The sequence below is a fragment of the Pseudooceanicola aestuarii genome (assembly GCF_010614805.1).
Lineage (GTDB): Bacteria > Pseudomonadota > Alphaproteobacteria > Rhodobacterales > Rhodobacteraceae > Pseudooceanicola > Pseudooceanicola aestuarii.
Genome location: NZ_JAAFZC010000001.1, coordinates 1,368,839 through 1,425,974, shown reverse-complemented (window position 1 = coordinate 1,425,974; position 57,136 = coordinate 1,368,839). Strand labels below are relative to the sequence as shown.

Genomic DNA, 57,136 nt, shown 5'->3' with positions numbered 1-57,136 from the left:
GGACTGGGCGAACAGATCGCCCGGCAGATGCAGGCCCGTGGCGCCCGGCTGATCCTGTCGGCCCGAAGCGCGGACCGGTTGGCGACGCTGGCGGATGAGCTGGACGCCACCGCCCTGCCTCTGGACGTGACCGACGCCGCAGCCGTGGCCCGTGCCGCCCAGGCGGGGCAGTTGGCCGATGGGCTGGTCTATTCCGTGGGCCTGTACGAACCGATGAGCGCCCCCGACTGGCAACCCGAAACCGCCGTGAAGATGGCAGAGGCCAATTTCCTCGGTGCCCTGCGCGTACTGGGCCATGTCGTGCCGCATTGGGTGCGGCGCGGGTCGGGCCATGTTGTGCTGATCGGATCTCTGGTCGGGTTTCGCGGGCTGCCCGGCGTCATCGGCTATGGCGCCAGCAAGGCCGCGGTGAACCATCTGGCCGAGAACATGCTGACAGATCTGCGTGGCACCGGGGTCGAGGTCCAACTGGCCAATCCCGGCTTCATCCGCACCCGCCTGACCGACAAGAACGATTTCAACATGCCCCAGATCCAGCAGCCGGAGGAGGCCGCCGCCGATGTCCTGCGCCTGATCGACGGGCACGGTTGGGTGCGCAACTTTCCCCGGCCCTTCGCCTGGGTCTTCACCCTGGGGCGGTTCCTGCCGTTCCGCCTGTTTTCGCGGCTTATCTCCTCCGGCTGAGGGAGGGGCGCTTGCCCGCGCGGGCGCGGCGTGAGACAGATCGGCCGCCTGTTCCCGCAGAAGGCCCTGCAATGTCCCGCACTCCCTTTGGCACAACTCCCGATGGTCAGACGGTCGAGGCGCTGACCCTGGCGGGTGGCGGGCTGACCGCACGGCTGCTGACTTGGGGCGCGGTGGTGCAGGATCTGCGGCTGGATGGCGTGGATCACCCGCTGGTTCTGGGCGCGCCGGATCTGGCGCCCTACCTTGGGCCGATGCTCTATTTCGGGGCGATCACCGGGCGGTTCGCCAATCGCATCGCGGGGGGGCGGTTCACCCAGGACGGGGTGACGTATCACACCGATCGCAACGATCCCGGCGGCACGCTGCATGGTGGCACCCATGGCACGGGGCAATGCCTGTGGCAGGTGCTGGATCACCGGCCCGAGACCGCGACGCTGGGTCTGACCCTGCCGGACGGGCACATGGGTTTCCCGGGTCGGATAGACATCCGCGCCACCTGCGCCCTGCCCGGCGACGGCACGCTGGCCTTCGACCTGTGGGCGCGCAGCGATGCGCCGACGCCGTGCAGCCTGACCCATCACAGCTACTTCACGCTGGGCGGCGCGGATGTTCTGGATCACCGGCTGACACTCCATGCGGATCATTACCTGCCCGTGACCGGCAGCGGCATCCCCGACGGACTGCCCGCCCCTGTCAGCGGTACGCGGTTCGATTTCCGCCAGTCCCGCCCGCTGCGACCCGGCGGATTTGACCACAACTTCTGTCTGGCGGGACCGCGCGGCACCCTGCGCCCGGTGGCCCGGCTGGACGGCCCGTCCCTGTCGGTGGAGGTGGCGACGACCGAATGCGGGCTACAGGTCTACGACGCGGGTCATATCGAGGCGCTGCCGGGGCTCGACGGTCGGACCTATGGCCCCCATGCGGGCGTCGCGCTGGAGCCGCAGGCCTGGCCCGATGCGCCCAATCGTGCCGACTTCCCCGACGCGACCCTGCGCCCGGGGGAGGACTATCGCCACCAGCTGCGCTACCGTTTCACCCGGACCCAATGACAGGCAGGAGACCGCCATGACCAAACCGTTCAAGAAGATCCTGATCACCGGCGCCGCGGGTCGCCTGGGCACCGAATTGCGCCGCGGGCTGGCGCCGCTGGCCGACACCCTGCGTCTGGCCGACCGGACAGAGATCCCCGACCTGGCCCCCCACGAGGAGGCCGCAATCTTCGACCTGGCCGACATGGCTGCGACCATGGCCGCGATCGAGGGGTGCGACGCCATCGTGCATCTCGGCGGCGCGCCGCAGGAACACCCGTGGGAGGAGATCCTGGCCTCCAACATTCAGGGTGGCTACCACATTTACGAAGGTGCCCGGCAACATGGTGTGAAACGGGTGGTCTTTGCCTCCTCCGTCCATGCCATCGGTTATCACCGGCTGGCCGATCACATCGACACCGATGCGCCGGTGCGTCCCGATTCGCTGTATGGCGTGTCGAAATGCTTTGTAGAGGCGCTGGCCAGCCTCTACTGGGACAAGTTCGGTGTGGAAAGCGCCTGTATCCGCATCTTCTCCTCCTTTCCCGAACCGGCCGACCGGCGGATGCTGTGGTCCTGGCTCAGCTTTGACGACCTGATCCGGCTGGTCAGCGCCAGCCTGACCGCGCCGCATGTCGGGCACACCATCGCCTTCGGCATTTCCGACAACCGGGTCAAGCCGGTGGACATGTCCTCCACCGGGCATCTGGGCTACCAGCCGCAGGACAATACGGAGGCGTATCGCGCCGAGATGGAGGCCAAGACCCCGCCCGCCGATCCCGCCGACCTGTCCACCCAATGCGTCGGCGGCTGGTTCGTCAACCTCCCCCATCCCGACGACCCAAAGGACGGCTGAGCCCCCCACCGGGGTGCGCCGGCCCGTGACCGGGGCGCCCCACCCCTACCCAAAACCACGTAAAAGGTTGCACCGCCCGCGCAGAGGGTTACAGATCCGTGCACCAGAAACCCGACGCCCAGACGCATCGCCAATCACGGAACCCAGCCAATGCCTCATTACCGCTCCCGCCGCTCCACCCATGGTCGCAACATGGCAGGGGCAAGGGGCCTGTGGCGGGCCACCGGCATGACCGACAGCGATTTCGGCAAGCCGATCATCGCCGTCGTCAACTCCTTTACCCAGTTCGTGCCTGGCCACGTCCACCTGAAGGACCTGGGCCAGATGGTCGCCCGCGAGATCGAGGCAGCCGGAGGCGTGGCCAAGGAATTCAACACCATCGCCGTGGATGACGGCATCGCCATGGGCCATGACGGGATGCTCTATTCCCTGCCCTCGCGCGAGGTGATCGCCGACAGCGTGGAATACATGGTCAACGCCCATTGTGCCGATGCGATGGTCTGCATTTCCAATTGCGACAAGATCACCCCCGGTATGTTGATGGCTGCGATGCGCCTGAACATCCCCGTCATCTTTGTCTCCGGCGGCCCGATGGAGGCCGGGAAGGTCACGGTGGACGATCTGGAACGCGCGGTGGATCTGGTGGACGCGATGGTCGTGGCCGCCGATGACAGCTACACCGACGAACAGGTCGCGGAGTTCGAGCAGAACGCCTGCCCCACCTGCGGCTCCTGTTCGGGCATGTTCACCGCCAATTCGATGAACTGCCTGGCCGAGGCTCTGGGCCTTGCCCTGCCCGGCAACGGGTCCACCCTGGCCACCCATGCCGACCGCAAGGGCCTGTTTCTGGAGGCCGGGCGCCGCATCGTGGAGATCACCAAGGCGCATTACGAGGACGAAACCCCCGGCCAGCTGCCCCGCGAGATCGCGTCGTTCAAGGCATTCGAAAACGCCATGTCGCTGGACATCACCATGGGCGGGTCGACCAACACGGTGCTGCACCTGCTGGCCATCGCGCATGAGGGCGGCGTGAACTTCACCATGGACGATATCGACCGGCTCAGCCGCAAGGTGCCCGTGCTGTGCAAGGTCGCGCCTTCGGTCCCTGATGTGCACATGGAAGACGTGCACCGCGCCGGTGGCATCTTCGGGATTCTGGGAGAAATGCTGCGCGGCGGGCTGATCCATGGCGACGTGCCGACGGTGCATTCCGCGACGATGGCCGAGGCGATCGCCAAATGGGACATCGTCACCGCCACCGATCCGCAGGTGCGCGACCTGTACCGCGCCGCACCCGGCGGGGTGCGCACCACACAGGCGTTTTCGACCGAAAACCGCTACAAGGCGCTGGACGATGACCGCCAGGGCGGCGTGATCCGATCAGTGGAACATGCGTTTTCCAAGGACGGCGGGCTGGCCGTCCTGTTCGGCAACATCGCCGAAAGCGGCTGCATCGTGAAAACGGCGGGCGTGGACGACAGTATCCTGAAATTCTCCGGCCCCGCCAAGGTGTTCGAAAGTCAGGATGACGCGGTCAACGGCATCCTGACGAACAAGGTCGCGGCCGGCGAGGTTGTCATCATCCGTTACGAGGGACCGCGCGGCGGGCCGGGGATGCAGGAGATGCTCTATCCCACCAGCTACCTGAAATCCAAAGGGCTGGGCAAGGAATGTGCCCTGCTGACCGATGGCCGTTTTTCCGGCGGGACGTCGGGCCTGTCCATCGGCCACGTCTCTCCCGAGGCGGCAGAGGGCGGCCTGATCGGGCTGGTCGAAACCGGCGACCGGGTGGAGATCGATATTCCCAACCGCACCATCCATCTGGCCGTGGAAGACAGCATCCTGGCAGACCGCCGCGCCGCGATGGAGGCAAAGGGCCCCGCCGCCTGGCGCCCGGCGGAGCCGCGCAAGCGTCAGGTCAGCCGCGCGCTGCGGGCCTATGCCGCGCTGGTTGGCAATGCCAGCCAGGGCGCCGTCCGGCTGGACCCGGATGACGTGCTGAACTGATCGGCCCCGCCCGTGCGCCCCTCGGGAGGCCGGGCCCTGAAAAGCGCTGCGCCCCCGATCCAATCCGGACGGGGGCGCAGGTGCTTTCGGGGCGTCAACCTCGGGGCGTCAATCGCAGGAGCCAAGGACAGGGCGCATCACGTCGCCCCCGCTGGCCCATGCCGCGCCCCTAATGCGGCGCCGTATTGGTCGCGCCGCGCAGATCGGTCACGTCGGATGCCACAACTGGCGCCGCCTCATTGCCCCAACCGGAGCGGAGGAAATTCGCCAGCTCCGCGACCTCGTCATCCGACAACCGGTCGCCGAAACCGGGCATCCGCAGGGCGTAGGGCCGTTCCGCCGTGGAAGGCAGTTCCGACCCCGCGAGGATCATCGACAACAGGCCCACCGGGCTGTCCGCCGTCACCAGCGCATTGCCCGCCAGTTCGGGAAAGACCTCGTCCGCGCCACCGCCATCGGTGAAATGGCAGGCCGCGCAATTGTCGAGGTATAGCCGTGGCCCCAGATCCATCCCCGGATCGGCGGAATTCAGCAACGCTTCTGTCGGGGTTTCCGCCTCTGCTGTCAGTGTTTCGGCGAAACCTGCGGGGCGGGCATCGGCGCCTGCGGTCTCTTCCTCCGCCGGGATGCTGGCGTCGCCCCCGTTGAGGTCCACCAGGTAAGCCGCGATGGCGGTCAGGTCGTCCTCGGTCATGAACTGCGTGCTGTCGCGCACCACCAGCTGCATCTCGCCGTTGATCGCCGCATGCGCGTTACGCCCGGTGGCCAGAATGTCGCGAATGTCCTGCACGCTCCACCCGTCGACGGCACTGCCTGGACCGCGCAAGGCGGGGGCGGTCCAGCCTGCGATCTCTCCGCCGGTCAGGAAATCGCCATCCGCCGCGGTGAACCCGGCCTGGGCAAAGACCGCGTTGCGCGGCGTATGGCAGGCACCGCAATGGCCCGGCCCCTCGACCAGATAGGCACCGCGCGCCAGCGGATCGGCGCCCGCCTCTGCCACTTCGGCAAAGCCGGGATCGGGCAGGCCGACCCATTTCCACGCCCGCAAGCCCCACCGCTGGTTGAATGGAAACGGCAGTTCGGCGTCGGGCACCGGGTTCTTCACCGGCTCCAGCGTCTGGGTGAAATAGGTGTAGAGCCGTCGCACATCCGCCTCTCCGATGGCGCGGTAATTGGCATAGGGCATCGCGGGATAGAGGTGATGTCCCTCGTCATCCAGCCCGTCGTAAAGCGCGCCCCGGAACTGGGCCAGCGTGTAGCCGCCTATCCCGGTGTCGGGATCGGGCGTGATGTTGGACGAATAGATTGTGCCCAACGGACTTTCGATCGGACGGCCACCGGCAAAGGGGGTGCCGCCCTCCGCCGTGTGACAGGCCGCGCAATCGGCCAGCCGCATGGCATATTCCCCCTCCTCCGGGGTCGGGGTGCCGCCATCGAAGGAGGCCACCGCATCGGTCCGGGACACGGGCCACAGGATGAAGACCGCCAGGGCCACGACCCCCAGCACGACCAGAAGGGCAACGATACGCAGAAAGGTTTTCATGATCTCACCTCACACCAGGGGCCGGGGATCGGGCAGGTAATCGTTCACGATCGCCTCCACCGCCCAATAGGCCAGCGCGCCCACCGCGCCGGTCGGGTTGTACTGGATGTTCTGCGGGAAGGCCGAAGCCCCCATGACAAAGACGTTATGCTGCCCCCAGCACTGCAAGTACCGGTTCAGAGACGAGGTGTTCGGATCCGTCCCCATGATCGCGCCCCCCACGTTATGAGTGGTCTGGTAGGGTCGCACGTCGTAGCGCGCGCCGTCGCCCTTGTAGCTGGATTGCCAAGTGTCGGGCTCCATCGCCTGAACGATTTCCTCGATCTTGCGGCGCATGAACTGGGTCATGCGGATGTCGTTGTCTTTCCAGTCGAAGGTCAGGCGCAGCAGCGGGCGGCCATGTGGATCGGTATAGGTCGGGTCAAGGTCCAGATAGCAATCGGCATAGGACATGTTCGACCCGTGCGACCCCAACCCCGTGGAGCGGCCGTACCATTCGCCCACTCCCTGCTTCCACTCCGCGCCCCAGCCCTTGGTCCCCTCGGGCAGGGCGATGCCGCGAATGGGCTGGCCGTTGGAATGGCCGCAGGTCATGTAGCTGCCGCCGATGAACCCCTCGGCGGCATAGTCGATCTGCTCTATCCCGAAATCGTTGATCGACATCCCCGACGACCCGGCAGAGGCAAAGGGATTGAAGTTCCGATCCTTGAAGAACATCGTCGTGCCACCGTTCATCTGGTAGGAATAGTTCTTCCCGGTCGTGCCCTGCCCGGTCGCGGGATCATAGGGTTCGCCAATACCCGACAGAAGCATCAGGTGGACATTGTGGATCGAATAGGCCGCCAGAATCACCAGGTCGGCGGGCTGGGTCACTTCCTCCTGCGTCTCCGCATCCCAATAGGTGACGCCGGTCGCGGATTGCCCATCGGGGGCCAGGTCGACGCGCAAAACCTCGGAATTCACCCGGTACTCGAAATTCTCATAGCGTTTCAGCGCATCCAGAACGCAGGTCTGGGGCGCGGCCTTGGAATAGTTCAGACAGCCGTAGCGGGCGCAGAAACCACAGTAATTGCACGGCCCCAGCTGCATGCCGTATTCGTTCACATGCGGCGCGCTGGCATTGGCGGCGGGGCGCGGGAACGGGTGATAGCCCATCGCCTGCGCGGTTTCGGCGAACAGCATGGAATCCTTTTGCTGTTTCAGCGGCGGCAGCGGGTAATCGCGGCTGCGCGAAGGTTCGAAAGGGTTGCCGCCCTCGATGATTTCGCCATTCACATGACCCGCCTGCCCGGAGATCCCGGCCATGTATTCGAAACGGTCGTAATAGGGTTCCAGCTCCTCTGCCGTGACGCCCCAGTCCTGGATGGTCATGCCCTCGGGGATGATGTCGGCGCCAAATGTCTCTTCCACATAGGAGCGCAGGCGGTATTCCTGGGTCTGCGGCCGCCAGGTCTGACCGTTCCAGTGAATGCCCGCGCCACCGACACCGTCACCGGGCAGGAACGAACCCAGCCGCCGATAGGGCAACGCCGTTTCGTCCGTGGTGCGACGGATCGTCAGGGTCGAGGCCTTGGGCCGCTGCATGAAGCCATAGCGCTCGCCAAAGCGCAGCTCGTCGATGACCTGCGGATATTTGAAATCGGGGACGGTCGCGCGGTCGGGGCCGCGTTCCAGGGCCAGGATATCCAGCCCTTCCTTGGCCAGCTCGATGCCGGTGATCGCCCCGGTCCAGCCCAGGCCCACGATCACCACGTCACGCTTGCGTTCGGTTCTTGCCATGGTCAGCCCCTCTCCCCCGAGATCGAAACCGGGCCAAGGGGGTAGTCTTCCGCCCGTCCGACCCATTCGGTGTAGCTGCCGCGCGCACCCGGAAACCCGATATGTTTCCACGCCGCCATCCCCGCGTTGCCGCCATACATCGGGTCGGCGAAATACCCCTCCCGCGTGTTTTGCAGCAGCAGATCCCAGAATTCGCGCAGCTCCGGCTCAAGCCGCACGCGGCCCTCCGACAGATCGGTGAGAAAGGCATCCTGCGCCTTGGCGTCCCGCTCGACAAAGGACGGGCGCCCGCCCGCCTTCAGCCGGGCATCCAATGCGGCAATGGCGCCGCGGTAGATCTCTGCCGGGGTCAGCGGGCTTTGCGGGCCCAGCTCCTCGGGGGCGTCGGGGACGAACGGACCTTCCATGTAGAGATCGGCTGCGGCGCCGAAATCCCCGGCCAGCTGGCGGTCGATGAACACCGGCACCCGAGCCTCCAGCGCGCCGGGGCCGTCGCCTTCGGACGGGATAATCCGCGCGGTCGCGGCCATGACAAAGGCCCATTCAGCGGGGGTCAGGAACTCCGGCTCGTATTGCTCAAGTGGCACGTCATCCGCCACCGCCGCGCGCCCTGGCGCCCCCGTGGCGACCAACGCAGGCAGCGCGGCCGTCGCGCCCAGGAACCCCCGGCGCGTTGTGGAAAGATAATCTCTGGACATGTGGTCAACCCTCTGACGTCGGCGCGGACTTCGCGGCCCGATTGCTGGAGGTGTCCCTGCTGCCGCGCCAAGATCGCGACCGGGACCACCATGTCCCAAACGGCCCCCACCCCCCCGAGGTTCCGCAATTTATCGCAAACCCGCATCATAAGTAGCTGCAAGCCATACCAAAGGCGGGCGCCTACGGGACGCGAAGGGCCTCACCCTACCAAGGAGGAAGGTCGGTCGAACCGGTGCGCCTGCACGCTGGTCCGATCCTCGCGCAGCATCCAGAAGATGCCGTCAAAAAAGGGAGAGATATCCAGTTCTTCGCGGCACTGCTCCAGCCAGGCCGGAGAAATCACATCGCCGCCCCAGGCACCTTCGACAAACAGGAACAGCCACTTTTCCCCGCTCCCCTCAGGCCACCTGGCCAACCCCTCCGCCTTGGTCGCCAAGGCGTTCCTGATCATCTTGTCGGCCTCAGAATCGGGGCAAAGAAGCCCGGAGGTCGGCCACACACGCCATGTGCCCGCTGGACCATGCGAAAACCGTAACCTGCAACCTTGTAGTGTCAGGGGAGCGTCCGGTGCCTCCTCCAGATGCCGAAGGACGGCAGTTTCGACCATCGTCTTCCAATCCTTCCAGCTTTGCCCCGCAATGCCGGGGTTGAGCGCGTCAGGCGGCGAGAGGGAGATCACGTACGCCCGCTTTCGAAGCGCTTTGGTCTTTTTGCCCAGATCGTCGCCAAAACGTTTGAGCGCCTCCATGACACCCCGAGCGGGTTTCGGAGTCCCGGTTCCGATCTCGGGCAAATGGTGATCGGCGCGCGTCACCTCGACGCCCCAAGCCACCGTGCTTGGCCACTTCACGACCAGATCGGGCGGGTCAGCCCCCTCGATCACCTCGCACGCCATTCCCTGTTCAGCGAAGAAGGCAATCAGGCGTTGCCTCGCGAATTCCTCTTCCTTCCGCAGCATAGCACCTCCCCGGACATGCATTCCGGCGGAGCGTAGCGGCGCAGCCAGCCAGACCCAAAGGAAACGTCAGAATTGAAATCGCCGGGAAACCCGTGTGATCGGTGCAATCGGCCTGCACGCGGGCATTCCCTCTGTGGGCGCGCGGGACAGACACCCAGCGCGCATGGTCCACCCGCGCCCCGCACCGCCCCCACCTGTCGGCGGGCCGACGGTTGTGGCCGCGGAAAACGGTCACTACCCTTGCGGCTGCCGCGCTGGCTGCGCGCGCGCCTTCAAGGGAACGACCGTCATGCAGGACAACTCCGCCGAAACCGCGCCGACGATGATGGCTGTCGTCACCACCGGAACCGGCGGGTATGACCGGCTGGTCTACAAACCCTACCCGATGCCCGCCGCAGGCCCCGGGCAGGCCCTTCTCAAGGTGCTGGCCGCCGGCGTCAACAATACCGAGATCAACACCCGGCTGGGCTGGTATTCCGCCTCCGTGACCGCAGCGACCAACGACACCGGAGAGACCGACCCCCGCCCCGACGGCGGCTGGAATGCCGCGACACCCTTCCCCTTTGTTCAGGGAACCGATTGCTGCGGAGAGGTGGTCGAAGTCGGGGAGGACGTGGATCGCGCCCTGATCGGCACACGCGTCCTGGTACGGGCCTGCATGCGCGAACATGGTTTTGATCGGATGGACAATATCTGGATGGGGTCGGATTTCGACGGCGCCTTTGCACAATATGTCGCCGTGCCAGCCGCAGAGATCTTTGCCGTCACCTGCGACTGGACCGACGCCGAACTGGCGACGATTCCCTGCGCCTATGGCACGGCGGAGAACATGGTGCATCGCGCGGGGGTCACCGCCGGCATGCGGGTGCTGGTGCCCGGCGCTTCCGGCGGCGTCGGCTCGGCGCTGGTGCAGCTGGTCAAGCGGCGGGGTGCCGAGGTCATCGCCATTACCAGCGACAGCAAGCGGCAGGCCCTTCGGGAAATCGGCGCAGACATCGTGCTGACCCGCGAAGACGATCCGCTGGCCTGCCTGGGCACCGAGGCGGTGGACGTGGTGATCGACAACGTCGCCGGTCCCGGCTTTGGCACCTGTCTCAAGCTGCTGCGGCGCGGCGGGCGATATGCCTCCTCCGGCGCGATTGCGGGTCCGATGGTCGATCTGGACATGCGCGACATGTATCTCAAGGATATCACGTTGATCGGCTGCACCGCCTGGGACGCGCCGGTCTTTGGCAATCTGATCCGCTATATCGAAGCGGGTGAGATCCGGCCCCTGTTGGCGCGCACCTATCCGCTGGACCAGATCGCCACCGCGCAGCAGGATTTCCAGGAAAAGCAGCACGTCGGCAAGATCGTCCTCATCCCCGCGCATTGAGGAGCGCCCTGACACGCAGGAAAAGGCCTCCGGGCACGTTTTGACGGGGCTGGGAACACTCCTGTCTCCAAGCCCCGGACTGAATGTCGAGGGGGTCTATCTCCCGGATACCCGCAAATTTTACGACCCGATGACGGTTCAGGATGATCGCGGCGCGGCAGCGTATCAACCCGGAGCGTTCGACGATCTATCGTCCGAATACACATCCGTCGCGTTCCTCTGGCATCCGGCCCTGACCTGCCCCGCCGGAGGGGCGCGTGGGTGTCTTCGCCCCTACCTGACACCCTGCAGCACCCGCGCGGACCACGATCCCCAAGGGGGAACCGGCAAAGTCGACGGGCCTGAGCGAGCCTTAGCGGTTGCCCGCCCGCGCCTGCGCCTTGCCGGGGTTGAGCACCTCTTCGGACGAAGGTGTCGGCAGGTCGAAATAATCGAAGGTTCCGGCATAGCCATTGCCCCCCATTCGCCCCAGCGCGTCAAGTTTCCGGTGATCGGAATAGTAGGTGCCCGGCTCGATGATATCCTTGCGGATATGCGCGCGCAGAATGCGGCCAAGGATGATCTCGCGGGCAGAACTGACCGCGATACCCAGGTAACGCTCGCATTCGAAGGCCACCGGAGCCTCGGCGATACGGGGGCAGGCCACGCGATCACCCGGCACTGCGGTCAGCCCGGCCATCTCCAGTTCGTCGATTTCGGGGGCGAAATCGGCGGCGGTTACCGACATGGCATCGGCATTGGCGCGGTCGACGATATTGACCGTGAAACATTCGGTCATGCGGATGTTCCAGGCGGTGTCCTTGAAGCTGCGGTCTGGCTTGTTCTCGACCCCGAGCGCCAGGATAGGCGGATCGGCGGACAGGCAGTTGAAGAACGAATAGGGCGCCGCGTTGACCACCCCGTCGGGGGAGATCGTGGTGACCCAGGCGATCGGGCGCGGCACGATGGTGCCAATCATCACCTTGTAGGCCTCACGCGCAGAGAGCTCGGCGAAATCGAAGGCGTGGTGGCCGTCTTGCAGGGTCATTGGGTCAGTTCCTTGCCGTAATGTGAGAGGATGGATTGGATACTATCGGGCTGGGCGGAAAGTTCGGCACGGTCCGCGACAGCGCCAAGGTGATGTTCCATGATCCCGATGGCACGCTGTGCATCGCCGGCGCGGATTGCGTCGATGATCTGCGAATGCTCATCGACCGCGCAATCCGAGGAATGGTTGCGCGCATATAGCGACAGGATCAGCGAACAGCGCAGCACCACCTCCGCGACATAGCGGGTCAGCACCGGGTTGCCGGTGAGTTCGGCCAACAGGATATGGAATTCACCGGCCAGACGAATGGAGACCGGCCCATCCTTGCCGCGCACCGCCTGTTCCTGGCGCACATGCGCCTCCAGCCGGTCAAAACCGCTGCCCGGCATGCGATCACACAGCAAACGAATCACGTCGTTCTCAAGACAGCGCCGCACCTCGAAGACGTGCTGTGCGTCGTCGCGGGTCGGCTCCGCCACGAAGGCTCCGCGGTTGCGCCGGGTCTCCACCAGGCCTTCGTGCTCCAGCCGCACAAGCGCATGGCGCACGATGGTGCGCGACACGCCGAATTGCTCTCCCACGGTGTCCTCGGGCAACCGCATTCCCGGTTTCAGGGCCTGTTCGATGATCGCCTTGCGCAGCAGGTCATGCACCGCATCGGTCAGCGTCGTCTTGGTCTCACTCATGGTCGGATCTGCCTATCAAATTTGCACAATCACTATCGCATACGGTTTAAATGGTCAATCGGATACAATTTGGTTGCTCTAACGTATTCACTGTGCCACCCAAAATACATCGTATCCAATTTTCTCGAATCTCAAATGCAATCCAGGCCAAAGAGGACCAGATCATGAAACTACGTCACCTCATGCTCGCTACTGCGGCGGTTGCCGCTTTGTCGGCCACCGCGCAGGCTGAGAATGTGCTGAAATGGGGCGCTAATCGCGATATCGGCTCGCTCGACCCCTATTCCTTCGGCGACAGCTTCACCATCAACGTGCTCAACCACGTCTACGAGGGGCTGGTGCGCTACAACAAGGATCTGAAGATCGAGCCGGCGCTGGCGGAAAGCTGGGAAATCCTCGACGATCAGATCACCTGGCGGTTCAAGCTCCGCGAAGGCGTGACCTTCCACAATGGCAACCCGTTCACCGCCGAGGATGTCGTCGCCTCCCTGACCCGTGTCAGTCACGAGACCTCGCCGTTGAAAGGTAACCTGCCGGCCTATGTCAGCTCCAGGGTAGTGGATGACCTGACCGTCGACATCACCTTGAACGGCACCTATCCGCTGCTGCTTAACGACCTGACCAACATCCATATCTTCGACAAGGAATGGATGACCGAAAACGACGCGCTGATGCCCACCGACGTCGGCGCCGGCACCGAAGGCTACGCGACCTACAACGCCAATGGCACCGGCCCCTTCGTCGTCGAAAGCCGGCAACCGGACGCCAAGACCGTCTTTGTCGTCAACCCCGATTGGTGGGACGAACCGCAGCACAACCTTGACCGGATCGAGCTGACGCCGGTGAACTCGGCGGCGACCCGCGTGGCCGCGCTGCTGTCGGGGGAGATCAGTTTTACCAATGACGCGCCGGTTCAGGATCTGCCGCGCCTGGCCGCCGCACCCAATGTCGAGGTGCTGGAGGGCGTCGACCTGCGCACCGTGATGATCGGCTTTCCGTTTCGTGATACGCTGACCACCGGTGAACCCAACCCGTTCAAGGAAAAGCCGGTGCGCGAGGCGCTGTACAAGGCGATCGACCTCGACCTGATCCACCAGAAGGTGATGCGCGGCAAGTCCCGGAACGCCGGTGCCACCGTCGCGCCGCCGATCCCCGGTTATACCGAGGCGCTGGACGAACTGCCGGTCCATGATCCCGACGCATCGAAGGCCCTGCTGGCCGAGGCGGGCGTGCCCGAGGGGCTGGAGTTCGAATTCAACTGCCTCAGCGACGGGTTGGTGAACGAGGAACAATTCTGTCAGGCTATCGCCTCCATGTGGAGCCGGATCGGACTGTCACCCAAGCTGGACGTGGCACCGCGCGCCGTACAATCGCCGAAGCGCACCAATGGCAAGACCGACGTCTACACGCTTGGCTGGGCGACGTTGCCGCTGCTCGACAGCTATTCGCCGCTGCTTCAGATCTTCCACTCCAAGGATGGCAATGCCGGTGTCTTCAACTGGGGCGGCTGGTCCTACCCCGAGCTGGACGCCCTGATCGACGCGGCAGGCAGCGAACTGGACCTCGACGCCCGGCTGGCCCTGCAAACGCAGGCCCTCGAAATGGTCAAGGACGAGATGATCATGATCCCGCTGCACCAGCAGCCGATGGCCTGGGCGGTGACCGAGGGTGTGGCCGAGATGCCGCTTTTCCCGGATGCCAAGCCGCGGCTCTGGTTCGCGAAGATGGGCGGCTGACCCAGCGCATGACCCGGATCGCCCTGCGGGGCGGTCCGATCGGCCAGGAGCCCGATCCCCGGCCCCCTGAGAATTCCCTCGGCAAGACGCGGGGACCGCGCGCGCCTTGTCCCATCTGACACCTGACCCCGGAGACCGGAATGATTGCCTTTCTTCTAAAACGTACGGCCAACGCGGCCTTCGTCATGCTGGCGGTGGCGCTTCTGGCCTTCGTGATCTTCCGTTTCTTCGGCGACCCGGTCGAGATGATGGTGAACGAGCAGGCCACCCAGCAGGACCGCATCGAGCTGCGCGAGCGGCTGGGGCTGAACGACGGTTTCGTCACCCAGTACACCCGGTTTGTCACCAATGCGGTACAGGGCGATTTCGGCATCTCCTATCGCAACCAGCAGGATGTGATGGTGCTGATCAAGGAGCGCTTCCCGGCTACCTTCGAACTGGTGCTGGTGGCGACCGTGATTTCGCTTGTGGTGGGCATCCCGGCCGGGGTGATCACCGCCGTCTATCGCGACAGTCGATTGGCCAACATGTTGCAGCTGGGTTCGATCGTGGGGGTATCCTTGCCAAGTTTCGTGGTCGGCATTCTGCTGATCCTCGCCTTTTCCGTTTCTCTGGGCTGGCTGCCGGCCTTCGGACGCGGGGAGACGGTAGACATCGGCTGGTGGTCGACCGGGCTGCTCACGCCTTCCGGGCGGGCGGCGCTTGTGCTGCCGGCGATCTCGCTCTCGACCTTTCAGGTGACGCTGGTGATGCGGCTGGTGCGGGCCGAGATGCTGGAGACCCTGCGCGCCGATTACATCAAGTTCGCCCGCGCGCGCGGCGTGCCGACCGCCCGCGTGCAATGGCGCCACGCGCTGCGCAACTGTCTGATGCCGGTGATCACGCTGACGGGCATGCAGATCGGGAACCTGATCGCCTTTGCGCTGGTAACAGAGACGGTGTTCCAATGGCCCGGCATGGGGATGCTGTTCATCCAGGCGGTGACCTTTGTCGACCTGCCGGTGATGGCCGCCTATCTGCTGATCGTGTCCTTCATCTTCGTCGCACTGAACACCCTCGTCGACATCACCTACGCCTGGGTCGATCCGCGCCTGCGCGACGACAGCGCCCGTGGCAATGGCTGAACCGGAGACCCCAATGGACAAATCCATCCCCCTGACCCCGCCTGCCACCCCGGCGCGCCCCGCGCGGCTGACCCGCCTGCGCGACAGCGACCTGTGGCATTCCTTCCGCGCGCATCCTTCGGCGATCTTTGCTGCGATGCTGCTGGCGCTGGTGGCCCTGACCGCCTTTCTGGCGCCGCTGATCACGCCGCAGAACCCCTATGACCTGGCCGCGCTGGAGCTTTGGAATTCCGAGATCCCGCCGATCTGGAAGGCCGACGGCCAATGGCCCTACCTTCTGGGCACCGACACCCAGGGCCGCGACATCCTGTCGGCGGTGCTCTATGGCTCGCGCATCTCGCTGATCATCGGCTTTGCCTCGGTGCTGCTGGCGCTGGCCGTGGGCCTGTCTCTGGGTTTGATCGCGGGCTATTTCGGCGGCTGGATCGACAACGTGATCATGCGGGTCGGCGATGTTCTGCTGTCGATGCCCTTCATCCTGATCGCCATCCTGATCACCGCCATCGCCGGCGCCTCGCTGCCCACGGGGCTGAAGGACGTGCTGGCGGCGCCGATCCTGATCTTTGCCATCGCGGTGCCCTCCTGGGTGCAATACGCCCGCACGGTCCGCGCCTCGGCGATGGTGGAGGCGAAAAAGGAATACGTGCAGGCGGCCAAATTGATCCGGGTAAAATCCTGGCGCGTCATGCTGCACCACATCCTGCCCAATTGCCTGACGCCCATCATGGTGGCGGCAACGCTGAACTTTGGCCTCGCGATCCTGTCGGAGGCGACGTTGTCCTTCCTGGGCGTCGGGATGCCGCCGGATCAGCCCTCGCTCGGCACATTAATTCGGATCGGCAACCAGTATCTCTTTTCCGGCCTGTGGTGGATCGTTGTTTTCCCGTCGATCCAGCTTTGCCTGATCGTGCTGTCGGTCAACATGATCGGCGACTGGCTGCGCGACGCGCTCAACCCCAAACTGCGGTGATTCCAGTGACCAACAAGACAATTCAGAATGTGCGCCCGATGGGCGGCCCGGCCACCGACCTGCATATCGCGGATGGCGTTTTTGTCGCCGACGCATCCGCAAACGCCGAGGTGATCGACGGCGGCGGCCGCATCGTCATCCCCGGCCTGGTCGAGGCGCATACCCACCTGGACAAATCCCTGTTGGGCCTGCCGTGGTATCGCAACGAGGTCGGTCCCCGCCTGATCGACAAGATCGACAACGAGCGCGAGGTGAAGGTCTCGCTTGGCCTTGACCCTCGGGTGCAAAGCGAACGTCATGCCATCCTCGCCATGTCGCACGGCTGCACCCATATCCGCAGTCACGTGGACGTGGACACCCATCACGGGCTGGCGGGGATCGAGGGCGTCATGGCAACGCGCGAGAAGCTCGCCGGCATGGTCGACATCGAGATCGTGGCCTTTCCGCAGTCGGGCATGATGACCCGGCCCGGCACCGCCGAGCTGATGGATGCGGCGCTGAGCCTTGGCGCGGACCTGGTCGGCGGCATTGATCCCTGCGGGATGGAACATGACCCCAAGGGTCACCTCGATACCGTCTTCGCGCTGGCCGAGAAACACGGCAAGCCGGTGGATATCCACCTGCACGAACGCGATGCGCTGGGCTGGTTCTCGATGGAGGAAATCATCGACCGCACCATGGCGCTGGGAATGCAGGGCAAGGTCTCCATCTCCCATGCCTTCTGCCTGGGCGCGGTGGATCGCGGTTATGTCGCAGGGTTGCAGGAGAAACTGGCCGAGAACCGCATTCACATCCTCACGACGGCCCCCGCCTCCGCTCCGGTGCCGGCGGTCAAGGAGCTGAAGGCGCTTGGCATCCTGACCGGCGCGGGCTGTGACGGCATCCGCGACACCTGGGGGCCCTATGGCAATTCAGACATGCTGGAAAAGGCCATGCACATCGGGATGCGCAACAACCTGCGCCGCGATGACGAAGTGGAGCTGGCGCTGGACATCTGCACCTTCGGCGGCGCGGCGATCATGGGAGCCGAGGGCTACGGGCTGGACGCGGGCTGCCGTGCCGACTGCCTGCTGATCGAGGGCGACACCCTGGCCGAGGCCGTCGTCACCCATGCGCCGCGCAAACTGGTACTGAAGGGCGGTGAAGTCATCGCCCGCGACGGTGCCTGCGTGATCGAGGCCCCATGATGGAGGGGGCGAAGCCGGGCCGGACGCTTCTTTCGGCCCGTTGGGTCATAGGCCATCAGGGCGGGCGCCACGTGGTGCATGAAAACGGCGTGGTGGTGATCGAAGGGACCGGGGTGCTGCATGTCGGCACAGATTTCGACGGCGCGGTGGCGCGGCGGATCGACTACGGCGAAGCCGTGATCTCGCCGGGCTTCATCGACCTTGATGCGCTGTCGGATCTCGACACGACGATCCTGGGCTTCGACAACGGGCCGGCGTGGCAAAAGGGCCGCGTCTGGCCGGAGAGCTATGTCAATCGTGGCCCCTACGAGATGTACACGCCCGAGGAGCTGGCATTTCAGAAGCGCCATGCCTTTGCCCAGCTGATCCGCAACGGCATCACCACGGCGCTGCCCATCGCCTCCCTGTTCTACCGCGCATGGGGCGAGACCGTCGCGGAGTTCGAAGCCGCCGCCGCCGCGGCCGAAGACCTCGGGCTGCGGGTCTACCTCGGTCCCGCCTATCGCACCGGCGGACAGGTGACGGATGAGGCGGGCAATATCCGCGCCGTCTTTGACGAGGCGCGCGGGCTGGAAGGGCTGGCCGAGGCGGCCGATTTCGCCCGGCGCGTCGACGGCATCGCCGGGGGACGCATCCGCGCGATGTTTGCCCCCGACCGGATCGAAACCTGCACCGGGACGCTGCTGCAACGCACCGCCGAAATCGCCACCGAGATGGGCGCGCCGGTGCGCCTGCATTGCAGCCAGTCGCCGGTGGAACTGCATTTGGTGCGGGAACAGCACGGCTGCGCACCGATTGAGTGGTTGAGCCGCATCGGCGCGCTGCGCGACACCTGGCTGCTGCCGCATGGCACGCAGGCGACAGATGCCGAATTCGACCTGATCGCAGAGGCCCAGGCCACGCTGGTGCATTGCCCGCTGGTGGCCGCGCGTCATGGCGGGATGCTGAAGAGTTTTCCCAAGGCCCGCGCGCGCGGCATCAACATCGGGCTGGGCACCGACACCCATCCGGCCGACATGATCCTCAACATGCAGATCGGCATGATGACCGCGCGTCTGGCCGAAGGTGTCTCGGCGGTTCGTTCCGAAGACATGTTCGATGCGGCCACGCTGGGCGGTGCACAGGCGCTGGATCGGGCTGACCTCGGGCGCCTCTCCCCCGGTGCCAAGGCTGATATCGCGGTGATCGATCTGCGCCACTGCCTGCAAACGCCCGACCCGGTACAGACGTTGATGACCGCCGCCTCTGGCCGCGACATGCGCGATGTCTGGATCGACGGGCGGCAGGTGATGGCCGATGGCGTGATCCCCGGCGTCGACGCTGCGGCCGATGCCGCCCGCGCCCAGGCGCAATTCGACGGGCTGATCGCCAAATACCCGGACCGCACCGCCGGCCATCCGCCGGTCTGCGAAATCTTCACCCCCAGCTACAAGAGGGTCACGCCATGAGCGATGTCGTTCTCGACGTGCAGAACCTGCGCGTCGAATTTCCCACCCGCAAAGGCGTGCTGACCGCCGTCGATGACATTTCGCTGCAAATCCGACGTGGTGAAATCCTCGGCGTGGTCGGTGAATCCGGTGCCGGCAAGTCTATGACCGGCATGTCGATCCTCGGGCTTCTGGAACCGCCGGGACGGATCGCCGCCGGCACGATTCACCTTTCCGGCGACCGGATCGACAATCTCGATGACCGTGCCATGCAAGCCGTGCGCGGCCGTCGCATCGGCGCAATCTTCCAGGACCCTCTGACCTCGCTCAACCCGCTGTTCCGGGTCGGGGACCAGCTGGTCGAAACCATCCGCCTGCACAGCGACCTCGACAAGCCCCGCGCCCGCGAACGCGCCAGGGAACTGATGCGCGAGGTCGGCATCCCGGCGGTGGAAGAACGCATCGACAGCTACCCGCACCAGTTCTCCGGCGGGATGCGGCAGCGGATCGTGATTGCCCTCGCGCTCTGTGCCGAGCCGGAGCTGATCGTCGCGGACGAGCCGACCACCGCGCTCGATGTTTCGATCCAGGCGCAGATTACCGCCCTGCTGAAACGGCTGTGCCGGGAGCGGGGCACAGCGGTGATGCTGGTGACCCATGACATGGGCGTGATCGCCGAAACCGCCGACCGTGTGGCGGTGATGTATGCAGGCCGGCTGGCCGAGGTCGGAAGCGTCAATGACCTGGTACGCCGGCCACGCCACCCCTACACCACCGGGCTGATGGGCTCGATCCCCTCGCTGCGCAAGGATGTCGAGGAATTGCAGATGATCCCCGGCGCGATGCCGCGGCTGAACGCCATCCCGCAAGGCTGCGCCTTCAACCCGCGCTGCGCCCATGCCGGGCCGCGCTGCCGCGCCGAGGTGCCGCGCATCGCCAGCGGCGAGGCCTCCGGCGCCGCCTGCTGGCTGGCGCAGACCGGCACCGTAGACCAGGGAGAAGCTGCATGACCCTCCGCACCAACGCCATCCTTGAGGTCGACGCGCTGGAACGCCGCTTCGACGTCTCCGCCCCCTGGCTCAACCGCCTGATCGAGCGCAAGCCGCGCAAGACCCTGCGCGCCGTCGACGGCGTCGATTTCGTCATCCAGCGCGGCCAGACCCTTGCGCTGGTTGGCGAATCTGGCTGCGGCAAGAGCACCATCGCCAAGCTGGTGACCGGGCTTCACGCCCCTTCGGGGGGGAAGATCACTTTCAACGGTGACAGGGATCGGCTCCAGATGATCTTCCAGGATCCGTTTGCCAGCCTGAACCCGCGCTGGCGCGTCGCCCGGATCATCGCCGAGCCGCTGCGCACGCTGAAACCCGACACCCCCGAGGCCGAGGTTTCGGCCCGTGTGGATGAATTGTTGCGCACCGTGGGGCTGGCCCCCGCCGACGGGCTGAAATTCCCGCACGAATTCTCGGGCGGCCAGCGGCAGCGCATCTCCATCGCCCGCGCCCTGGCCGGCGAGCCGGAATTCCTGGTCTGTGACGAGCCGACCTCCGCCCTCGATGTCTCTGTTCAGGCGCAGGTGCTGAACCTGATGAAACGGCTGCAAAAGGAGATGGGCCTGACCTATCTTTTCATCAGCCACGACCTGAGTGTGGTGCGCCACATGGCCGACGTGATCGCGGTGATGTATCTGGGCCGTATCGTCGAGATCCAGCCAACCGCCGACTTGTTCGTCAACCCACTGCATCCCTATACCCGCCTGCTGCTTGACACGATCCCCGACCTTGAGGCCCCGCGCCGCGACCGCAGCCCGATGGGGGGCGAAGTCCCCTCCCCGGTGTCGCCCCCTTCGGGGTGCAGCTTTCACCCGCGCTGCCCGCTGGCGTTCGACCGCTGCAAATCAGAACGCCCGCAGCGCAGTCCCGATGTCCACAACCGTCGCGTTGCCTGTTTCGCGGCCGAAGAAGGAACCCCCGATGTACGATGAGACCTTCCTGCGCCGCGCCATCGCGATTTCGGCCCAGGCGCTCGACACCCCCGGAACGGAGCCGTTCGGCGCGGTCATCGTAAAGGACGGCAAGATCGTCGGCGAGGGCATCAACCGCTCGGTCATGCACCACGATCCCACCTCGCATGGCGAAACCGAAGCGATCCGCGATGCCTGCCGCAACCTTGAAACCGTCGATCTGCGCGGCTGTCAGCTGTATTCCAGCTGCGAACCCTGTGCCCTGTGCGTGGCGGCGATGAACATCGCCGGGATCACCGCGCTTTATTACGCCGCCGACATGGCGCAGGCCGGTGAGGCCATCGCCGATCTGCCCGAAGCCGCGCGTTTTCCCGTGGATGTCGATCGTCTGACCCATGAATGCGGGCGCGCAGTCGGGGAGCGCGCCATGCCCTCCGAACAGCATCTGGACGCGGAAGCCGCGAAGATCCTTCGGGATTGGGCCAGACACGCACGGTCGCAGGTCTGAGCATGCGCCTGCTCTACCTCAACCCGAATTCCACCGAGGCCATGACCGACAGCATGGTGGCGGTCGCCCGAGACACCGCGCCGGACGCCGACGTGCTGGGCTGGACCAATCACCTTGGCCCGCCCGCGATTCAGGGCCCGGAAGATGGCGCCGCCGCGATCAAGGGAATGCTGTCCCTCCTTCCGAAGGCGCGGGCCACGGGTGTGGACGCGATTGTCATCGGGTGTTTCGACGACACCGGTCTGGCCCGGATGCGGGCCGCGGCACATTGCCCGGTGATCGGCATCGGACAGGCCGCCATGTCGCTGGCGACGCTGCACAGCGACCGCTTCGGTATCGTCACGACCCTCGACATCTCCGTGCCGGTGATCGCGGCGAACGTGGACGCCTATGGCCATCGACAGGCCTGTTTCGGGGTCTTTGCCTCCGGGCTGCCGGTGCTGGAGGTCGAGCAAGGCGGACAAGCCGTCGAAGACCGGCTTGCGATTACCATTGCCACGGCGCGGTCCAGGGGGGCCGGTGCCGTCGTTCTTGGTTGCGCCGGCATGTCCCGCCTGCGCCAGCGGCTGTCGACGCGGACAGGATCGGTGCTGATCGACGGCGTTGTCGCCTCTGCCTTCATGGCCCGGGCCGTCGCCTGTGCCTGACCTCCGCCCGGAGAGGCACATAACCATCAGCGCGCACAGGCGCGCCCACGTGTCGTACTCTGAGAATATGGGGGTGTGGTGGTAGCGGAGGAGGGACTTGAACCCCCGACACGCGGATTATGATTCCGCTGCTCTAACCAACTGAGCTACTCCGCCAAACCGTGGCGCTAGTTAGGGCAGGCTCCGATGGAGGTCAAGCGGAAAAAGCCGGGTTTTCGCCGGCCCGCCGCTTGCCGTTCCGACGGCACTTGCCCATGATCGCGCGCCGGGACCGAAACGGAGAGGGAGCGCGGATGCTGGAAGACTTGCAGGCGATCGTCGGGGCAGAGCATGTTCTGACCGGGGCGGATGCCGCGCCCTATGGCCATGGCTGGGGCGATCCGGCCCATGCGACCGTGCCGCTGGCCGTTGTGCGCCCCGCCTCCACCGAAGAAGTGGCGGCCATCGTGCGGCTGGCGGGCGCGACCGGAACGGCGTTGATCCCCGTCGCCGGGCGCACCGGGCTGACCCGCGCGGGCCACGGAGAGGGCGCGCTGATCCTGTCGGTGGAACGGATGAACCGCATTCGCGAAATCCGGGCGGAGGGGCGCTCTGCCGTAGTGGAGGCCGGGGTGATCCTGGCCAATCTGCACAGCGCGGTCGAGGATCACGACCTGGTCTTTCCCCTGACTTTCGGGGCGCGCGGATCGGCGATGGTCGGCGGGGCGCTTGGCACCAATGCGGGCGGGTCCAACGTGCTGCGCTACGGCAATACCCGCGACCTGGTGCTGGGGATCGAGGCGGTCCTGCCCTCGGGCGCGGTGATGAATCTGATGTCCCCGCTGCACAAGGACAATTCCGGCTATGACCTGCGGCACCTGCTGATCGGGGCGGAGGGTACGCTGGGCGTGATCACCGCCGCCCATGTCAAGCTGTTCCCGAAGCCCGGCGCCTATGCTACCGCCATGGTCGCCATGGACGATCTGGACGATGCGCTGGCGCTGCTGAACACGCTACAGGCAGAGACGGGCGGCAGCGTGGAGGCTTGCGAATACATGCCCGGCACCTATGTGCAGGCCCACACCGCCCTGCCCCCCGGCCACCGCGCGCCCTTCGACCGGACCTGGCCGGTGAACATCCTGGTGGAGGTCGGCGCTCTGGCTCCGCGCGATTGCACCCCCGGCCCCGATGGCCGCATCCCGGTGCAGTCCCGGCTGGAGGAGGTGCTGGGCCGGATGCTGGAGGATGGCCGGATCTCCGACGCGGTGATCGCCAGTTCCGAGGCACAGCGCCGGGAGATGTGGGCCCGACGGGAGGCCGCCGCCGAAATCGCGGGTCAGCACAAGCTGCGGATTACCCTGGACGTGGCCGTGCCGCTGGACCGGGTGGCGGAATTCCTGCGCCGGGCGGATGCGCGTCTGGCACAGCTCGATCCCGCTGCGACGACATCGGTGGTGGCGCATCTGGGGGACGGCAACGTGCATTACACGATTTTCCCGCGTGACGCCGATCCCGTGCACAAGGAACATGTGATGGAGGAGATCGAGGGGATCGCGCTGGACCTGGGCGGCACCTTCTCGGCCGAACATGGCATCGGCACGGTCAAACTGGGCGCCATGACCCGGCGCAAGGATCCCGCCGCGCTGGCCGCCATGCGCGCGATCAAGGCCGCGCTGGACCCGGCGGGCATCATGAACCCAGGCAAGCTGATTCCCCCCGCCTAAGGCACCCCGTGGCGCCTTCCGCCTGCCCATCCTGCGGTGCAGGTCCGGGCACGAGACCGCCAGGCAGCCTAGCGCCGCAGCGCCTGCAACAGGGGCACGGACGGGTGGCCATCCGGCACCAGCCCGGCGCTGGATTGAAAGGCGCGGATGGCGCGGATGGAATTCGGCCCCAGCCGACCGTCCACCCCACCGGGATCGAACCCGCGCCGGGCCAGCAGGCGCTGGACCTCCTCCCGCTCCGCCCGTTTCAGGCGGTGGTCGCCTTCCGGCCATGAGCCTTTCAACGGGCCAGCCCCGGCGATGCGGTCCCCCAGGTGACCGACACCCAGCGCATAGGCATCGGAATTGTTGTACCGCTTGATCACGTCGAAGTTGCGGAAGGTCAGAAAGGCCACGCCCTGCGCTCCGGAGGGCAACAGCAGTTTTGCCGATCCGTGATCGCGCAGCCGCCCGCCATCGGCGGCGCGCAGGCCCAGCCGTTCCCATTCCGACGGCATCTTCTTGGGTCCATGCGCCAGCGCAAAGTTGAAATCGCGCGGCACGATGACCTCCACCCCCCAGGGCATGTTGGGGATCCAGCCGGCCTTGGCCAGGTATGCGGCGGTAGAGGCCAGCGCATCGGTCGGATCGTCGGACCAGATGTCCCGGCGGCCATCGCCGGTGAAATCGACGGCATAGGCCGCGTAGGAGGTCGGGATGAATTGCGTGTGGCCCATGGCCCCGGCCCAGCTGCCGGTCATGTCCTCGGGCCGGACATCGCCATTTTGCAGGATCTTCAGCGCCGCGATCAGCTGCTTCTCGAAGAAGGCACCGCGCCGGCCGTCATGGGCCAGCGTCGCCAGCGCGGAGATCAGCGGAGTGTTGCCCCGGTTGGCGCCGTAATTGCTTTCCATGCCCCAGACGGCGGCCACGTAATGGCCGGGCACGTCGTAGCGCGCGGCAATCGCATTCAGGCGGCCGGCCTGTTCGGCGGCGGCGGCACGGCCGTTGCGGACGCGGCTGTCGGACACCGCGCGCGACAGGTAATCGCCGGTGGAGGTGGTGAATTCCGATTGGTTGCCGTCGCGTTTCACGACCTGCGGCAGGTATTCGACGCCGGCAAAGGCCCGGTCGAACACCGCGCCGGAGACCCCCGCCGAAAGCGCGCGCCCCCGGAACCCGGCGATCCAGCGGTTGAAATCGGCTTGCAGCGCGGCAGGCACGGCCTGTGGCGCAGGGGCGGCGGCGGCGGCGGCGCGGCGTGGGGCCTCCGCCAGGTTGGCGGGGCGCAGACGGGGGCGCAGGCTGCGGCGCACCAGGGTGACGGGGGCGTGGGCCTCCGATTCGCGGGCGGTCACGGCGATCACGTTCGACAACTCGTCGGTGGCATTGCCGCGCGGCAGGGCGGGCGCACGGGGGTTGGCATTGCGCGTCACTTCGATGGCCCGCAGCGCTGCGCGGGCCACCTCCCCCGCATCGGCGGAGGCCGGGGCGCCGGGCGTGGGCGGGGCCACATCCACCGGACGCGCCGCCGCGACGCGGGTCGCCATGGAGGTGATGCTGGCCGGTCGGACCTGGGGCCGCAGAGACCGGCCGGGCGCATCGGCGCGCACGGCCTCTGCCACCGCCAGTTGCAACCCGCAAAGAAGGACCAGACCCGGAAGGCCCGCGTGGATACGTGTCATGGTGACCGCCCTGACTGCTCTGTTTTCGCTGCCCGTTTGCCGGACTTGTGACAACAGCATATAGCCTTGGCGCCGATTTCGAAAGATAGCGCCGCGGCAGGCGCGCAGGATTCCGCGCGGCGCTCAGTGGCGCTGGCGTTTCACCTTGCGCTTGATCTTGTCGGATTTGCGTTTGGCCTTCACCAATTTGCGGCGCGGACTGTCGCCGCGTCCGCGCGGGCCGCCTCGTCCGCCGCGCCCGCCCCGTCCGCCGGTACCGCCGGGCATCTGCTGGCCGTCAAGCTCCAGCAGCTCCAGCTCCAGCCCGCCGGTCACGGGCACGGCGGCTGCCAGCTTGACACGCACGCGTTGACCGGGCGCGATTTCCACCCCGGTTTCACTGCCCATCAGGGTGCCGGCATCGCGGTCGAAATGGAAATATTCCGCCCCCAGAGACCGCATCGGGATCAACCCGTCGGCGCCCGTCTCGTCCAGCCGCACAAAGGCGCCAAACCGGGCAATACCGCTGATCCTGCCCGTGAATTCACTGCCAACCCGCTCTGCCAGATAGGCCGAGAGATAGCGATCCGTAGTGTCACGCTCCGCCGTCATCGACCGCCGCTCCGTCTCGGAGATATGGGCACCGGTGGCATCCAGCGTCTCGATCTCCTGCGGGGTCAGCCCGTCCTCCCCCCATCCATGGGCGCGGACCAGCCCACGATGCACCACCAGGTCGGAATAGCGCCGGATCGGCGAGGTGAAATGCGCATAATGCTTCAGCGCCAGGCCAAAGTGGCCGAAATTCACCGGGGCGTAATAGGCCTGCGTCATGCTGCGCAGGGTGGACATGTTGATGAGTTCCGCGAAATCGGTGCCGGCAGCCTGATCCAGCAGCTGGTTCAAATGGCGGGTCAGCACCACCTGCCCCTTGGCCAGGGCAAAGCCCGACGCCTGGGCCGTTTCCCGCAGGCTTTCCAGTTTTTCCACCGGCGGCTCCTCATGCACGCGGAACAGCAAGGGCACCTTCCTGGCGATCAGCGTCTCCGCCGTGGCGACGTTGGAGAGAACCATGAATTCCTCGATCATGCGGTGCGCATCGAGACGATCCTTGAACCGGACCGAGGTGACTTCGCCCTCCTCCGACAATTCGATCCGGCGTTCGGGCAGGTCCAGATCCAGCGGCTGCCGAGCTTCGCGCGCGCGCACCAACGCGGCGTAGGCGGCATAGAGCGGCTCCAGAACCTCTTCCATCAGCGGGGCGGTGCGGTCATTGGGCGCGCCGTCCATGGCCGCCTGCACCTCCTCGTAATGCAGCGAGGCGGCAGAACGCATGATGCCGCGGTGGAAGGCATGATCGATCTTGTTGCCATCCGCATCCAGCCGCATCCGCAGCGCGATACAGGCGCGCGGCACCCCCTCGTGGAGGGAGCACAGATCGCCCGACAGCCGGTCGGGCAGCATCGGCACCACGCGGTCGGGGAAGTAGGTGGAATTGCCGCGCCGCCGGGCCTCCCGGTCCAACGCGGTGCCGGGGCGCACGTAATGGGCCACATCGGCGATCGCCACCCACAGCACATGGCCGCCGGGATTTTTCGGGTCGTCGTCGGCCTGGGCATAGCAGGCGTCGTCATGGTCGCGGGCATCGGCCGGGTCGATGGTGACCAACGGCAGATGGCGCAGATCCTCGCGCCCCTTCAGCCCGGCGGGTTTCATCGCGTCGGCCTCCGCGACGACATCATCGGGGAAGGCGTCGGGAATGCCGTGCTGGTGAATGGCGATCAGCGATACGGCGCGCGGTGCCGAGGGATCGCCCAGCCGCGCCACAATGCGGGCGCGGGGCAGGCCCATGCGGGATTTCGGGCCGCTCTGCTCGGCCTCGACCAATTCGCCATCGCGGGCGCCGTGGGTGGCGCCGTCGGGCACCAGCCATTCGCGGTCCGACCCCTTGTCGATGGGCATGATGCGCCCGCCCTCCGCCCCCTGGCGGTAGACGCCCAGGATGCGCTGCGGATTGTGTCCGATCTTGCGGATCAGGCGGGCCTCATAGGCATGCGCGCCCTCGATCAGGGTCAACCGGGCCAGGATACGGTCCCCCGCGCCCAGGGCCGGGTCAGAACTGCGGGCGATGATGTGCACGGCAGGTTCCGGCCCCTCCCCCGCCCATTCCAGCGGCCGGGCGGTCAGGTCGCCATCGGGGCCGGGTTCGGCCACCTGCAACACGCTGACGGGCGGCAGGCGATCCGGATCGCGGTAGGTCTTCTTGCGCTTTTCCAGGTGGCCTTCGTCCTCCAGCTCCTTCAGCAGGCGCTTCAGATCGATGCGCGCGGCGCCCTTGATCCCGAAGGCCTTGGCGATGTCACGCTTGGCCGTCTGGGTGGGGTTGTCGGAGATCCATTGCAGGATATCGGATTTTGAAGGCAGATCTGTCATGAGCGAGGCCTATCACGGGTGCAACGGGGCGTCATGAAGGAAATGGGGGCGGCGCCGGCGCTGTCCACCCCCGTCAGGCCGTTCAAACGCCACAGCCCCCCGCGCCGCGAACCACGGTCCTGCGCCTCCCCTGGCATCAGAGCGCGGCGGCAGCGCCCCGGACCTGGATGTCAGGCAAAGTAATCGGCGAGGATCCGGCCGTAGATCGCCTTGAGCTGGGTGATCTGGTCGACGACGACATGTTCATCCACCTGGTGCATCGTCTGACCGACCAGCCCGAATTCAACCACCGGGCAGTGATCCTTGACGAACCGCGCATCCGATGTCCCGCCAGAGGTGCTGGCCACCGGGGTCACACCGGTTTCCGCCGCCACCGCCCTCGCGACCAGCTCGGAGAATGCTCCGGGCGGGGTCAGGAAGGCCTCGCCGCTGACCTTGATCTCCACGTCGATGGGCAGGTCGAACAGACGGCTGACCTCCTGCGCCTCGCGTTGCAGCCAGCGGGTCAGGCTGTCGCCGGAATGGGTGTCGTTGAACCGGATGTTGACCGTGGCACGGCAGGCGGCGGGGATCACGTTGGTGGCCGGGTTGCCGGTGTCGATGGTGACGACGGCCAGGGTGGAGGGGTCGAAATGATCGGTGCCCGTGTCCAGCTCGTGCCCGGAAAGGCGATCCATCAGACGCACCAGCGCGGGGATCGGATTGTTCGCGCGGTGGGGATAGGCGGAATGGCCCTGCACGCCGTTGGCGGTGAACTTCGCGGTGAGAGAGCCGCGCCGCCCGATCTTCATCATCTCGCCCATCACCTCGGGGCAGGTGGGCTCTCCGACCAGGCAATGGGTCATCGCCTCGCCGGTGCTGTCCATCCAGTCCAGCAGGGCGCGGGTGCCATCGGTGGCGTCCGCTTCCTCGTCGCCAGTGATGGCCAGCACGACGGCCCCATCGGGCGGTGTCCGGGTGACGAAATCCACGGCGGCGGCGGCAAAGGCCGCGACGCCGGATTTCATGTCCGTCGCGCCGCGTCCCCACAGCTTCCCATCCCGGATTTCGGCGCCAAAGGGATCGACGGACCAGGCCGCCGTATCGCCCACCGGGACCACGTCGGTATGCCCGTTGAAGCCCAGGGTGCGGGCATGTCCCTTGTCGCCCCAGCGGGCGAACAGGTTGGAGATCCCGCCCCGATCGGCCCTGTGACAGGTGAAGCCAGCGCCGGTCAGCATCTCTTCCAGCAGGCGCAGGGCGCCGCCCTCCTCCGGCGTGACAGAGGGGCAGCGGACAAGGCGGGCGGTCAGGTCAACGGGATCAAGCGGCTGGGACATCTGGTTCTCCTACTGGCGCGCGGGATGACAGACCGTGAGGGCCCGGCCATCCGGCTGACCTGCAATAGACCCAATCGCGGCAAAGGGAAACCACGGGCGCGGCGGCACGGCGGCCCCTATTTCACGGCGACCGGTCCCCCAGAAAAGCGAAACGGCGCGACACCGGGGGTGTGACGCCGTCGTATCTGCATTGCCCGATGTCGCACGCCAGACCCTGCCCCCTGGCATCCAAGGCCGCGTGACAGATGCGCCTCGTCACCGGGGCGCACGCCCCGCTGGTCGGGTCACTGAACCGCAGGCGGGGCGGTGGGCGTCGGCGCGCCGGCGTTCTGCCACCGCTGTTTTTCTTTCTGGCCGTCCAGCGCCTGGCGCTTGTAGGCGGGATAATACCGATCGACGCGGAACAGCCGGATCTTGGTGAACCGCGACTTGCGACGGCGGAAATCCTCGTCCTCTTCGGTCAGGACGGGGCGGATGTCCGGGTTGATGCCGCGCCGGCCGGCATGGGCGACCAGCGCCGCATCCGATGCGGCCACGCCCCGATTGTCCAGCGCCGCCGGGTTGCCGCCCAACGCCGCGACCGCGTCGGCCTCCGGTGTCAGGTCGGTACGGTTGCCCTGTCCCGGCGTCGGCGCCGGCAGTTCCGCATAGGAGGGCGGTGCCTCCAGCGCCTTGTTGGGCAGGATGGCGAATTCCTCCGGCCCGCCGCCGGGATTGTGGAAGCTGCGCAGGGAAATATCCCGCTCCCGCTCTCCGCAGGCTGCGAGTCCCAGTATGGCAACAATGATCAAGCCGCGTGCCAGCGCCATGGCCACCCTCCTTTATTGTCAGCCGTTCTAGACGATCACCACGGCAACGTCACGCGTCTTTCTCCGCCGGAAGAAAGACCAGCATCAACACCCCGACAAAGATCGACACATCCGCGACGTTGAAAGCGAATGGATTGTCGATGCCGCAACAGCTCATGTTGATGAAATCTGCCACGGCGCCGTACAGCAGCCGGTCCACGACGTTGCCCAGCGCCCCGCCGATCACCAGCCCGGCGGCAATCAGACCGATGCGACGCGGGCGTTCGCGCCAGACCCACCAGATCACGCCCGCGCAGATCAGCGCGGCAATGCCGATCAGAATCCAGCGCGTCCAGGGCGTGCCCCCTGCAAAGAGACCGAAGTTGATCCCCTCGTTCCAGGCCATGCGAAAGGTCAGCAAGGGTGGCAACACGTCGATCTGCCCCAGCTGCCGCAGGTTCATCATGTGCACGACGATGTATTTCGTCGCCTGATCCAGCAGGAAGACCCAGAAGCCCGTCCAGAATACCGTTCGCATCGCGCCCCTCTCAGTGCCGGAAGTGGCGCATGCCGGTCAGGACCATGGCCAGACCGGCCTCGTCCGCCGCCGCGATCACCTCGTCGTCGCGCATCGACCCGCCGGGCTGGATCACAGCCGTGGCGCCGGCCTCTGCCGCAGCCAGCAGACCGTCCGCAAAGGGGAAGAACGCGTCGGATGCCACCACGGACCCCTTGGCCGGTGTCTCGGGCAGGCCGCATTCCTCTGCCATGCGCCGCGCCTTCAGCGCCGCGATGGTCGAACTGTCCACGCGGCTCATCTGCCCGGCGCCCACGCCGACGGTCGCGCCATCGCGAACATAGACGATGGCGTTGGACTTCACATGTTTCGCCACCGTCCAGGCAAAGCGCATGTCGGCCAGCTCTGCCTCGGTCGGGGCGCGCTTCGTCACGACCTTCAGGTCAGCGGGCAGCACCCGGCCATTGTCGCGGTCCTGCACCAGCATCCCGCCCGAAACCTGACGGATCGCCAGCCCGGCGGCAGCCGGATCGGCCAGCCCGTCGGTCAGCAACAGGCGCAGGTTCTTCTTCTTCGCCAGGATCTCCCGCGCGGCCTCATCGGCGCCGGGGGCGATGATCACCTCGGTGAAGATGCCGGCGATCTCTTCGGCGGTGGCGGCGTCCAGCGGCTGGTTCAGCGCGATGATCCCGCCAAAGGCCGAGGTGCGATCGCAATCGAAGGCGCGGCCATAGGCCTGTTTCAGCGTCTCGCCCCGTGCCACGCCGCTGGGGTTGGCGTGCTTGATGATGGCGCAGGCGGGGCCGTCCTCGGCGCGGAACTCGCTGACCAGCTCAAAAGCGGCGTCGGTGTCGTTGATGTTGTTGTAGCTCAGTTCCTTGCCCTGCACCTGGCGGGCGGTGGCCACGCCGGGCCGGGCGGAGCCGTCGGTATAGAAGGCCGCCGCCTGATGCGGGTTCTCGCCGTAACGCAGGGTCTGCGCCAGCGCCCCGGCAAAGCTGCGGCGGCGCGGTGTCGGCTCGCCGATGGCCCCGGCCATCCAGGCGGACACCGCCGAATCATAGGCCGCCGTGCGGGAATAGGCGGTCAGCGCCAGCCGCTGGCGGAAGGCATAGGTGGTCTGACCGTCATGGGCCTCCAGCTCGGCCAGCAGGGCGTCGTAATCCTGCACGTCGGTGACCACGTTGACAAAGGCGTGGTTCTTGGACGCCGCCCGGATCATCGCCGGGCCGCCGATATCGATATTCTCGATGCAGGTGCCGTAATCGGCGCCCTTGGCCACCGTTTCCTCGAACGGGTAGAGGTTCACCACCAGCAGATCGATCGGCGCGATCCCGTGATCGGTCATCGCCTGGACATGCGCCGCGTTGTCGCGCAGCGCCAGCAGCCCGCCGTGCACGGCCGGGTGCAGGGTCTTGACCCGGCCATCCATCATCTCGGGAAAGTCGGTGACATCGGCGACGTCGCGCACCGCCAGCCCGGCGTCGCGCAGCGTCGCGGCGCTACCGCCGGTGGACAGCAGCTCCACCCCCCTGTCCGTCAGGGCGCGGGCCAGTTCGACCAACCCGGTCTTGTCCGAGACGGAGATCAGGGCGCGGCGAAGCGGGGACAATCCGGGGGCGGTGGCGGCAGTCGTCTGGTCGGGCATCGGGTCGGAAATCCAGGGTTGTTGCATCACATCGGTCAGGGGGCCGCCGCAATGGAGGCCACCGGGGTCGCGGCGCGGAACGGTCCGGGCGGGGTCACCCCGCCGTCGGGAAGTCGTCGTCACGCTTCAGATCCCGGATGGAGATGGGAGTATCCTGTGCCTTGGCGAAAGACCAGCGGATGCGCGAGGCATATTCCATCACCTTCCCCGAAAGGACGATCTGGCGGCTGGCGCGCGGCTTCAGCCGGTTGCGTTCCAGGTAGACCGAGGGTTCCAGCGACATCTCGAACTTGCCGTCATGGCGGAACACCCACAATTCGCCGCTTTTCAGAGCCAGCGAAATCGCGGTGCCGCCCAGGTCGACATGGGCCTCCACCTCCGGGTGCAGGTGGAAGCGCAGAGCAAAGGCCAGCCCCTGCATGTGCACCCGGTCCATGCGCCGGTCAAAGATCCGCTTGTCGTTGTCGTCCAGCGCCAGCAGCATGTCCTCGCCCGCCATGCCGCGCCCGTCAAAGGTCAGCTCCAGGGTGCGCGCATGGGTCAGCCCATAGGCCGAGGAATAGCCGTCATGCCCGCCCTGAAACCGCACGCCGTCGCTGGCGTGGCTCATGCGGATCGGCACCTTCTTCGGTGCGTCAGACAGGTATTCGATGGCGCCGTTGCCTTCAGTCCGGCCCAGCCGACCCGACGAAAACCCCTCAAGGCACAGGGTCGAATGGCTGGGCGTGGCCCGCCCGGCGCGGCGCCATTCGCGGCCAAAGCTGACGCCCGACCCGCAGTTCACGATCATCGGACGCCGACCCGAGGTCAGTTCGAACGCCAGCGTGCTGGCATGGGCATTGGCGCTGGCGCGGCCTTCGGGCGGGGGGCTGGCATCGACGATGACGCTGGTACGTCCCGCACCCAGCCGGGCATAGCCCATGGACAGCCCGTCTGGTTGCGAATGGGTGATGCCGCTGGCCGCAAGGGCATGGTCCAGCCGCCCTTCCAGCCCACGCCCGCCGCCGTGGAACCGCGCCAGCGATCCGTCGGCATGGCGCAGGGTGCGCAGGGTGGGGGCAATGCGGCGAATGGCGGCCATGTGTTCGGGGCCGGGGTCGCGATCCACCTCGGACAGCGCGGCGGCGGCCCAGGTCAACAGGGTGAAGACTTCCAGCAGCTCCTCGGGGTTGCGGGTGGGCAGACCGCCCTGCCCGTCCACCTGCGCGGCGCATTCGCGCTCCAGCGCGGCCAGGGCGGGATCGACATGTTCCTCCATCCCCTGAAGCGCCAATCCGGCGTAGATCAGCCCGGTCAGCGCCTCGAATCGCGGCAATCCGGGAGTGGCCCCCTTCCACCGGCGCGACAGGAAGATCGTCTGCCGCCCCAGGCTGACGTAGAACGCATCCGACGCCGCCCGGTCCTGCCCGCGCAGCAGGAACAGCGCATGGTTGATCCAGCGGATCAACCGCCGCCCCGCCAGGTCCGGCACCCAGCCCGGCCCGCGCCCCCGGCCATAGCGGGCGACCCAGGCGGCCAGCCAATCCTGCGCCACCCGCCGGGTGCGGCCATCGCCCACGGCGGCCAGGTCGTCCAGCCAGGCAAAGCCATGCAGTTCCGCCAGGAAATCCCGATCCGGCGCGTCAAGATCCCAGATCGTCGTGTCGGGGGCGCTGACCAGCGTGCCGGCGAACAGGAAGTTCCCCGCCAGCAATTGCCGCCCGCGGGCATAGCTGCCCACGGTGCGCGGCTCCGGCTGAGAGGTAAAGCCCGTCGCAGGCCGGCCTCGGGTGGAAAGCCAAGCGTGAAAACGATTCAGGAACCGGGCGCGGCGCGTGGCCAGTGGCTCGGAATGGGACATGGGGGCCTGCCTCTCACGCTCTTGCGGCGTCTGGGCCTACTCTACCCAAACGGACGAACGAAGTCATGGCCCTTGTTGCCCTGCGCGCATTGCCTGTGATGTCGCGCCCCGGCCCGAGGCGCCGCGCGGTCAGTCGCGGCGCAGGCAGGCGATGTAGAATCCATCCATGCCACCGATCTCGGACCACAGGTCGGGGGTCAGGCGCAGGCCGCCCTCTTCGGTGGTCCAGGTGGCGTCGATCCCCGGCAGATCGGTCAACGCCCGCGGATCGGCGCGCCAGCCGGGATGGGCGCCCAGCGCTTCCTCTACCTGGCATTCGCCCTCGTCGGGGATCAGGGAACAGGTGCAATAGACCAGCCGCCCGCCGGGTTTGACCAGCGTCATGGCATGGGCGAGCATGCGTGCCTGAAGGGCGATCAGATCGCCGATCTCCGCCCCGTCGCGGGCATGGGGCAGATCGGGGTGGCGCCGGATCGTGCCAGTGGCGGAACAGGGCGCGTCCAGCAGGACAGCATCGAACTGTCCCTCCTGGTCCAGCGCATCGCCAGCGATCACCTGCGCGTCCAACCCGGTGCGGCGCAGATTGTCCCGCAGCCGGTTCAGCCGCCGGTCGGAGACATCGACCGCCGTGACCTGCGTTCCGGCGGCGGCCAGTTGCAGCGTCTTGCCCCCAGGCGCGGCGCAAAGATCCAGCACCGCCTCCCCCGAGCGGGGGGCAAGGGCACGGGCGGCGATGGCGGCGGCGGCGTCCTGTACCCACCATTCGCCCGTCTCGAATCCCGGAAGGGCCGAGACCTGCCCCCCCTCGGCCAGCCGCAGGCTGCCGGTGGGCAAGAGACTGGCCCCCAGCCGCGTCGCCAGATCGGCCAGCGCGGCGGGATCGGCCGTTGCCGCGGTCAGGTCCAGCGGGGCACCGGCGGCATGGGCGGCCTCGAACGCGGTGACGCGGGCCTCGCCCCAGGCCTCTGCCAGGGGCAGGCGCAGCCAGTCGGGCAGCGCCGGCGCGGAGAGGTTGGGCCAGCGCGCCGGCCCCTGTTCGGAGACGCGGCGCAATACGGCATTCACCATCCCCTTGGCATGGGCCCCGCGCGGCTGCCGTTCGGCCAGGCGCACCGATTCGTTGACAACCCCGTGGGCCGCCGCCCCGGTACACAGCTCAAACGTGCCCAGCCGCAGCACGTTGCGGATCGGCAGATCCGGCGGGTGGCGCAGGAAGGGCGACAGTACAGCGTCGCAATTGGGCAGGAACCGCAACACCCCGGCGGCCAGGCGCAGGGCGCGGGCGCGGTCCTCGGGGGTCATGGCGCGCATCCAGGGGGCTTCGCGCTGGTCGGTCAGCACGCGCGCCTCCTCTCCCAGCACACCGGCGAGAAGGCGCAGCGCGCCCTCGCGGGCAGACAGGATACGCGGCGCGCGCGGCGGCGCCCCGGCCCCGGCGGGTTTGCGGGGATCGGGCTTGCGGGACGCTTGCTTGCGCGGGGGACGGCGCTCTGACATCGGGAACTCCTTGCGGCGGCACCGCAGGGGCATATATCAAGCACAGGCCCAAGGGAACACTGCCCATGACCCACACCACCGACGACCAGATCGACCCGACACTGCCTCCTGCCGCGCAACGCGCGCTGGCCGAGGCCGCGGAGCGGCGCCGCAAGGCGGATGCCGAGATGGAGGCCCTTGCCCCCGAGCTGGGTGGCCGCGACGGGCCCGAACCCATCCGCTTTGGCGATTGGGAGAAGAAGGGCATCGCGGTCGATTTCTGAACCGGGGTCGACAGGGGACGGCGCATCCGCCCCGGGCGCCATGCCCGGATCCCGGCAGGCAGGGGGCGCGGCTTGATCCGTCCAGCCCCTGCCCCGGACCTTATGCCGGTTTGTGACCGAGCAGGGGGCTCTGCCCCCTCTTGAGCGCGCCGCGCTCAATTCACCCCTGCGGTATTTCGGCCCGAAGGGGGGGGCGCCGGCGCGGGCGCCCTTTCGGACGTCATCAGACCGGCAGAACCGACCCGCGCTCAGAGGCCGAGCACGTCCAGCATGTCGTAGTCGCCCGGCGCGCGCCCCTGCCCCCAAAGCGCGGCCTTCAGCGCGCCCTTGGCAAAGACTGTGCGGTCTTCGGCGACGTGGCGCAGGACGATGCGTTCGCTTTCCGAGGCGAAGATCACGTCGTGTTCCCCCACGATCCCGCCCGCACGCACTGCGGCAAAGCCGATATGTCCAGGTTCGCGCGCCCCGGTGATACCGTCGCGGCCCCGGTCGGCGACCGCGTCCAGATCGACGCCGCGCCCGTCGGCGGCCGCCTCGCCCAGCATCAGCGCGGTACCGGAAGGGGCGTCGACCTTGCGGTTGTGGTGATATTCCACCACCTCGATGTCAAAATCCTCGTCCAGCGCGGCGGCGACGCGTCTTGTCAGCTGGGTCAGCAGGTTGACCCCCAGGCTCATGTTGCCGGCGCGGATGATGACAGTGCGCCGGGCAGCCGTTGCGATGCGGTCCAGATCGGCTTGCGCCAGCCCTGTGGTGCCGATCACATGCACCACGCCCGCCTGCGCGGCCAGATCGGCCAGCGCCACCGTTGCGGCGGGGGCGGTGAAGTCGATCACCGCCTGCGCCCCGGCCAGCGCCTGCGCCGGATCGTCGGTCACCGTGACCCCCAGCGCCGCGCCGCCCATGGCCTGCCCGATGTCGCATCCGATCCAGTCGTGGCCAGGCCGTTCCACGACACCGGCCAGCTGCACGGTATCGGCCTCGGTCACGGCACGGATCAGCATCTGGCCCATGCGTCCCGATGCGCCCGTCACCACGATCCCCGGTTTGTCGCTCATCTCAGGCTCCCTTTTCTGCGCGGGTCTGCTTAGCGTCATGGCGCCGTCTTGGCAAAGCCTGCTTGGCAAACGGGGCTGCGGAGACTAGATGCGGGACATGATCAGAAGGCGCGATACATGAGCAGGAACAGGTTCAGCGAGGGGTCCGGCCCCTCTCAGCGGCAGCTGCGCGTTGGCGAGACGATTCGCCGGGCGCTGTCGCAGGTTCTGGCGCGGGGCGACATTCACGACCCCGACCTGAACCGGTTTTCCATCACCGTCGGCGAGGTCCGCACCAGCCCGGACCTGAAGATCGCCACCGCCTATGTCGTTCCCCTGGGCGGCACTGGCGGCGACGAGCTGATCGCCCTGCTGGCCCGCAACAAGGGCGAGCTGCGCCGCCAGATCGGCAAGCAGATGGCGCTGAAGTTCACCCCCGACCTGCGGTTCCGCCTCGACGAGACTTTCGACCGGCTGGACGAAACCCGGCGCCTGTTCTCGCAGGACGATGTCCAGCGCGACCTGGAGGGCGACGCGGAGGAGGACGCGGAATGAGAGGGCTGGGCCGCCTGTCTGCCCTGCTGGCCCTTGCCGCCTGGCCTGCCGCTTCGGCCGGGATGGCCGCCGGTGCCACCGAAGGCCCGGTCGCCTGTTCTGAAATCGCCCATGCCGACAACCGCTATACCGTCTGCGAAGTCGATCCCGCCCGCGACGACCTGCGGCTGTTTCTCTATGACGACGCCGGCGCGCCCTACGGCGAGTTCTCCGCGATCGAGACGGCATTGGCGGCGCAGGGCAAGCATCTGGCCTTTGCGATGAACGCCGGGATGTATCACGAGGACCGCGCCCCCGTCGGCTATTATCGCCAGAACGGCCGGGAGGAGATGCGCCTGATCACCAATGCCGGGCCGGGCAATTTCGGCCTGCTGCCCAATGGCCTGCTGTGCCTGACCGACACGACGGCGCATGTGATCGAGACGATGCGCTATGATACCGGCGACCGCCCCGAATGTCGCGACGCCACGCAATCCGGTCCCATGCTGGTGATCGACGGTAAATTGCACCCCCGGTTCATGCCCGACAGCACGTCGCGCTATATCCGCAACGGGGTCGGCACCAGTGACACCGGCGACCGCGTCGTCTTCGTCATCTCCCGCAACGCCGTGACGTTCCACGATTTCGCCAGCTTTTTCCGTGACCGGCTGGGCCTGAACCAGGCGCTGTATCTGGATGGCAATGTCTCCCGGCTGCATGCGCCGGGGATCGGGCGGTCCGATCTGGGCCGTCGGATGGGGCCCGTGGTGGGCGTGGTGGCCCCCGCGACGCCCTGATCACGGGCCTGCGGGCATTGACGGGCCGGGCCGCTTTGGCTAACCGCCGGGGCTTGTTGAACGGAGGGCCGCATGGCACGCAAACGCAAGGGTCGCGATATCTCGGGCTGGCTGGTGATCGACAAGCCGGCGGGGCTGACGTCGAACGCCGTGGTGAACAAGGTCCGCTGGGCCATGCAGGCGAAGAAGGCGGGCCATGCCGGCACCCTCGACCCGGAGGCGACCGGCGTCCTGGCCGTCGCCTTGGGCGAGGCGACGAAGACCGTGCCCTACGTGACCGACGCGCTGAAGGCCTATGAATTCACCGTGCGGTTGGGACAGGCCACCAACACCGATGACGCCGAAGGCGAGGTGATCGCCGAAAGCGATCTGCGCCCCGACGAGGCGGCGATCAAGGAGGCGCTGAACCCCTTTGTCGGGGACATCATGCAGGTGCCACCGAAATATTCCGCCGTGAAGATCGACGGCCAGCGCGCCTACAAGCTGGCCCGCGACGGCGAAGAGGTCGAGATCGCCGCCCGTCCGCTCTGGGTGGAAAGCCTGGTGCTGCTGGACCGTCCCGACCCGGATCACGTCGTGCTGGAACTGGTCTGCGGCAAGGGCGGTTATGTCCGCGCCATCGCGCGTGACCTGGGCGCCGCCCTGGGCTGCCACGGACATGTGCGCCAGCTGCGCCGGGTCTGGTCGGGCCCGTTCGAGGCGTCCGATGGACTGTCCATGCAGCAGGTGGAGGAGATGGCCGGTACCGAGGGTCTGGATGCGCATCTGCTGCCGTTGGAAACCGGGCTGGCCGAGCTGCCCCGCGTCACCACCACCGCCGAGGGCGCCAACCGCCTGCGCCACGGCAACCCCGGCATGGTCATGGGCCAAGACGTCGAATATGGCGACGAATGCTGGGCCGAATACGATGGTGCGCCGGTCGCCGTCGGCATCTTCAAGGCCGGAGAGCTACACCCCGGCCGGGTCTTCAACCTCTGATTTCGCAATGACCGGTCTGGTCCGACGCCAGCACAATCACGCGGGCATGACGTCCGAGGCGCTCTATTCTCCTTGCGGCCGCTATCGCTATGCGTTGACGCGGGAATGGGGGGAGGGGCCGCGACTTCTTTATGTCATGCTGAACCCCTCCAAGGCGACAGAAGTGGCAAATGATCCCACGGTCGAACGCTGCGAGCGCCGCGCCCGCGCGCTGGGGTTCGGGGCGTTCCGCGTCAGCAACATCTTTGCCTGGCGGGAGACCGATCCCCGTGCCCTGCGCCGCGCCGCCGACCCCGAGGGGCCGCAGAATGATGCCGTGCTGCGCAGCAGTGCCCGCGACTGGCTGCGCGGGCCGGATGACATGCTGCTGTGCGGCTGGGGCGTGCATGGCGCCCACCGCGACCGGGGACCGGCGGTGACACGGCTGTTGTGCCGGGCCGGGCGCCCGTTGCACTGCCTGGGCCTGTCCAAGGCCGGGCACCCGCGCCATCCGCTCTATATCGCCTATGCCCAGCAGCCGGTTGTCTGGAATGTCCCGCCGGCGGTGGCAACCACGGGTTAACCAACGTGACCGATAGGCTTTGACCCGTTGGCCCCCGACAAGCCAGAACAGGAGTGTTTGCGAGGGGTGGGTTGATGTTTCTTCTGGCCGGGTTGATGGGTATGCTGATGGTGGGCGCGTCCTCCATTCTGATCGCCGACGAGGCGGAGGATGAGGGCGATCACGACATTGCCACCGAGGATCCGCCGCCCGACCTGGCCAGCCATGGTGACCTGCTTGCCAGCCTGATCCCCGATGACCCGGCTGCCGACAGCAAACCGGGCGGCGCCGATACCACGCCCGATGACAGGCGCGACCCGCCAGGGGCGGCCGGGGCGACGGAGGATCCCCGCGATTGGCTGGCAGAGGATAGCGCCACCCTTGCGACCAAGGCGTCCGAAGCCTCGGACTTAGCCGCCACGGCGCAGGAGCCCGCCCCAGCCCCACCGGGCCAGGACATCCCCCCGCCGGACCAGGCCGGCTCTGCGCCGGAAACCCAGTCGCAACCACAAGCCCGGTCAGAAGCGCAAGCCGCGTCGCTATCAGGAGTGCAAGCCCCGTTGCAGGCGCAGTCCGCCCACGGCACCCTGATCACCGAGGAGGACGACCTGGATGCCGTCACCTCCGCCCTGCTGGCGCAGATCAACAACGCGCCGCCGCCGGGGATCGTCGCAACGGGAACGGAAGGGGGCGATACCCTGGCCGGCACCGCGATGCAGGACCAGATGCATGGCTACGACGGCGCGGATCTCCTGTCCGGCGGCGCCGGGGCCGACCTGCTGCACGGCGGCGCGGGCAATGACATGCTGGCGGGCGGCACCGGGGCAGATACCCTGTCGGGCGGCGATGCCGACGACGCGCTGCGCGGGGGGGCGGGCGGCGATTTCCTGTCGGGCATGCTGGGCAATGATCTGCTCTCCGGTCAGGCAGGGGCCGACGGCCTGCATGGCGGGGCCGGGGCCGATACCCTGTTGGGCGGTAGTGGCGATGATGCACTGCACGGCGGCTGGCACGACGATCGCATGGCAGGCGACGCCGGCAATGACACCCTGTTCGGTGGCGCCGGGGCGGATGTGCTGGACGGGTTATCTCTGACGCCGGAAATCGATCACCTGAATGGCGGCGGCGGGGCGGATGTGATCCGCGCCGATGGTGGCGATATCGTCAGCCTGGGCGCCGGTGCGGATACGTTGCTGGGCATGATTTCCGCCCCCGGCGCACTGGAGGTGATGGATTTCGACCCCGGCCAGGATCGACTAGTGCTGCTCTACTCCGGACTGGAGGCCCCGCTGATCGAAGTGTCGCCCGATGCGACGGCCCAGTTGACCCGCATCTTTGCCGATGGCGATCTGGCGGCCATCGTGCAGGGGCTGGGCATAGATCCAGACGCCATCGCCCTTGTCCCCGAAACCGCAGCGGCGGAGGCCGGGTTCGCGGCGTGATCCCCCCGGCACCGCTCAAGGGCGGGTGGGATGCTCTAACACGCAGCGGTGCGGTCCCCTGGGACGATGCTGAAAACGACGGGCGCCGGGCATGGCCCGCAACGCCCGATACCCGACACGTTACCCCAAGCGATCGCAGGGCCTGCAACATCCAATGCCGGATCACCGCCCGCAATATCCGACATGGCATCGCGATGACCTGCCTCCCCCCGGACAGCGACGGTGCCGCAACCGCACCTGCCGGGGCCGGCGGGCGCCGGGACTTGCCTCCGCCTGCCCGGTTGGCGCTGTGCGCGCCCTCCGGCGCGGGGCCATCCTTGCCCGCCCAGGCGGCTGTTGTCCTCTGCCCTACGCGCCGCATGACGACACCGGTGCGGGGCGTCAACGCTCCGATGGGCGCCCTCCGGCGCGCCGACCCGACCGCCAAGGGCGGCCCCGACAGCGCCCGACGGCGCGAATCGCCTTTTCTTTTGGGCGTCGATCCCTTACATCCCGCCAATCCGCGCGCCATCTGGCGCCGGACCCTCCATGGACCCTGCTGGACGACATCCCGGCTTGTGCCCGAAACACCAACTCGAAGGAGACCCCGATGTCGATTACCGTCGAAGAAAAACAACGCGTGATGAAGGAATACGGGACCAAGGAAGGCGACACCGGTTCGCCCGAAGTCCAGGTCGCGATCCTCACCTCCCGCATCTCTACCCTGACCGAGCATTTCAAGACCCACAAGAAGGACAACCACGGTCGCCGTGGCCTTCTGAAGCTGGTCGCTCAGCGCCGGAAGCTTCTGGACTACCTGAAAGCCAAGGACGTGTCCCGCTACCAGGATCTGATCAAACGCCTGGGCCTGCGCCGCTGATCGCGCCACGCCCCGATGTTCGAACGCCCGCCCCTTCGGCGGGCGTTCTGCGTTTGGGGCCAGCCGAAGCGCCGATACCGTCCCCTGCCGCGCGCCCTTCCGGGTATTCTCCGCCCCATCACCATTGACGGCCCGCCCTTCCCGCAGCCATGCTGCAGGAGGAGGAGAGGCCATGTTTCACGCCCTGCGCATCATCGCCCACATGGGCAGCCTGCAACGGTTGGCGCCGCTGACACTGGTCGCGCTGTTGGTGGCGATCCTGGGCTGGTCCTGGGCCGTACCGCTGGCAATCGCCTATGGCATCGTGGCGCAATTCGTCCTGGAATACATCTTTCACCGTTTTGTCTATCATCGCGAACCCCCCGTCGATCAGCCGACGTTCAATGCGCTTTACCGCAGCCATATCGGGCATCACGAATTTCCCACGAACCCCGAGTTCTTCACCGGCGACGACCATTGGTTTCCGGTGCGCGTCGCCGCGGTCTCCCTGGTGCTGCACCTGCTGCCGCTCTGGCCGCTGGTCGGTTTGGCAGAGGCGGCGAAGCTGGCGTTCGTGGCGTTGTTCCTCGGCTCTGCCCTGGCGTTCGCCTTCTACGAATATTGCCACACGCTGGCCCATCTGAACGTGCCCAAGGGCTGGTTCGGGCGGCGCCTGACACGCAGCCACCTGGCGCATCATTTGCAGGACCACGATGCGACCTTCCATGTTTCCTTCGGAATGGGCTGGATCGACAGGTTGTTTGGCACCGCCCTTGATCCCGCGCGCGCCCGCGCGCAATTCGACCGCAATACGATCCGATCCCTGGGCATGGACCCCGAGGATCTGCGCCTTGTCACCGCGCGCAAGGCCTGGGGGCTGCCCCGTGATCCGCGCCGACCCGGTGACGGCCCGGTGGTCTGACCGCCCCTCGCCCCGCCCCTCGCACCGAGACCCCGCCCCGCGCCATCGTGACCAGTTGCCTGTTCCCAAACACCTGCTTTTGCTGTATGGCCCGCGCATCTGAGACGTAACGCGGCGGCCCCCGGCGTTGTGCAAGAGGATTGGGGGCGGCGGCAATGGGGCCGCCATGCAATCGGGAGACCCGGCAGGGGCCGGGAGTGCTCCCTTTAGGATACGATAGATGTTCAATGTAACGACGAAATCCATGCAGTGGGGCGAAGAAACGCTGACACTGGAAACGGGCAAGGTTGCCCGCCAGGCCGATGGCTCTGTCATCGCCACCCTGGGCGAAACCTCGGTCATGGCCAACGTGACCTACGCCAAGGCACCGAAGCCGGGGCAGGACTTCTTTCCGCTGACGGTTCATTACCAGGAAAAATACTACGCCGCAGGCAAGGTGCCCGGCGGCTTCTTCAAGCGTGAGGCGCGGCCGACCGAAAAGGAAACGCTGACCGCACGCCTGATCGACCGTCCGATCCGCCCGCTGTTCGTCCCCGGCTTCAAGAACGAAGTTCTGGTGATGTGCACCGTGCTGTCCCACGATCTGGTCAATGACCCCGATATCGTGGCGATGATCGCGGCCTCTGCCGCGCTGACCATTTCCGGCGCGCCTTTCATGGGGCCGATTGCCGGCTGCCGCGTGGGGTATGTGGATGGCGAATACATCCTCAACCCCGAGGTCGAGGATATGCACAAGCTGCGGGACAATCCCGAGCAGCGTCTTGACCTGGTTGTCGCGGGGACACGCGATGCCGTGATGATGGTCGAATCCGAAGCTTACGAGCTGACCGAGGCCGAAATGCTGGGCGCCGTGACCTTCGCGCACGAGCAGATCCAGCCGGTTGTCGACCTGATCATCGATCTGGCCGAAGACGCCGCGAAAGAGCCGTTCGACTTCTCCCCGCCGGATTACGCCGATCTCTACGCCGCAGTGAAAGCCGCTGGCGAAGACAAGATGCGCAGCGCCTATGCCATCACGGACAAGCAGGAACGCACCGCCGCTGTTGCCGCCGCCAAGGCGGACATCAAGGACGCGCTGACCGAAGATCAGCTGGAAGACGCCAACCTCGGCTCTGCCCTGAAGAAGCTGGAATCCGGCGTCCTGCGTGGCGATGTCGTCAAGAATGGCCGTCGCATCGACGGGCGCCGCACCGACGAGGTGCGCCCGATCGTCGCCGAAACCGGCCTGTTGCCGCGGACCCACGGGTCGGCGCTGTTCACCCGCGGGGAAACCCAGGGGCTGGTCGTCACCACGCTGGGCACCGGCGATGACGAACAGATGATCGACGCGCTGAACGGCACCTACAAGTCGAACTTCCTTCTGCATTACAACTTCCCCCCGTATTCGGTGGGCGAAGCTGGCCGCGTTGGCCCTCCGGGTCGTCGCGAAATCGGTCACGGCAAACTGGCCTGGCGCGCGCTTCAGGCCGTGCTGCCCGCCGCGACGGATTTCCCCTATACGCTGCGCGTGGTGTCGGAGATCACGGAATCCAATGGCTCTTCCTCCATGGCGTCTGTCTGCGGCGGATCGCTGTCGATGATGGATGCGGGCGTGCCGCTGAAATCGGCCGTGGCCGGTGTGGCGATGGGCCTGATCCTGGAAGAGGACGGCGAATACGCCATCCTGACCGACATCCTGGGCGACGAAGACCACCTGGGCGACATGGACTTCAAGGTCGCCGGGACGGAAAACGGGATCACCTCCCTTCAGATGGACATCAAGGTCGCGGGCATCACCCCCGAGATCATGGAGAAAGCCCTGGCCCAGGCCAAGGACGGCCGGATGCACATCCTGGGTGAGATGAACAAGGCGCTCTCCGGCGCTGCGTCCTTCTCCGTTCATGCCCCGCGCATCGAGACGATGCAGATCCCGACCGACAAGATCCGTGAAGTCATCGGGTCCGGCGGCAAGGTCATTCGCGAGATCGTGGAAACCTCCGGCGCCAAGGTCGACATCAACGACGATGGGATCATCAAGATCGCATCGGCCGATGGTGATGCGATCCAACGCGCCTATGACATGATCCATTCGATCGTGGCCGAGCCGGAAGAGGGCAAGATCTACAAGGGCAAGGTCGTGAAGATCGTCGATTTCGGCGCCTTCGTGAACTTCTTCGGCAAGCGGGACGGGCTGGTGCACGTCTCCCAGATCGAGAACCGCCGCCTGAACCATCCCTCGGATGTGCTGAAGGAAGGTCAGGAAGTCTGGGTCAAGCTGCTGGGCTTTGACGATCGGGGCAAGGTGCGCCTGTCCATGAAGATGGTCGACCAGGACTCCGGCGAAGAGATGACGAAAGACGCGGCAGAGGAGTGATCCCTCCCGCTCTGGCGATATCGGGAAAAGGGGCCTGCGGGCCCCTTTTTCATGTCAGGCGGGTGCGCCGGGCGGGATGGGCAGGGGCAGGCGGATGTCCTGCGGCCCGGGACCATTCGGTCAGATCGGGTCAGATCGGGGGGAAATGCCCATGCCGGACAGGCAGGCACTTCGGGAATGAGTGCCGGCGGTCAACTGCCAAGGGCCAAAGCCGGAAACCGGGAATGACAATCGCGGCGCGCTCAGTTTTCGGTGATCGTGTCCTCGTCGGTGCCAAAGGCCTGGACGTCCTCGTCCGGCATCAGCAGAACAGCCAGGAAGGCTTGGAGGAACATCGCCGCCGTCATCGCCGACATGCCGCGCAAGCTGGCGATATCGGACAGCAGCACCGATCCGGTCATGCGCAGACACAGGATCGCCGCCGCGGCGGACAGCGCCGCCACAGACAGGTAGACCGCCAGCATCGGCACCCCGCCGCAGGCCAGCACCCGCAGCAGAACAAGGCACAGCAACAGGTGGCCCGTCGCCTCGGACGAAGCCATGAAATGGCGCCCGAATTCGGCCCAGCCCACAGTCACGTCGAAATCCACCCCGGCAAAGACCAGGCGGTCCACCAGGTTCAACCCGGCCAGCGACGCGATCAGCACCACCATCGGCGCCACGTAACCGCGCAGGGTGAAGCTGCGCGACCACAGGCCCAGCTGCGCCAGTGCGACCAATGCGAAGGCCAGTGCGGAACTGGGGACCGGCACCGGCCAGACAGGCGCATGGGGCACGATGGCCGCGATGGAGGCCCCCCACCCCAGGACAAGCAGGATCAATGCCTCTGTCAGCAGGCAGACAGCCAGCACAATGGACAAGCGGGCGCTGATCGGGCGCCGTGCAGCGATGTTCATTCTGTCCCACTCCAATATCCGGTATGGTCCGTTCGCGAAGACGCGATGGCCCGGACGCCCCAGTCTTATACCGCCGTGCCCCCGGCACAAAGTAATTTCGCGATACGAAAGTGCGGAAACCCGCCCATGAACGGGGCCGCCCCGCGATGGCGAGGCGGCCCTGAAGAGGGTTCGATTGGACCGCTCGGCGCCGGGCCAGCCCAGTTGGCCTGGCTGTTCCGGCGCGTTGGTCTGGCGGACCGCGGCAGCAGCGGCTGCGGCGGGGTCAGCCCGTCTTGGCATCCCAGCCGGAAACGGCTTTGACCTCCATGAAGTCCTCCAGCCCCCAGATGCCGCCCTCGCGCCCGATGCCCGAAGCCTTCATGCCGCCAAAGGGCGCCCCGGCGCCGCGCGGCTGGCCGTTCATCTCCACCATGCCCGACCGCAGCGACAGGGCCATGCGATTGGCCCGCGCGGCATCCTGGGTCTGGACGTAGTTCGTCAGGCCGTAGGGCGTGTCATTGGCGATCTCGATCGCCTCTTCCTCGGTTTCGAAGGGGATCATCGTCAGCACGGGGCCAAAGATCTCCTCGCGGGCAATGGTCATCTGGTTGTTGGCATCGGCAAAGACCGTGGGTTTGACGTAATATCCCCGGTTCATCCCGTCGGGACGGCCGGTGCCGCCAGCCACCAGCCGGGCGCCCTCGTCGATGCCCTTCTGGATCAGATCCTGGATCTTGTTGAACTGCACCTCGTTCACCACCGGACCGATGTGGCGGCCAGATTCTCCGGCCGGCCCCACGGCCACCTTCTCGGCGGCGGCGGCGGCTTCTTCCACCGCGCGGTCGTAGATCTCCCGCTGGACCAGCATACGCGAGGGCGCGTTGCAGGATTGGCCGGAATTGTTCATCATGTGCATGACGCCGCGCTTCACCGCCTTGTCGTCGGCATCGGCAAAGATCACGTTGGCGCCCTTGCCGCCCAGCTCAAGGTGCACTTTCTTCAGGGTCTGCGCCGCATTGGCCGAAATCGCCCGACCGGCGCGGGTGGACCCGGTAAAGGACACCATATCCACGTCCTCGTGCCCGGTCAGGGCCGTGCCGACGCCCATGCCATCGCCGTTCACCAGGTTGAAGACACCGGCAGGCACACCCGCCTCGTGCATCAGCTCGGCAAAGACAATGGCGTTCAGCGGCGATTCCTCTGAAGGTTTCAGGATCATCGTGCAGCCCGCGATCAGACCGGCGACCACCTTCAGCGTGACCTGGTTCATCGGCCAGTTCCATGGCGTGATCATCGCGCAGACGCCGTAAGCCTCGTAGACGATGCGGTCGTTCGGCGCGTGATCGCCCAACGGGCGCACGAACTGGAATTCCTTGGCCGCGCGGATGAAATTCTTGGTGTGGGAGAACCCTGCGCCCCATTGCTGCGCCATCGCCATGTCGATCGGCGCGCCCATCTCCATCGAGATCGCCTTGGCCATGTCTTCCTGACGAGCCTTGTAGAGATCGAGGAACGTCTCGACGATGGCGATCCGTTCGGCGGGGTCCCGCTTCATCCAGGCGGGGAAGGCTGCCCGCGCCGCAGCGACCGCGCGATCCACGTCGGCGGCAGAGCCCAGCGAGATCACCGCGCAGGGTTCCTCGGTCGAGGGGTCGATGACGTTGTGGTCGTTGGGGGTAGCGGGATCGACCCATTCCCCGTTGATGTAGAACTGGCGTTTCTCGATCATAGGATCCTCCCGGTTTCGCAGGTCCAGAGGCCGGTTTCCGCAATGCGGATGCCCCTCCCACGGTGTCGCCGTCACCTTGGCACCGCCATTCAGGGACTGCAAGAGAGGGGGTGCAAAGGCACCGCGCAGCCCTTACCTATAGGGCGACGCATTGAACCAGATGGAGGATCACATGGCACTGCGCATCAACGACACGGTTCCCGATTTCACCGCGGAAACGGATCAGGGCAGCATCGGCTTTCACGACTGGATCGGCGACAGCTGGGCCATCCTGTTCAGCCATCCCAAGGATTTCACCCCCGTCTGCACAACCGAATTCGGCGCTGTTGCGCAGCTGTCCGACGAATGGGCGAAACGCGGCACCAAGGTGATCGGCATCTCCGTGGACGGGGCCGAGGATCACCGCAAATGGAAGGGTGACATCGAAAGCTTTGCCGGCGCCAGCGCGGGCTTTCCGATCATCGCCGACGAGGGGCTGGACGTCTCCAAGATGTTCGACATGCTTCCGGCCGAGGCCTACCTGCCCGACGGTCGCACCCCGGCGGACAGCGCCACCGTGCGCTCTGTCTTCATCATCGGGCCGGACAAGCAGCTGAAGCTGTCGATGACCTATCCCATGACAGTGGGCCGCAATTTCGGCGAGGTTCTTCGCGCCCTGGACGCGTTGCAGACGACCTACCAGCAGCCCATCGCCGCCCCGGCCAACTGGGAAGTCGGGCAAGACGTGATCGTCGCCACTTCTCTTGATGATGCGGCAGCGGAAGAGAAATACGGCACGCTGGACAAGAAACTGCCCTACCTGCGGTTCGCCAAATCCCCCGCCTGACCGGGGATCAGGTTTGCGGGGCGCCGCATTTTCCGGCGCTCCGCCCCCTGCGCAGATCCGGTTCCCGCGCGCAAATCCGCTCAGTGCTATTGCGGCGATGAAAAACCCTGCGTAATTGACTGGCAATCGCCTTTGATGGCACCATTTGATCTTCGCATCCCGCGTCAACCCGTATGTGATCATGTCCCAACACACTGTCATCACGCTCAGCACGATTCCGCCCCGCTTTGACCGATTGGGCGCGGCTTTGGACAGCCTTCTGGCGCAGACTCTCCCGGCAAGCGAGATCCGACTTTACATTCCCGACAGCTACCGCCGTTTCCGCGACTGGGACGGCACCCTGCCTGCGCTGCCCGATGGAGTGACGATTCACCGCTGTGACAAGGATTTCGGCCCGGCGACCAAGGTTCTGCCCGCCGCCCGCGACCTGCGCGGCCGCGACGTCGACATCCTGTTCTGCGATGACGACAAAGTCTATGACCCGGAATGGCATCAGCGGTTCAAGGACGCCCGCGCCGCCCATCCCGACGCCTGTATCGTCGAGGCGGGAGAGACCTTTCCCGACATCGCCGACAGCTCCCGCCCGAGCGACCGTCTGCCCCGCGCCCATCGCCGCAAGCGTGACTGGCGCTACCGCTCTGTCCGGGCGCTGACCCTGACGCTTTACAAGCCGTTCATGTATGTCAATTCCGGCTTCGTCGATCAGATCTCGGGCTATGGCGGTGTGATGCTGCGACCCGAATGGCTGGACGATGCCGCATTCGAGATCCCCGATGTGCTGTGGACGGTCGACGATCCCTGGATCTCTGGCCATCTTGAGCGCGCGGGCGTGCCGATCTGGCTGAACGCCGGGGGCAAGCGGCCCGGTGACCTGCAATATGGTCACAGCCATTCGCTGCAAAAGCTGGTCGAGCAGGGCCATGACCGGGTCAAGGCCGACGTCGCCGCGATCGACTATTTCCGCGACGCCTACAATATCTGGAAGCCAACCAGCGGCCCCCATGACGGGCTGGACCTTCTGAAGCTCCGCAATTCCACCGCCTCCATGTTCGCGCTGGCGCAGCGGGCCCGGGACCGGGCGTCCAGCACGGAAACCTCGGTCCCCGGCGAATAGCGCCGCACCGCCGGCGGCGCTGCCGGCGGGGTGATCGCGTTTCACAATCCGGCGGCCCATTGCTAGGCTGGGCGCAGTCCGACCGAAAGGCCGTCTGTCGTGTCCACACCCCCCTTTGTCGAAATCAGCGTTCTGAAACGGGACGTGCTGTCAGAGACAGTGACCGGCCACATGGCCGACGATCCCGGCACGCGGCTCGCCTGGCGACGGCTGGACCGGGTGCCCGGCTGGTCCCGCCCCCTGGCCGGCTTTCTGGCCCGTCGCGAAGCCCGCGCCCTGGCCGCCGTTCAGGGCATCCCCGGCTGCCCCGTCCTGCTGTCCCACGGGCCCGAGGGGATCCTGCGCATCTGGTCCGACGGTACGCCCCTGCACCTGGCCCGCCCCGACGCGCCCGGATTCTACCGCGACGCCAAGCGCCTGCTGCGCGAGATGCGGCGCCGGGGCGTGACCCATAACGATACCGCCAAACCGCAGAACTGGCTGCTGGCCCCCGATGGCCGGGCCGAGGTGATCGATTTCCAGCTGGCCCATGTCCACCGGCGGCGCGGCACGCTGTTTCGCACCCTTGCACGGGAGGATCTGCGCCACCTGCTGAAACAGAAACGCGCCTTTGCCCCCGATCTGCTGACCCCGTCAGAGCGGACGATGCTGGCCCGCAAGGCGCTGCCCTCGCGCTTGTGGATGGTCAGCGTGAAGCCAGTCTACAATTTCGTCACCCGACGGGTGATGAACTGGTCGGATGGCGAGGGGACCGAAGACCGGCTGGACCGCGACGGCCCCGCGATCCGCGCCGCCCTGGCCCGCGCGCCGGGCGTTGCCCATCACCTGACGGTCACATATCCGCAACCGGGCCGGGGCGTTGGACTCTACACCTTTGCCGAGACGGAGCTGACGGCGCAGGCCCTGCGCCAATTGCTGCCCGCCAGCCTGTCGGAAAAGGCCCAGCCGGTGCCGTCCTTGCCCCGCGATGCCCAGGGCAATATCCGTGCCGACCTTCTGTCCCTGATCGCCGCCAACCGCCTGGACGAGGTCGAGGAACGGCAAGTCCGCGATCCGACCCTGCGCGCCACGCTGGCTCCGATCCTGGCCGGGCGGCAGAACCTGACGGACCGCTACCTGCGCGGCTGAACATTCCGAGACGTCAGAAATTTCTGAACCGACAGTTTTTTTCAGTCAGTTCTGCCGCGCCGCTCACTTCGGAACAATCAGAACGGCGCCGGCGCCCGGAACCGCTGGCCCACCCCGCCATCGGGATGCAGCAGGCGCAACTCCTCCGAATGCAGCATCATGCGCGGGTATTCGCGTGCGGCGCCTTCGGCATAGAAAGGATCGCCCAGGATCGGATGTCCCATGGCCAGCATATGCACCCGCAGCTGGTGCGTCCTGCCGGTGCGCGGCATCAGCTTGACCCGGGTTTCGCCCGCATCGTGGCGCTGCACCCGCCATTCCGTCTGCGCCGGGCGCCCGTTCTCGTGATCGACCTTCTGGCGCGGACGTTCCGGCCAATCGACGCACAGGGGCAGATCGACCTCGCCGCGCCGGGGCTCCAGAACGCCGTGCAGGCGGGCGACATAGGTCTTTTTCACCCGGCGATGTTCGAATTGCAGCCCCAGGTGCCGCTGCGCCTGCGGTGTCAGGGCAAAGACCATCACACCCGAGGTATCCCGATCCAGGCGATGCACCAGCAGCGCATCGGGAAAAGCCGCCTGAATGCGCGACAACAGGCAATCGGCCAGATGCGGACCTTTGCCGGGAACGGACAACAGACCGGCGGGCTTGTCGACGATCAGCAGGTGCTGATCCTCGTGCAGAACGCGCAGCGGGTCGTCGGGCGGGGTGTAGGGCTCATTCATGGCGCGGTTCTACGCCCCCCGCGCCGCGCGGTCCACCGGCGCCGTCAGAGCCGGGTGGCCGGACCAGGTGTTGGATCAGGTGGCCGGGTCGTGGCCAAAGATCTCCGCCAGGATCGCCTCAAGCGCGCGGGCATCGGCGGTCGTGAACGCATTGGGCCGATCGCTGTCGATATCCAGCACCCCGATCACCAGCCCCGTCGCGTCGCGCACCGGGATCACCAGTTCCGATCGGGTCGAGCTGGAGCAGGCGATATGGCCCTCGAAGGCCTCCACATCGGCGACGATCTGGGTCTGCGCGGTACGGGCAGCAGCGCCACAGACACCGCGCGAGAACGGGATCACCAGGCAGCCGTGCCCCCCCTGGTAGGGCCCGATCTTCATCAGGCCCGGTTCGGTCACGCGGTAGAACCCGGTCCAGTCGAATCGGGCGTCGGAATGGTGAATCTCGCAGGCCAGTGTCGCCATCAGCGCGACCTGATCGGTCTCCCCCTCGGTAAGGGCGCGCAGGGTCTGGGCCAGCATTTCGTAATCAACGGTCATTTCCGGCCTCCTCGGGGCATTTCTTGAAGGCTGCATACCGGATGGTAACGATTGGCGTCTACCCTCACGGCCCATGCAACAGCTACAGCGGCGGATCATGGACTTTACAATCGAAAGCTTGCCCCACGCCAGGATCGTACGCGTGATCGCCAGTCGGATCGACGCGGCGGCCACCGTCTGGTTCAAGGATCGCATGCGCGAAATCACGGTGCGGGGCCGGCCAAACCCCTCCGGGCGGGTGGTGCTGGACCTCGCGCTGGTGGACTTCGTGGATTCGAGCGGCCTTGGCGCCATCGTTGCCACCTGGAAGGGGATGCCCGCCGGCCAGGTTCTGGAACTCGCGGCGCTGAACCCGAATGTCGAACGCGTCTTTCAGCTGACCCGGATGGATCGGAAATTTGCCATCCACCCGGATGTGCAATCGGCGGTGCAGACCCATGCGGACTGATCCCGCGCCCCCGGATTCGGTGGGCACGATCGCTCCGTCGCCGTTTCGCATCGATTTCTCGTCGAGTCTTTTCGGCGTTCGGGAGGCTGTGGGCGCACTTTGCGCCCATCTGACCCGCGCCGGGCTGGACCTGGAGGAAACCGGCGCCGTCGAACTGGTCACGGCGGAGGTTCTGAACAATGTCGTGGAACATGCCTATCGCGACGCATCGCCCGGTCCCATCGCCCTGACCTGCCAACAGGCGACAGACGGGCTGCATTTCCAGGTGATCGACCGGGGTCGACCGATGCCCGGCGGGAGATTGCCGCCCGAATTGTTGTCCCTGGCCGCCCCGGACCCCGAATTGCTGGCCGAAGGGGGCTACGGCTGGTTCATCATCCAGGACCTGGCACGCGACCTGTCCTACCAGCGCACCGGCAACCGCAACGAATTGACGTTCCGCATGGCCGTCGCCCTGCCGGTGTGGAACTGACCCCTGCCGCCAGCGGTACGATTTGCGGAAAGGAAAGTGCCCCAAAATAGCCCGAATGCCAGCGAATTACTGCCCCGAAGATCGGAGAAACATGAGGGGTAGCTGCAAGAGGCTTCCCTCGGCGTCGCGTTCCACAGCCCCCACCCAGTGCGCGATGTCGAGGTTTTGCAGCCCTCCCCACCATTGACCTTTCGCGCGTCCTGACGGACCCTCCATCGCCACAGATGGAAAGGAACACCATGCGCGATCTGCATCTTCCCGGCCGCTCTCCGGTTCGGGCCGCCAATGGCATCTGCGCCACGTCCCATCCCCTTGCCGCCCAGGAGGCCCTGCGCATCCTGCAATCGGGTGGCAATGCCATGGATGCGGCGATTGCGGGCGCGGTGCTGCTGGGGGTTTGCGAGCCGCCGATGTGCGGGCTGGGCGGGGATCTTTTCGCGCTGGTCTCGCCCGCGGGGGGTGACGACGTTCAGGCGCTGAACGGATCGGGCCGCGCGCCCGCCGGGGCCGATGCCCAGGCCCTGCGCGACCAGGGCCTGAGGGAAATCCCCCGCGATCACCCGCTTGGCGTCACCATGCCGACCGCCGTCCGGGGCTTCTTTGCCCTGTCCGAACGCTGGGGCAAGCTGGGAATGGCCGACAGCCTGGCCCCTGCGATCCGCTATTTCGAGGAGGGGGTGCCGATCCACGACCGCGTCGCCTTTGACTGGGCCCGCGCGGCGGGGGCGCTGAACCCCGCGGCCCGCAAACATTTCCTGCCCTGGGGCGCCGCCCCGGCCCCCGGCGCGCGCTTTGCCCTGCCAGGCCAGGCGGAGGTCCTGCGACGGCTGGCGGCGATGGGGCCGCAGGCCTTCTACGAGGGCGAGGTCGCAGACGATATCCTGTCGGCATTGCAGGCCCTGGGCGGCCCTCACACGGCGGCGGACCTGGCCAACACCCGCGCCGAATTCACCGACCCGGTGCAGGGCCATTATCAGGGCCTGGATGTGGTGGAGCATCCGCCAAACGGCCAGGGCGCGACGGCGATCCTGCTGCTGAACATCCTGTCGCAGTTCGATATCGCCGGGATGGATCCCTGGGGCACCGCCCGCGCACATATCGAAGCGGAGGCGACGAAACTGGCCTATGACGCCCGCAACCGGCTGCTGTCCGATCCCGATTACGGCGACGGCGCGGCAGTGATGATGGACCCGGCCACCGCCCGCGACCTGGCGGCACAGATCGACCCCAAGGGGGTGCTGCCGCCTTTCCCGCCCGCCTCCGGCGCGGCGCACAAGGACACCGTCTATATCACCGTGGTCGACCGCGATCGGATGGCCGTGTCGCTGATCTACTCGGTGTTCCATTCCTTCGGCTCCGGCATCGGGACCGAGAAATTCGGTCTGTCGTTGCAGAACCGGGGCACCGGGTTCAACCTGATCCCGGGCCATCCGAACGAGCTGGCCCCCGGCAAGCGCCCCGTCCACACGATCATTCCGGGGATGATCAAGCAGGAGGGGCGCGTGACCATGCCCTTCGGCGTGATGGGCGGCGCCTACCAGGCAACGGGCCATGCGCGGTTCGTTTCCAACCTCATCGATTTCGGGCTGTCGCCGCAGCAGGCCATCGACGCCCCCCGCGCCTTTGCCGCCGACGGGCAGTTGCAGGTGGAACGGGGCTATGCCGACAAGATCCGCCAGGAGCTGGCAGAGCTGGGCCATGACGTCACGATCCCCGACGTCCCGATCGGCGGCGCGCAGGCGATCCGTATCAATGACGATGGCATGCTGGAGGCCGGGTCGGACCATCGCAAGGACGGCTGCGCCCTGGGCTACTGAAACCGCCGAGATCTCCGAACCTACGGAAAGGACGGGCGGTCCGGTCCTTTCCGACCTTTCGGGCCTGCGCGCCCTGCCAGTCAGGCCCGAAAAACCTCGCCCCCCCCGCCGAAGACAGCCAACCGCAAGAAATGACAAAGGCGCCGATCCTGCCGCACCTGCTGTCGAGCTGCGGGATTTCCGTCAGTTCATGTGGAAATGCAGCGGATAATGACCATCCTGGAACGGCCCGAACAGATCGGGAATGTCTGGATGGTCCACCGGTTCGCCGCTCATGTCCTCGATCAGGTTCTGTTCGGAGACATAGGCCACGTAATAGCTTTGATCGTTCTCCGCCAACAGGTGGTAGAACGGCTGATCGCGCAGCGGGCGCGAGTCTTCGGGAATGGCCGCGTACCATTCCTCGGTATTGCTGAATTCCGGATCGACGTCGAAAATCACCCCGCGAAACGGGTGCTTCTTATGACGTACCACCTGACCCAGATGGTATTTCGCGCGTGTCTTTAACATAGTCTTGCAGCCCCTTGCGTGCACTATTACCCTCAAACGCCGCCCAGTGTCCAACAAGCAGGGCCAATTTGAGGGAAACAGTTTGTGAACCTTGTTCTGACAGTGCTGGAAATCGTCGCGCCCGTGTTTCTGCTGGCCGCTATCGGCTTTACCTGGGTGCGCATGGGCCTGGAATACAAGGTTGAATTCGTCACCCGCATGGCGATGACCCTGGCGGTGCCCTGCCTGATTTTCGTCGCGCTCATGCAGACCGAAATCGACCCCAAGGCGCTGACCACGCTCAGCCTTGCGTCTATCGTCAGCTATGGCGCCCTGACCCTGATCGCCGCCGCGATCCTGCGGTTCGGCGGCCAGGACCAGCGCACCTACCTGGCGCCGCTGACCTTTGGCAACACCGGCAACCTGGGCCTGCCCCTTGCGCTTTTTGCCTTTGGTGACACAGGGTTGGGTTATGCGGTCGTCGTCTTTGCGATCATGGCGCTGTGGTCCTTTACCTTCGGGGTCTGGATCGTGTCGGGCGGCGGGTCGTTGCGGCCGGCCCTGAAGGAGCCGCTGGTCTGGGCGACGGTTCTGGGCGGGATCTTCCTGTGGCAGGGTTGGGAAACGCCCGTATTCCTGACCAACACTTTGGACCTGATCGGTCAGATGGCGATTCCCATGATGCTGATCACTCTGGGCGTGGCCGTGGCCCGGATGCGGCCCGGGCGCACCCTGCTGGCGGTGGGCATGTCGGTCGCCAAACTGGCGCTGTGCATCGGCATCGCCTGGGTCGCCGGCCGGTTCTTCGCGCTGGAGCCCGTCGCCTTTGCCGTACTGGTCCTGCAAATTTCCACCCCTGTGGCGGTGACCTCCTACATGCTGGCCGAGAAATACGGCGCGGATTCGGATGCGGTCGCCGGGCTGGTCGTGGCCTCGACGCTGATCTCCGTCGCGGCGATTCCGCTGCTTCTGGCAGTTCTGCTCTGACCCGGCTGTGGAAAACGTGATTTCGCCCGGCGGCGTTTTCCGTTAAGCTGGAAAAAAAGAACAGAGCAGAAAAAAGCGAGAGGCAGATGAGCAGGAAGCTCTCAGCGATTTTGATCGTATTGGTTCTGGCGTCCTGTGGCGGCGGTAAATATTCGGCGCCCCGCAACCTGGACAATGCCTGTGCCATCGTCACGGAACGGCCCAAGTATCTCAGGGCCTTCAAACGGGCCGAACGGCGCTACGGTGTGCCGATCGCCGTCCAGATGGCCGTCATCCACCAGGAAAGCCGGTTCATCGGCAATGCCAAGACGCCGCACCGCTATGCCCTGGGGGTGATTCCGATGGGGCGGCAAAGTTCGGCCTTCGGCTACAGCCAGGCGCTGGACGGCACCTGGGACGAGTACCGGCAGGATACAGGCCGGCGCGGCGCCCGGCGCACCGACATCGACGACGCCACCGATTTCATGGGCTGGTACATGCAGAAGTCCAATACCGGGCTGGGCATTCCGCTACATGACGCCCGCAACCAGTACCTTGCCTATCACGAGGGGCGCACCGGCTACGCACGCGGCTCGTACAACGGCAAGCCCTGGCTGCTGGGCGTCGCCGAAAAGGTGCAGGCGCGGGCGACGAATTACTCCATCCAACTGGCCGCCTGCCCCCGCGTCTGAGACGCGGGCGGCCCCGCA

Annotated in this window: 52 protein-coding genes and 1 tRNA gene (1 of these 53 only partly in view); 32 read left to right on the top strand and 21 right to left on the bottom strand. The window is 66.5% G+C overall.

Features of this window, described 5'->3' with window-relative positions:
* The 4 genes from G5A46_RS06655 to ilvD all read left to right on the top strand — a co-directional run.
* On the top strand, positions 1-684 hold the 3' portion of the coding sequence (locus G5A46_RS06655; protein WP_163848463.1) for an SDR family NAD(P)-dependent oxidoreductase. Its footprint begins 48 nt before the window's first position; only the last 684 of its 732 coding nucleotides appear in the window; its start codon lies beyond the left edge, outside the window; the stop codon is at positions 682-684.
* 71 nt (positions 685-755) lie between these two features.
* On the top strand, positions 756-1,736 hold the full coding sequence (locus tag G5A46_RS06650) for an aldose epimerase family protein (RefSeq protein WP_163848461.1): 981 nt from the start codon (positions 756-758) through the stop codon (positions 1,734-1,736).
* Between the two features lie 16 nt (positions 1,737-1,752).
* Positions 1,753-2,571, top strand: a complete 819-nt coding sequence (locus G5A46_RS06645) for an NAD-dependent epimerase/dehydratase family protein (protein ID WP_163848459.1) — start codon at positions 1,753-1,755, stop codon at positions 2,569-2,571.
* Between the two features lie 150 nt (positions 2,572-2,721).
* Positions 2,722-4,578, top strand: coding sequence for a dihydroxy-acid dehydratase (gene ilvD / locus G5A46_RS06640; RefSeq protein ID WP_163848457.1), 1,857 nt, complete (start codon positions 2,722-2,724; stop codon positions 4,576-4,578).
* Between the two features lie 169 nt (positions 4,579-4,747).
* Here the strand turns inward: ilvD and G5A46_RS06635 are convergent, their stop codons facing one another.
* The 4 genes from G5A46_RS06635 to G5A46_RS06620 all read right to left on the bottom strand — a co-directional run bounded on the left by G5A46_RS06635 (position 4,748) and on the right by G5A46_RS06620 (position 9,557).
* Positions 4,748-6,121 carry a cytochrome c gene (locus G5A46_RS06635; protein ID WP_163848455.1) on the bottom strand — a complete coding sequence of 458 codons (1,374 nt, stop codon included), beginning with the start codon at positions 6,119-6,121 and terminating at the stop codon, positions 4,748-4,750.
* Between the two features lie 9 nt (positions 6,122-6,130).
* Positions 6,131-7,900 (bottom strand): GMC family oxidoreductase, encoded by a 1,770-nt coding sequence (locus G5A46_RS06630; protein ID WP_163848453.1) that lies wholly within the window; start codon positions 7,898-7,900, stop codon positions 6,131-6,133.
* 2 nt (positions 7,901-7,902) lie between these two features.
* Positions 7,903-8,598: a gluconate 2-dehydrogenase subunit 3 family protein gene (locus G5A46_RS06625; RefSeq protein ID WP_163848451.1), complete on the bottom strand. Its 696-nt coding sequence runs from the start codon at positions 8,596-8,598 to the stop codon at positions 7,903-7,905.
* A gap of 200 nt (positions 8,599-8,798) precedes the next feature.
* Positions 8,799-9,557 carry a hypothetical protein gene (locus G5A46_RS06620; RefSeq protein ID WP_163848449.1) on the bottom strand — a complete coding sequence of 253 codons (759 nt, stop codon included), beginning with the start codon at positions 9,555-9,557 and terminating at the stop codon, positions 8,799-8,801.
* A 289-nt stretch (positions 9,558-9,846) separates the two neighbouring features.
* On the opposite strand from G5A46_RS06620, the gene G5A46_RS06615 reads away from it, so the two are divergent.
* On the top strand, positions 9,847-10,932 hold the full coding sequence (locus G5A46_RS06615) for an alcohol dehydrogenase family protein (RefSeq protein WP_239520647.1): 1,086 nt from the start codon (positions 9,847-9,849) through the stop codon (positions 10,930-10,932).
* Between the two features lie 352 nt (positions 10,933-11,284).
* Here G5A46_RS06615 and G5A46_RS06610 read toward each other — a convergent pair whose 3' ends face one another.
* Both G5A46_RS06610 and G5A46_RS06605 read right to left on the bottom strand, forming a co-directional pair.
* Positions 11,285-11,959, bottom strand: coding sequence for a flavin reductase family protein (locus G5A46_RS06610; RefSeq protein ID WP_163848447.1), 675 nt, complete (start codon positions 11,957-11,959; stop codon positions 11,285-11,287).
* The gene (locus G5A46_RS06605) at positions 11,956-12,645 is read right to left on the bottom strand and encodes a GntR family transcriptional regulator (RefSeq protein ID WP_163848445.1); all 690 of its coding nucleotides are present in this window, start codon (positions 12,643-12,645) and stop codon (positions 11,956-11,958) included. Before G5A46_RS06605 ends, G5A46_RS06610 begins: the two co-directional genes overlap by 4 nt.
* A gap of 164 nt (positions 12,646-12,809) precedes the next feature.
* Between G5A46_RS06605 and G5A46_RS06600 the strand changes: the two genes are divergently transcribed.
* The 9 genes from G5A46_RS06600 (at position 12,810) to G5A46_RS06560 (ending at position 22,204) form a co-directional block, all read left to right on the top strand.
* Positions 12,810-14,381, top strand: a complete 1,572-nt coding sequence (locus G5A46_RS06600) for an ABC transporter substrate-binding protein (RefSeq protein ID WP_204318700.1) — start codon at positions 12,810-12,812, stop codon at positions 14,379-14,381.
* A 140-nt stretch (positions 14,382-14,521) separates the two neighbouring features.
* A complete protein-coding gene (locus G5A46_RS06595) occupies positions 14,522-15,505 on the top strand; it encodes an ABC transporter permease (RefSeq protein WP_163848443.1) in 984 nt (327 codons plus the stop codon).
* Between the two features lie 13 nt (positions 15,506-15,518).
* Positions 15,519-16,475: an ABC transporter permease gene (locus G5A46_RS06590; RefSeq protein WP_163848441.1), complete on the top strand. Its 957-nt coding sequence runs from the start codon at positions 15,519-15,521 to the stop codon at positions 16,473-16,475.
* A gap of 5 nt (positions 16,476-16,480) precedes the next feature.
* Complete coding sequence (locus tag G5A46_RS06585) at positions 16,481-17,662, top strand: amidohydrolase family protein (RefSeq protein WP_163848439.1); 1,182 nt, start codon at positions 16,481-16,483, stop codon at positions 17,660-17,662.
* On the top strand, positions 17,659-19,110 hold the full coding sequence (locus G5A46_RS06580; protein ID WP_338050025.1) for a chlorohydrolase family protein: 1,452 nt from the start codon (positions 17,659-17,661) through the stop codon (positions 19,108-19,110). Before G5A46_RS06585 ends, G5A46_RS06580 begins: the two co-directional genes overlap by 4 nt.
* The gene (locus G5A46_RS06575; protein WP_163848437.1) at positions 19,107-20,099 is read left to right on the top strand and encodes an ABC transporter ATP-binding protein; all 993 of its coding nucleotides are present in this window, start codon (positions 19,107-19,109) and stop codon (positions 20,097-20,099) included. The genes G5A46_RS06580 and G5A46_RS06575 overlap by 4 nt, the downstream gene beginning before the upstream one ends.
* Positions 20,096-21,070, top strand: coding sequence for an ABC transporter ATP-binding protein (locus G5A46_RS06570; RefSeq protein ID WP_163848435.1), 975 nt, complete (start codon positions 20,096-20,098; stop codon positions 21,068-21,070). The genes G5A46_RS06575 and G5A46_RS06570 overlap by 4 nt, the downstream gene beginning before the upstream one ends.
* Positions 21,060-21,557: a nucleoside deaminase gene (locus tag G5A46_RS06565; RefSeq protein WP_163848433.1), complete on the top strand. Its 498-nt coding sequence runs from the start codon at positions 21,060-21,062 to the stop codon at positions 21,555-21,557. Before G5A46_RS06570 ends, G5A46_RS06565 begins: the two co-directional genes overlap by 11 nt.
* A 2-nt stretch (positions 21,558-21,559) precedes the next feature.
* Positions 21,560-22,204: an aspartate/glutamate racemase family protein gene (locus G5A46_RS06560; RefSeq protein ID WP_163848431.1), complete on the top strand. Its 645-nt coding sequence runs from the start codon at positions 21,560-21,562 to the stop codon at positions 22,202-22,204.
* Between the two features lie 79 nt (positions 22,205-22,283).
* Here the strand turns inward: G5A46_RS06560 and G5A46_RS06555 are convergent.
* Positions 22,284-22,360: transfer RNA gene (locus G5A46_RS06555), tRNA-Met, on the bottom strand.
* A 137-nt stretch (positions 22,361-22,497) separates the two neighbouring features.
* Here G5A46_RS06555 and G5A46_RS06550 point away from each other — a divergent pair.
* A complete protein-coding gene (locus G5A46_RS06550) occupies positions 22,498-23,907 on the top strand; it encodes an FAD-binding oxidoreductase (protein WP_163848429.1) in 1,410 nt (469 codons plus the stop codon).
* Positions 23,908-23,975: 68 nt separating this feature from the next.
* On the opposite strand, the gene G5A46_RS06545 is transcribed toward G5A46_RS06550, so the two are convergent.
* From G5A46_RS06545 to G5A46_RS06510, 8 genes are all read right to left on the bottom strand, one after another.
* A complete protein-coding gene (locus G5A46_RS06545) occupies positions 23,976-25,571 on the bottom strand; it encodes a lytic murein transglycosylase (protein WP_338050024.1) in 1,596 nt (531 codons plus the stop codon).
* Positions 25,572-25,694: 123 nt separating this feature from the next.
* A complete protein-coding gene (gene rnr, locus G5A46_RS06540; protein WP_163848427.1) occupies positions 25,695-27,980 on the bottom strand; it encodes a ribonuclease R in 2,286 nt (761 codons plus the stop codon).
* 170 nt (positions 27,981-28,150) lie between these two features.
* The gene (dapE, locus tag G5A46_RS06535; protein WP_163848425.1) at positions 28,151-29,299 is read right to left on the bottom strand and encodes a succinyl-diaminopimelate desuccinylase; all 1,149 of its coding nucleotides are present in this window, start codon (positions 29,297-29,299) and stop codon (positions 28,151-28,153) included.
* 284 nt (positions 29,300-29,583) lie between these two features.
* On the bottom strand, positions 29,584-30,108 hold the full coding sequence (locus G5A46_RS06530) for a DUF3035 domain-containing protein (protein WP_163848423.1): 525 nt from the start codon (positions 30,106-30,108) through the stop codon (positions 29,584-29,586).
* A gap of 49 nt (positions 30,109-30,157) precedes the next feature.
* Positions 30,158-30,625: a signal peptidase II gene (gene lspA / locus G5A46_RS06525; protein ID WP_163848421.1), complete on the bottom strand. Its 468-nt coding sequence runs from the start codon at positions 30,623-30,625 to the stop codon at positions 30,158-30,160.
* A 10-nt stretch (positions 30,626-30,635) separates the two neighbouring features.
* Positions 30,636-32,252 (bottom strand): bifunctional phosphoribosylaminoimidazolecarboxamide formyltransferase/IMP cyclohydrolase, encoded by a 1,617-nt coding sequence (purH, locus tag G5A46_RS06520; RefSeq protein WP_163849908.1) that lies wholly within the window; start codon positions 32,250-32,252, stop codon positions 30,636-30,638.
* A 94-nt stretch (positions 32,253-32,346) separates the two neighbouring features.
* A complete protein-coding gene (locus G5A46_RS06515) occupies positions 32,347-34,092 on the bottom strand; it encodes a heparinase II/III family protein (RefSeq protein WP_163848419.1) in 1,746 nt (581 codons plus the stop codon).
* A gap of 129 nt (positions 34,093-34,221) precedes the next feature.
* Positions 34,222-35,589 (bottom strand): RsmB/NOP family class I SAM-dependent RNA methyltransferase, encoded by a 1,368-nt coding sequence (locus tag G5A46_RS06510; RefSeq protein ID WP_163848417.1) that lies wholly within the window; start codon positions 35,587-35,589, stop codon positions 34,222-34,224.
* A gap of 65 nt (positions 35,590-35,654) precedes the next feature.
* Here G5A46_RS06510 and G5A46_RS06505 point away from each other — a divergent pair, with 65 nt between their 5' ends.
* Positions 35,655-35,852: a DUF1674 domain-containing protein gene (locus G5A46_RS06505; RefSeq protein WP_163848415.1), complete on the top strand. Its 198-nt coding sequence runs from the start codon at positions 35,655-35,657 to the stop codon at positions 35,850-35,852.
* A 248-nt stretch (positions 35,853-36,100) separates the two neighbouring features.
* On the opposite strand, the gene dapB is transcribed toward G5A46_RS06505, so the two are convergent.
* On the bottom strand, positions 36,101-36,910 hold the full coding sequence (dapB, locus tag G5A46_RS06500) for a 4-hydroxy-tetrahydrodipicolinate reductase (protein ID WP_163848413.1): 810 nt from the start codon (positions 36,908-36,910) through the stop codon (positions 36,101-36,103).
* A 117-nt stretch (positions 36,911-37,027) separates the two neighbouring features.
* On the opposite strand from dapB, the gene rbfA reads away from it, so the two are divergent.
* The 8 genes from rbfA (at position 37,028) to pnp (ending at position 45,294) form a co-directional block, all read left to right on the top strand.
* The gene (gene rbfA, locus G5A46_RS06495; RefSeq protein ID WP_163848411.1) at positions 37,028-37,444 is read left to right on the top strand and encodes a 30S ribosome-binding factor RbfA; all 417 of its coding nucleotides are present in this window, start codon (positions 37,028-37,030) and stop codon (positions 37,442-37,444) included.
* Complete coding sequence (locus tag G5A46_RS06490; protein ID WP_163848409.1) at positions 37,441-38,220, top strand: phosphodiester glycosidase family protein; 780 nt, start codon at positions 37,441-37,443, stop codon at positions 38,218-38,220. Before rbfA ends, G5A46_RS06490 begins: the two co-directional genes overlap by 4 nt.
* Positions 38,221-38,292: 72 nt before the next feature.
* Positions 38,293-39,198 carry a tRNA pseudouridine(55) synthase TruB gene (truB, locus tag G5A46_RS06485; protein ID WP_163848407.1) on the top strand — a complete coding sequence of 302 codons (906 nt, stop codon included), beginning with the start codon at positions 38,293-38,295 and terminating at the stop codon, positions 39,196-39,198.
* A 16-nt stretch (positions 39,199-39,214) separates the two neighbouring features.
* Positions 39,215-39,760, top strand: coding sequence for a DUF1643 domain-containing protein (locus G5A46_RS06480; protein ID WP_420821361.1), 546 nt, complete (start codon positions 39,215-39,217; stop codon positions 39,758-39,760).
* Positions 39,761-39,834: 74 nt separating this feature from the next.
* Positions 39,835-41,181: a calcium-binding protein gene (locus tag G5A46_RS06475; RefSeq protein ID WP_163848403.1), complete on the top strand. Its 1,347-nt coding sequence runs from the start codon at positions 39,835-39,837 to the stop codon at positions 41,179-41,181.
* Between the two features lie 589 nt (positions 41,182-41,770).
* Positions 41,771-42,040: a 30S ribosomal protein S15 gene (gene rpsO / locus G5A46_RS06470; RefSeq protein WP_163848401.1), complete on the top strand. Its 270-nt coding sequence runs from the start codon at positions 41,771-41,773 to the stop codon at positions 42,038-42,040.
* Positions 42,041-42,212: 172 nt separating this feature from the next.
* Complete coding sequence (locus G5A46_RS06465) at positions 42,213-42,941, top strand: sterol desaturase family protein (RefSeq protein ID WP_163848399.1); 729 nt, start codon at positions 42,213-42,215, stop codon at positions 42,939-42,941.
* Positions 42,942-43,161: 220 nt separating this feature from the next.
* Entirely contained in the window at positions 43,162-45,294 is a 2,133-nt protein-coding gene (gene pnp, locus G5A46_RS06460; protein WP_163848397.1) for a polyribonucleotide nucleotidyltransferase, read from the top strand.
* Positions 45,295-45,536: 242 nt separating this feature from the next.
* Here the strand turns inward: pnp and G5A46_RS06455 are convergent, their stop codons facing one another.
* The gene (locus tag G5A46_RS06455) at positions 45,537-46,190 is read right to left on the bottom strand and encodes a hypothetical protein (protein ID WP_163848395.1); all 654 of its coding nucleotides are present in this window, start codon (positions 46,188-46,190) and stop codon (positions 45,537-45,539) included.
* A 265-nt stretch (positions 46,191-46,455) separates the two neighbouring features.
* Complete coding sequence (locus G5A46_RS06450) at positions 46,456-47,901, bottom strand: aldehyde dehydrogenase family protein (protein WP_163848393.1); 1,446 nt, start codon at positions 47,899-47,901, stop codon at positions 46,456-46,458.
* 172 nt (positions 47,902-48,073) lie between these two features.
* Between G5A46_RS06450 and G5A46_RS06445 the strand changes: the two genes are divergently transcribed.
* The 3 genes from G5A46_RS06445 (at position 48,074) to G5A46_RS06435 (ending at position 50,969) form a co-directional block, all read left to right on the top strand.
* On the top strand, positions 48,074-48,727 hold the full coding sequence (locus G5A46_RS06445) for a peroxiredoxin (RefSeq protein WP_163848391.1): 654 nt from the start codon (positions 48,074-48,076) through the stop codon (positions 48,725-48,727).
* Between the two features lie 181 nt (positions 48,728-48,908).
* Positions 48,909-49,841: a glycosyltransferase family A protein gene (locus G5A46_RS06440; protein WP_163848389.1), complete on the top strand. Its 933-nt coding sequence runs from the start codon at positions 48,909-48,911 to the stop codon at positions 49,839-49,841.
* A gap of 99 nt (positions 49,842-49,940) precedes the next feature.
* Positions 49,941-50,969: a serine/threonine protein kinase gene (locus G5A46_RS06435; protein WP_163848387.1), complete on the top strand. Its 1,029-nt coding sequence runs from the start codon at positions 49,941-49,943 to the stop codon at positions 50,967-50,969.
* Between the two features lie 77 nt (positions 50,970-51,046).
* On the opposite strand, the gene G5A46_RS06430 is transcribed toward G5A46_RS06435, so the two are convergent.
* Together G5A46_RS06430 and G5A46_RS06425 are read right to left on the bottom strand one after the other, a co-directional pair.
* Complete coding sequence (locus G5A46_RS06430; RefSeq protein WP_163848385.1) at positions 51,047-51,694, bottom strand: pseudouridine synthase; 648 nt, start codon at positions 51,692-51,694, stop codon at positions 51,047-51,049.
* 75 nt (positions 51,695-51,769) lie between these two features.
* Entirely contained in the window at positions 51,770-52,234 is a 465-nt protein-coding gene (locus tag G5A46_RS06425) for a GAF domain-containing protein (RefSeq protein ID WP_163848384.1), read from the bottom strand.
* Between the two features lie 97 nt (positions 52,235-52,331).
* Between G5A46_RS06425 and G5A46_RS06420 the strand changes: the two genes are divergently transcribed.
* The 3 genes from G5A46_RS06420 (at position 52,332) to G5A46_RS06410 (ending at position 54,971) form a co-directional block, all read left to right on the top strand.
* Positions 52,332-52,682 (top strand): STAS domain-containing protein, encoded by a 351-nt coding sequence (locus G5A46_RS06420; RefSeq protein ID WP_163848382.1) that lies wholly within the window; start codon positions 52,332-52,334, stop codon positions 52,680-52,682.
* Entirely contained in the window at positions 52,672-53,154 is a 483-nt protein-coding gene (locus tag G5A46_RS06415; RefSeq protein ID WP_163848380.1) for an ATP-binding protein, read from the top strand. The genes G5A46_RS06420 and G5A46_RS06415 overlap by 11 nt, the downstream gene beginning before the upstream one ends.
* Positions 53,155-53,393: 239 nt before the next feature.
* A complete protein-coding gene (locus tag G5A46_RS06410; protein WP_163848378.1) occupies positions 53,394-54,971 on the top strand; it encodes a gamma-glutamyltransferase family protein in 1,578 nt (525 codons plus the stop codon).
* Between the two features lie 183 nt (positions 54,972-55,154).
* Here the strand turns inward: G5A46_RS06410 and hspQ are convergent, their stop codons facing one another.
* Positions 55,155-55,481: a heat shock protein HspQ gene (hspQ, locus tag G5A46_RS06405; RefSeq protein WP_163848376.1), complete on the bottom strand. Its 327-nt coding sequence runs from the start codon at positions 55,479-55,481 to the stop codon at positions 55,155-55,157.
* Positions 55,482-55,565: 84 nt separating this feature from the next.
* On the opposite strand from hspQ, the gene G5A46_RS06400 reads away from it, so the two are divergent.
* The gene (locus G5A46_RS06400) at positions 55,566-56,447 is read left to right on the top strand and encodes an AEC family transporter (protein WP_163848374.1); all 882 of its coding nucleotides are present in this window, start codon (positions 55,566-55,568) and stop codon (positions 56,445-56,447) included.
* A gap of 86 nt (positions 56,448-56,533) precedes the next feature.
* Positions 56,534-57,118, top strand: coding sequence for a transglycosylase SLT domain-containing protein (locus G5A46_RS06395; RefSeq protein ID WP_163848371.1), 585 nt, complete (start codon positions 56,534-56,536; stop codon positions 57,116-57,118).
* The last annotated feature ends 18 nt before the right edge of the window (positions 57,119-57,136 follow it).

Coding starts and splice junctions, on each gene's coding strand:
- truB (WP_163848407.1), top strand. CDS start 38,293: ATGGCACGCAAACGCAAGGGTCGCGATATCTCGGGCTGGCTGGTGATC.
- dapE (WP_163848425.1), bottom strand. CDS start 29,299: ATGTCCCAGCCGCTTGATCCCGTTGACCTGACCGCCCGCCTTGTCCGC.
- purH (WP_163849908.1), bottom strand. CDS start 32,252: ATGCCCGACCAGACGACTGCCGCCACCGCCCCCGGATTGTCCCCGCTT.
- G5A46_RS06530 (WP_163848423.1), bottom strand. CDS start 30,108: ATGGCGCTGGCACGCGGCTTGATCATTGTTGCCATACTGGGACTCGCA.
- ilvD (WP_163848457.1), top strand. CDS start 2,722: ATGCCTCATTACCGCTCCCGCCGCTCCACCCATGGTCGCAACATGGCA.
- G5A46_RS06595 (WP_163848443.1), top strand. CDS start 14,522: ATGATTGCCTTTCTTCTAAAACGTACGGCCAACGCGGCCTTCGTCATG.
- G5A46_RS06445 (WP_163848391.1), top strand. CDS start 48,074: ATGGCACTGCGCATCAACGACACGGTTCCCGATTTCACCGCGGAAACG.
- G5A46_RS06510 (WP_163848417.1), bottom strand. CDS start 35,589: ATGTCAGAGCGCCGTCCCCCGCGCAAGCAAGCGTCCCGCAAGCCCGAT.
- G5A46_RS06560 (WP_163848431.1), top strand. CDS start 21,560: ATGCGCCTGCTCTACCTCAACCCGAATTCCACCGAGGCCATGACCGAC.
- hspQ (WP_163848376.1), bottom strand. CDS start 55,481: ATGTTAAAGACACGCGCGAAATACCATCTGGGTCAGGTGGTACGTCAT.
- G5A46_RS06605 (WP_163848445.1), bottom strand. CDS start 12,645: ATGAGTGAGACCAAGACGACGCTGACCGATGCGGTGCATGACCTGCTG.
- G5A46_RS06455 (WP_163848395.1), bottom strand. CDS start 46,190: ATGAACATCGCTGCACGGCGCCCGATCAGCGCCCGCTTGTCCATTGTG.
- G5A46_RS06465 (WP_163848399.1), top strand. CDS start 42,213: ATGTTTCACGCCCTGCGCATCATCGCCCACATGGGCAGCCTGCAACGG.
- G5A46_RS06635 (WP_163848455.1), bottom strand. CDS start 6,121: ATGAAAACCTTTCTGCGTATCGTTGCCCTTCTGGTCGTGCTGGGGGTC.
- G5A46_RS06430 (WP_163848385.1), bottom strand. CDS start 51,694: ATGAATGAGCCCTACACCCCGCCCGACGACCCGCTGCGCGTTCTGCAC.
- G5A46_RS06420 (WP_163848382.1), top strand. CDS start 52,332: ATGGACTTTACAATCGAAAGCTTGCCCCACGCCAGGATCGTACGCGTG.
- G5A46_RS06620 (WP_163848449.1), bottom strand. CDS start 9,557: ATGCTGCGGAAGGAAGAGGAATTCGCGAGGCAACGCCTGATTGCCTTC.
- G5A46_RS06565 (WP_163848433.1), top strand. CDS start 21,060: ATGTACGATGAGACCTTCCTGCGCCGCGCCATCGCGATTTCGGCCCAG.
- G5A46_RS06550 (WP_163848429.1), top strand. CDS start 22,498: ATGCTGGAAGACTTGCAGGCGATCGTCGGGGCAGAGCATGTTCTGACC.
- rnr (WP_163848427.1), bottom strand. CDS start 27,980: ATGACAGATCTGCCTTCAAAATCCGATATCCTGCAATGGATCTCCGAC.
- rpsO (WP_163848401.1), top strand. CDS start 41,771: ATGTCGATTACCGTCGAAGAAAAACAACGCGTGATGAAGGAATACGGG.
- pnp (WP_163848397.1), top strand. CDS start 43,162: ATGTTCAATGTAACGACGAAATCCATGCAGTGGGGCGAAGAAACGCTG.
- G5A46_RS06615 (WP_239520647.1), top strand. CDS start 9,847: ATGCAGGACAACTCCGCCGAAACCGCGCCGACGATGATGGCTGTCGTC.
- G5A46_RS06645 (WP_163848459.1), top strand. CDS start 1,753: ATGACCAAACCGTTCAAGAAGATCCTGATCACCGGCGCCGCGGGTCGC.
- rbfA (WP_163848411.1), top strand. CDS start 37,028: ATGAGCAGGAACAGGTTCAGCGAGGGGTCCGGCCCCTCTCAGCGGCAG.
- G5A46_RS06425 (WP_163848384.1), bottom strand. CDS start 52,234: ATGACCGTTGATTACGAAATGCTGGCCCAGACCCTGCGCGCCCTTACC.
- lspA (WP_163848421.1), bottom strand. CDS start 30,625: ATGCGAACGGTATTCTGGACGGGCTTCTGGGTCTTCCTGCTGGATCAG.
- G5A46_RS06600 (WP_204318700.1), top strand. CDS start 12,810: ATGAAACTACGTCACCTCATGCTCGCTACTGCGGCGGTTGCCGCTTTG.
- G5A46_RS06590 (WP_163848441.1), top strand. CDS start 15,519: ATGGACAAATCCATCCCCCTGACCCCGCCTGCCACCCCGGCGCGCCCC.
- G5A46_RS06545 (WP_338050024.1), bottom strand. CDS start 25,571: ATGACACGTATCCACGCGGGCCTTCCGGGTCTGGTCCTTCTTTGCGGG.
- G5A46_RS06575 (WP_163848437.1), top strand. CDS start 19,107: ATGAGCGATGTCGTTCTCGACGTGCAGAACCTGCGCGTCGAATTTCCC.
- G5A46_RS06650 (WP_163848461.1), top strand. CDS start 756: ATGTCCCGCACTCCCTTTGGCACAACTCCCGATGGTCAGACGGTCGAG.
- G5A46_RS06505 (WP_163848415.1), top strand. CDS start 35,655: ATGACCCACACCACCGACGACCAGATCGACCCGACACTGCCTCCTGCC.
- G5A46_RS06610 (WP_163848447.1), bottom strand. CDS start 11,959: ATGACCCTGCAAGACGGCCACCACGCCTTCGATTTCGCCGAGCTCTCT.
- dapB (WP_163848413.1), bottom strand. CDS start 36,910: ATGAGCGACAAACCGGGGATCGTGGTGACGGGCGCATCGGGACGCATG.
- G5A46_RS06570 (WP_163848435.1), top strand. CDS start 20,096: ATGACCCTCCGCACCAACGCCATCCTTGAGGTCGACGCGCTGGAACGC.
- G5A46_RS06580 (WP_338050025.1), top strand. CDS start 17,659: ATGATGGAGGGGGCGAAGCCGGGCCGGACGCTTCTTTCGGCCCGTTGG.
- G5A46_RS06515 (WP_163848419.1), bottom strand. CDS start 34,092: ATGTCCCATTCCGAGCCACTGGCCACGCGCCGCGCCCGGTTCCTGAAT.
- G5A46_RS06450 (WP_163848393.1), bottom strand. CDS start 47,901: ATGATCGAGAAACGCCAGTTCTACATCAACGGGGAATGGGTCGATCCC.
- G5A46_RS06415 (WP_163848380.1), top strand. CDS start 52,672: ATGCGGACTGATCCCGCGCCCCCGGATTCGGTGGGCACGATCGCTCCG.
- G5A46_RS06395 (WP_163848371.1), top strand. CDS start 56,534: ATGAGCAGGAAGCTCTCAGCGATTTTGATCGTATTGGTTCTGGCGTCC.
- G5A46_RS06630 (WP_163848453.1), bottom strand. CDS start 7,900: ATGGCAAGAACCGAACGCAAGCGTGACGTGGTGATCGTGGGCCTGGGC.
- G5A46_RS06410 (WP_163848378.1), top strand. CDS start 53,394: ATGCGCGATCTGCATCTTCCCGGCCGCTCTCCGGTTCGGGCCGCCAAT.
- G5A46_RS06440 (WP_163848389.1), top strand. CDS start 48,909: ATGTCCCAACACACTGTCATCACGCTCAGCACGATTCCGCCCCGCTTT.
- G5A46_RS06475 (WP_163848403.1), top strand. CDS start 39,835: ATGTTTCTTCTGGCCGGGTTGATGGGTATGCTGATGGTGGGCGCGTCC.
- G5A46_RS06625 (WP_163848451.1), bottom strand. CDS start 8,598: ATGTCCAGAGATTATCTTTCCACAACGCGCCGGGGGTTCCTGGGCGCG.
- G5A46_RS06490 (WP_163848409.1), top strand. CDS start 37,441: ATGAGAGGGCTGGGCCGCCTGTCTGCCCTGCTGGCCCTTGCCGCCTGG.